This is a genomic window from Nocardiopsis sp. JB363 (genome assembly GCF_900143625.1).
Taxonomy (GTDB): Bacteria; Actinomycetota; Actinomycetes; order Streptosporangiales; family Streptosporangiaceae; genus Nocardiopsis.
This window is the reverse complement of record NZ_FRFF01000168.1, coordinates 1-57,671: the sequence shown is the minus strand read 5'-3', so window position 1 is coordinate 57,671 and position 57,671 is coordinate 1. Positions and strand designations below refer to the sequence as shown.

Sequence of the window (57,671 nt, the reverse complement as noted above, 5' to 3'; positions counted from 1 at the left end):
ACCTCCTCCACAGGGCGCGCGAATGCGAGACGCAGGTACTGAGGTACGGCCTGTTCGACCCCGACCACGCCGCCGACGCCACGCGTGATGTCCTCGAACGGCGTGGACTCGACCTCGACGCGATCCCGGGGTTCAACTGCCTCTCTCACGGGGGCGGGCGGCCCTCGCAGGGGTCCGCGCCGTTCGAGGAGCACACCATCACCCGCCTCGGGGGGAGGCTGCGCCACGTCCTCCAGATGCGCTGCCGCTCGGACGCGGGAATCTTGCGAACCTCGCTCCGATACAACGCGGAAGTGCTGCCCGGGGAAGACGTCGAGGCGTTCCTGCGGGGCATGGCCCGGATCCTGACCGTGTACGAACGCAGCCCGGAGGTCGGTCTGGAAGAACTCATCGACCTGGCCGGCCTCCCCGTCCTTTCCCGAGGCCCCGGCTGGTTCCGCTCCGAGGGCTGCTGGGTGTCCACCGCCCAGACCGAGGAGATGATCCAGCGGATCCCGGAGATCACCAAGGCCTCCGTCCGCGAGGAAGGTGGGCTGGTCCAGGCTCTCGTGTCGACCTCGGAACCGGTGCCAGAGGAGCGTTTTCGGCGCCTCCTCCACGCACAAGTAAGGAATCACCCGGCCTCCGTGGTTCCGGATCGTTTCTCCTTCTGTGAATGATGCCTTGGCGGATCGCCGTACGTCCGGTATCCACAGTCGTTTTCACGGATCGACCTCAGTGAAAAACTCGACGATTGCGAAAAATAGCGATGGCGCTTTCGAAGAATCCCTCAGTTTCCCCAGAAATTCCCTGTGTCGAAGCCGCAGGAAACGATTCGGTCGATATCCTGGATTTCGTCTCCGAGAACATGGTCGAGATTCAAGAGGCGTTGAACGAGGCGGGATCGGTCCTACTGCGCGGTTGCGGTGCGCGGACCCATGAGAGCCTCGACGGCCTTCCGGAGCTGTTCGGTGGGGAACCGCTCGACTACAAGGATGCCGCCACCCCTCGATCGTCGGTGTCGGGTGGTGTCTACACCTCCACCGACTACCCGGCCTCCGAACGGATCGAACTCCACAACGAGGGCTGCTATTCGGATTCCTGGCCCGGTTACCTGTACTTCGCGTGCCAGACCGCGGCCGCCGGTGGTGGGGGGACCACGGTGGCCGACGGGCGCCGGCTGCTCGGGGCACTGGAGAAGAGCGCACCGGAACTGATCGAACGCCTTCGCGAGGGAGTCACCTACGTTCGTACTTTCCATCCCCGTCTGGGGATCGCCTGGCAGGACTCGTTCGGTACCGAGGACCGGGACGAGGTCGTCGCCTCGTGCGAACGGCGTGGCCTCAGGGCTCACTGGATCGGCGAGGACGTCCTACAGACGAAGGCCACCTGGCCGGCGCTGACGCACCACCCCGAGACCGGCGAGGAGTGCTGGTTCAACCAGGTTGTGGCCTTCCATCCGGCGGCGCTCCCGGTCGATCTACGCAAGGTCCTGACGCGGACGTGCGGTCAGGACATGCTGCCGAAAACGGTGACCTACGCCGACGATTCGCCTATCCCCGACGACGTGGTGGAGCACGTCCTCGGTGAGGCCCACAAGATCACCATCCCGGCCCCGTGGCGGGTGGGGGACGTGATGATCGTCGACAACATCCTTTCCAGCCATGGCCGTGAACCCTACACGGGTGAGCGGCGCGTACTCGTGAGCATGTCCCACGAACGCTGTTGGGACGCCGTCGCCTCGGGGGTGGGCCATGGGAACTGAGAGCTACCTCGACCGCGTCCGTGAACAGCGTGGCCTGCACCCTGATCGGCCCGCACTGACCTGGCGTGAGGGGATCGCGACCTACAAGGATGTGCTCGGCGGGGCCGAGACACTGGCCACCGACCTCGTGCGTTCGGGGGTGCGTCGTGAGGATCGGGTCGCGATGCGTGTTCCTCGTGGTCCGCACGTCGCGGTGGCGTTCATGGGGATCCACATGGCGGGGGCGACCGTGGTCCCTGTTCCCATCGACGACCCGCCCGAAAGGGTCGACGCAGTACTGCGCGACGTTGGTGTCGGCGTGGTCGTCCGTACCCCCGACGCGCCGCCGGCATCCGACGGGGTGGCACAGGTCGTCGTCGCCCTCTCGGAACCGGGCGGCCGCAGACCCCGGACCGAGGCACCGACACGGCCTCTCGGGGAGAACGCGGCCGCCTACGTCCTGCATACCTCCGGATCCACCGGGCGGCCGCGCGGGGTCGTGATCGAACACGGGAGCCTGAACCGTTACCTGGACTGGTGTACCAGAACCGTGCTGGACACCGACGTGCCGATCCTGGCCACGTCGTCCATCGGTTTCGACTCCTTCCTCAAGCAGGTGCTCGGGCCGTTGTGCTCGGGCGGAACGGTTCGGCTCCTGGACGACAGGGAGGCGACGGATCCTTCCAGGCTCCTCGCGCTCCTCTCCCGTGCCGATTCGGCCCTCGACCTCAACTGCACTCCGTCGTTGTGGCGGGCCGTCCTCGCCGAGGCCCGCGGGACGAGTGGGAGCTTTCGTCACCTGCGCCGACTGCTCCTTGGCGGTGAGGCCATCGACGCCGACCTCCTCTCGAAGACGTGCGAAGAGGCCCCCACCACCGAGCTGTGGAACCTGTACGGGCCGACCGAAGCCACGGCGAACGTCCTGGCGGGTCCCGTTCTGGACGACGTTCCCGCGCTCGGCTCCCCCGTGGCGGGTGCGCGCATCCGTGTCCTGGACGACGGCCTCAGCCCGGTCCCCGCGGGTGGTACCGGCATGCTCTACATCGGTGGCGACGTCCTCGCCCGCGGGTACCAGGACCTGCCGGGAATCACCGCCGACCGATTCGTTCCCGACCCCGACGGAACGGGAACACGGATGTTCCGCAGCGGCGACCGGGTGCGCGTCACCGAGGACGGACAGATCGTTTTCGTTGGGCGTACGGACCGTATGGTCAAGCGCTCGGGTGTGCGGATCGAGCTCGACGAGGTCGCCGCCGCCTTTCGCCGGCTGCCGTCCGTCACGGAGGCGGCGGTGCTGACCGATACCGACCCCGATGGCGGCGAGCGCCTGGTCTGCTTCGTGGAGTCCCCGGGCGGTGCCGCCGTGGACGTCGCCCGGCTGCGGTCACAGGTACGGCGATGGCTCCCTACCGCGGCCGTGCCCGATCTCGTACGAGTGAGTGAGGAACTGCCGCGCACGAGCGGCGGAAAGCTCGATCTGGCCACCCTTCGCACCTGGAGCGCCGGGTCCGACACCGAGACCGGGCGGGCCCGGGACTCCCAGGACGAACTGACCGCGTCGCTGTGCGTGGTGTGGGCGGAGGTGCTCGAACTCGACCACGTCGCACCGGACGCGGACTTCTTCGAGATCGGTGGCCATTCGTTGGCGATGCTCCGCATCACCGGCAGGGTCGCCGACTCCCTCGGGGTCGAGCACGACGTCGACGTGTTCTTCGACGCTCCGACGGTCGAACAGTATACGGCGCTGGTGCGTGAACTGATGCCCATGGCCACGGAGGAGATGAGTGGAGGAACGCGATGAACGGGCGCAGGGTCGGCTTCGGCGAACGAGGCCTGTGGTTCATGCAGCAGGTGACCGGTACTGGTGTGTGCAACATGAGCAGCGCCTTCAGGATCCGGGACGAACTGGACACCGACCTGTTCTTCCGGTCTATGGCGACGGTCATCGACCGCCACCCCAACCTCCGCGCCCGTTATCGGGTCCACGAGGGCGAGCTCCGTGTCCTCGTCGCACCTACCTCGGGCCTACGCACTCATGTGGTGTCGGCCCATGGGTGGTCCGACTCGCGGATCACCGACGACATGCGCCGCATACAGTCCCTCCCGTTCGACCTGGCGAACGAGCCGCCGTGCCGACTGACGATCTGGTACCGCGAGAACGATCACGGGAGCGACCACGCCGCACTGCTGACCTTCCACCACGCGACAGCGGACGCCGCCGGGATGGTCCTCGCCGGTAAGGAACTGTTCCATCTCTACGACCACGGGTTGGACCAGAGCGGGCTGCCCGAGCCAGGGCCTCCGTACGAGGAGTTCGTGGAGGAGCAGCACGCACTGGCGTCGAGTCCCGCGGCGGACGAGGCCGTGTACTACTGGACGGAGCTCCTGCCCCGGAAACGTCCGGCCCCGCCCTTGCCGACCGGTGGCGTACCCGGTGCGTCGGATCCGAGGGTCGTCCCCTTCGCGCTTCCCGATGGTGTGGCCGGAGGCATCGCCACATTCGCCCGCGCGCACCGCGTCCCCTCCAACGTCGTGCTGCTGGCGCTTTGGTCACTGACCGTCCACCGTGTCGGCGGTGCCGAGCAGCTCGTGGTGGGTCTGCCCCGGTCACTGCGTCGGGGCAGGTTCGCGCACACGGTGGGCACGTTCATCAACACGATCCCTGTCGTTGTGGACGTCCCCGGTGACGAGGACCTGTCCACCATCGTCGCGGGCCTTCGGACCCAGTTGCGGGCCTCGATCAAGCACCAGAGGTTCCCGATGGAGTTGCTGGCGCAGCGGCTTCCCTCCGAATGGACCGATCCGAACCGTGTCCCGGTCGTCGACCTGATGTTCAACTATGTGCCGTTGGACGGCCAGGACTTCGGGGCCGTCTTCGTCGGCGCGCTCTCCGACGACAGCGACATCACCCTGGGCGTGGCTCCGTTCCCCACGCCTGCCAGCACTGGGCCTCCCGCCGAGATCAACCTCAACCACGCGCAACTGGGTGATCACCTCGCGGCGACCATCACCTGCGACGTAGGCGATGTCGCCCTCGCCCAGGAACTCCGGGAGCGCTACATCGCCCTCGCCCACACTCACTTCACACCTACGGAGAAGTCCTGATGTTCGATGTACCCGACACCGAATTCGACGTCGTGGTCAATGACGAGGAGCAGTACTCGATCTGGCCCGTTCCCCTGCCTCTCCCCGGCGGTTGGAAGGCGATCGGGGTGCGCGGCAAGAAGGAGGAATGCCTGAGCCGGATCGAGGACCTGTGGACCGATCAGCGGCCGAGAAGTCTTCGTGAGGCGATGGACGGCGAAACCCTCCGGACACACGAGTGAAACTTCTGGCCCCCTTGCGGCTGCCCCGGTTCAGACGCCTGTACACCGCGCAGATCGTCGCCAACGTGGGGGACGGCCTCGACTACCTGGCGATCATCACACTGGTGGTCTTCCTCTGGGACCGGGGCGCGGGCTCCCTCAGCGCCTTGGCCCTCGCCCTGGCCCTTCCCCTCGTCATCGGCGCACCCTTCTTCGGGGCGGTCGCGGACCGTTTCGAACCACGAGTGGTGATGGTAGGCGCCAACGTATTGCGAGGCCTGGCCTTCGCAGGCATCGCGATGTCCGCGGGGTTCGCGCAGGTCCTGCTGCTGGTGGCCGTCACCGCCCTGGGCACCGGATTGTTCAACACCGCACAGGTGCGGTTCATCCGGTCTCAGGTGTCCGATGACCTCCTCCTGTCAGCGAACGCCCTGCGTTCCACGACCGAGCGGATGTTGACGGGGATGGCCGGGCCCGCACTGGCCGCCGGGTTGATCGGGCTCTATGGTCCCCGCACCACTCTGGTCGTCACCGCCGTCTGCTTCGCCGTCTCCGGGTTGCTGGTCGCCCGAGTCGGCCGGGTCGACGGCAAGGGCGACTCCGCGGCGCGTGCGAAACGGCAGCCCCTCCACCAGCGCGTCGTCGTGGGTTTCGCACACGTGTGGAGCCTGCCCCCACTGCGACTGGTGGTGTTCGGTATGGCGGGCGCCTACCTGATCACCGCGATGTTCGACGTCATGCTCCCACTCTGGTACCGGGAGATCGGTGGCGGTCCGGCGTTCATCGGTATCGCCATGACCTGTCTCGGCGCGGGTGGTGCGGTCGGCGCGGTCCTGACCGCCCAGTTCGGGGATCGGTTCAACCTCATCACCGTGATGGCGGGTGCAGCCATGGTCATCGGCGTCCTCGTGGGTGGGATGGGGGCCGTCGGAGTCTTCGGGGCGTCCGTTCAGACCGCCCTGTGGTTTCCCGCCATCGTCGTCATCGGGGCCGCCGCGGCCACGGCGATCGTCGGATACAGCACGCTCGTCCAACGCTTGACCCCCGAACACATGATGGGGAGGGTGGCCGCGATCACCGGTGCGGCACTGACCGTCCCCACGGTCCTCGGCCCGGCCCTGGCCCCCCTGTTGACCCTCTTCACGGGTATCGACGGTCTCTTCATTCTCTGCGGTTCCGGACTACTGGCGATCGGTGCGTTCATCGCCCTGCGGAGCAGGCGCTACAGCGCGCTGGTGCGACCCGAACCGGCTGCGGACCGAGACGACGGAAACGAAAGCGACGGCGGGCCACGGAGTACGGCCGCCTCGACGAACAGCGCGAAGACCGAACGAGGAACAGACGGATGAGAACCCCCACTCACCTGGACCACCGAAGTGAGCCCTCCACACCTTGGGAGGACTTCGCGCGGGTGGCGCTGCGCGCCCCCGACCGCGTCGCGGTCGTGGACTCCCGGGGCGGTACGACCTACGGCGAACTCCTGACCGCCGCCGAGACACTGGCGGCGTGGCTGCCCCATCGGGCGGGCGGCACCCGCGTCGCCGTGCGCTTACCCCGTTCGAGCCACCTGGTCACGGCGATGCTGGCGGCGTTGCGCGTAGGTGTCTACCTGCCGGTACCGCCGCAGGTCCCCGACGAGCGCGTACGCACCATTTACGCCCAGGCACCACCTGACGTGGTGATCGCGGACGACGACCCCTGCCTACCCGTCGGCGTACCCCTGATCGTTCCGGGGTCCGCCGGAGACGACCGACACCTCGCACACCCCCTCCCGTGCCCCGACGACCTGGCCTACGTCGTGTTCACCTCCGGAACGTCGGGGGAGCCCAAGGGGGTGGAGGTGGAGCAGGGCGCGCTGGCCGGGCACCTGAGGGTCGTCGCCGACCGATTCGCCTACGGTGAGCGGGACCGGGTCCTGCTCTTCGCCTCTCCGTCGGCCGACGTGCACATTGAACAGGCCCTGGCTCCACTGGTCCGTGGCGCGGCGGTGGTGGTACGCGAGCACGAACCCGTGCCCGACCCGCAGGAGTTCCTGGACCTCCTACGCGGTGAGCGTGTGACCGTCGCGAACCTGCCCGCCGGTTACTGGCGTCGGCTGGCGGACGTCGAAGCCCCTCCGTCGCGGATACCCGACCTGCGACTGATGGTCGTCGGCAGTGACGTCATGCCGACCGAGCACGCTCGATCGTGGCTGACCGGAGTCGGCGCCGAGGCGGAGCTCGCCAACGCCTACGGGCCCACCGAGACCGTGATCACCGCGAGTACACACGGGGTCTCGACCGACGAAGCGTCGTCCGGTGATTCCTCGGTCCCCCTGGGGACGGCGCTGGGGGAGCGGACCCTCCACGTCTTGGACGAGTCCATGCGTCCGGTGACCCGACCCGGTGCCATCGGGGAGCTGTGCGTGTCCGGCCTGCTGGCACGCGGTTACGCGAACGCGCCCGGACGTACCGCGGAACGCTTCGTTCCCTCACCGTTCGCACATGGCGGTCGTCTCTACCGCACCGGTGACCGCGTACGACTCACCGAGCGAGGCGAGCCGGTCTTCCTCGGTCGTGGCGACCGCCAGGTCAAGGTGAACGGCTTCCGGGTCGAGCCCGCCGAGATCGAGGCGCTCGTCGTCCAGGTCCCGGGCGTCGCCGACTGCGCGGTGGTGGATCTGGGCGCCGACACACCCCACCGCCTGGCCCTGTTGGTGGCCCCTGCCGCATTCGACCGAGTCCGGCCCAAGGACGTCCGCGACGCGCTCGGAGCACGGCTGGACCAGGCCCTGCTCCCGGGCCGGATCCACGTCGTGGACGCACTTCCCGTGACCGACCGGGGCGTGTTCGACCACGACGGCGCTCGCAGGCTTGTCACACGATCGACGGAGGAAGTCGGTACCGACCCCTCCGACACCGACGACCTCACCGAACTCGAACGGTCATTGCTGGACGTCTGGCGCGAGGCCTTCGAGAACGACGGCATCGGACCCGACCAGGACTTCGTCGGCCAGGGCGGAGACTCGATGACCAGCCTGGCGATCGCCATGCGGCTGCCCGCGCTCGGCCTACGCGCCCGGCCAAGGGACATCTTCGAGGCCAGGACGGTCCGGGGCCTGGCGGCCTGGTTGTGGAACGGTGCCGAAGGCGGTGACGACGCCGGGACGGTCGACTCGGTCGGGTCCGGGGACGTTTCCCCGGGGGTCCACTGGTTGGTGGACCGGGTCGGTCGGATCCCCAAGGTGTGGAACCAGTACGTCCTGATCGATCTCGACCCCCTGACCAGGGTCGATCTGCTGCGACAGGCGTTCTCCGCGGTGGTGCGCCGCCACACGGCACTGACCTCGGACGTCGTCGTCAGGGATGGCCGCGCGCGGTCCGGGGGATCACGGGAAACGGGGCCGGGGCCGTGGTCCACCCTGGTCGAGGACGGTGCCGAGGGCTCCGACGACGTGGAACGGCGGGCGGTGAGGATCACCGACGAAGCCATCGATCCGAGCCGCGGACGCATGATCCACGCGGTCCTGGTCCAGGGCCCCGGCGACGATCTCAGGATCCTGGTCGGCGCGCACCACACCGCCGTCGACATGGTCAGTTGGCGACTCCTGCTCGGGGAGCTGGACAACACCTATGGGCTGCTCGGCGCCGGCTGGGCCCTGTCCGCGAGCGAAGACGCGGCCTCCGTCCACGCCTGGTCGGGAGCCGTGCGCCGGGCGGTCCTCAACGGTGACTTCGATCAGGAGCTGGACCACTGGAGAGGGACCGCTCGCTCCGCCGCCACCGTCGAGGACGTCGACACCGGTGTAGAGGGCGACGCGGTCACCGCCACGACGAGGGTGAGCGGACTCGGAAGCGTCGATACCGGGAGACAGGTGAGCGAGAGCCTGTCCCGGCTCTTGCTGACGGCGGCCGTCACCGAGTGGAAGCAGTGGTCGGCACCGGGACCCTGCCTGGTCGAGTTCGAGGGGACCGGGCGCGAGACCATCGACGACGCCGCGGCCTACGAGACGGTCGGCTGGCTGACCTGCATGTACCCACTGGTGGTCCCGGAGGGTCCGGTCGACGGGGTCCGGGAACAAGTGCGGTCCCTGCTCCAGGACTCCCCGGGAACCGGGGGCGGCTACGGCGCCCTCCGTTCCCACCACCCCGATCCCGACGTCCGCGAGTCGCTGCGGATAGGCGTGCGCCCCCACCTGGGCGTCAACTTCCTCGGACGGGTGGGGCTGCCGGAACACTCCGCACTCATGGCCGATAAAGGTGAAGCCAGGGCCGGGACCTCACGTGCCCCGCAGACGCCTCGACCGTGTGCCTGGATGGTCGAGGGTTGGGTCTCGGGTGACGACGTCGTCGTCACCGTCGAGTTCGACGGTCGACGGATGGACCCCGCCGAGGCCCGGCGGGTGGTCGACGCCATCGCCGTACGCCTGGGCGACCTGCTGCGCGAAGGGGAGGAGGAACGTTTCCCCCTCATGCCGGCCCAGGAGGGGATGCTCTTTCACACGCTCTCCGATCGAACCGGGCAGAGCTACGTGGCCCAGCTCGCCGTGACCCTCGACGGACCGCTGGACGAGAAGGCCTTCGCCGCCGCATGGCACCGGGCCGCGAGAGCCCACCCCGCGCTACGCACGACCTTCTCGTGGCAGAGCGCGCGGGGACCGGAACAGATCATCGTCCCCGAGGCCGGGATCGAGGTCACACTCGGTGAACGGGGACCGGACGGTGACCACGAGGACGACACCATCGAGAAGGTGCTCGCGACCGAGCGGTCCCGTGGCTTCGACCTACGGTCGGCCCCCTTGCTGCGCGTCCTGCTCACACCGGTGGGCGAGCGAAGGCTGTGCGTGGTAACCCATCACCACATCATCCTGGACGGCTGGTCCATGAACCTGCTGTTGGACGACGTCATGAGCGCCTACGCGGGGATGGTCTCGGGTGTGGGAGGTGAACTCCGAACCCGCCCGTCCATCGCGCGAGCGGCTTCCCAACGTCGCTCCGATGGGGAGGGACGCCGGTTCTGGCGTGAGTCCCTGGCGGGAGCCCGCCCCTCCCTGATGGTGACGGAGGCTGCTCGGAACGGCAGCCATGAGGAGACCTCGAACCGGATCGACGGCGACGCGTGGACATCCCTGGCCACACGGGCGCGATCGGTCGGTCTGACACCGGCCGCGCTCGTCCACACCGGGTGGGGGCTGCTGCTCGCCACCGAACTCGGTGTGTCGGACGTCGTCTTCGGAACGGTCCTATCCGGTCGCGACTCGTCGTCGCCGGACGTGGAACGGATGAGCGGAATGCTGATCAACACCTTGCCGATCCGACTCTTGGTGCCGCCGGAGCGCTTACTCGCGGACGTGCGCGAAGACGTGTCGCGGTACCTGAGGGGCCTGCAGGAGCACCAGCACTCCCCGCCGTCGACACTCCGCAAGGCCGCGGGCCTGGCCCCATCGGCCCGGCTCTTCGACACGGTCCTCGACTTCGGTGACCGCAGGACCATGCTTGGTCGGCGGGACGCCGACGTGGCCGGGGTCCGCGTGCGGTACGCGGGTTCGTCCGAACGCACCAACTACGGGGTCACGATCTCGGCCTTCGCCGGGACCACCGGCCTGGACATCAGCCTCAACCACGACGTCGGCGTCCTGCCGAAGGAGAGTGCCCATGACCTCATCGGGCATTACCGCGCCTGCTTGGAAAGGGTGGCCGAGACCGGTGGCCTCACTGTCGCCGACGTCGTGCGAAGCATCCGTGGGAAGGGGCGAACGTGACGACCTTGCTGCATGATCTGGTTCACGGGCCTTCGGAGGCCGTGGCCGTGGACACCGGAACGGCCCGGACGGACTACCGAGGGCTGCACGCATTGGCCAACGCCGTGGCACGGAGGGTGGGAGGCGCGTCCGGGCCGGTCGGTGTTCGGATCGCCGACCCGCACCTCCTCGTCCCCACCATCATCGGTGTCCTCAAGAGTGGTCGTCCTTACCTGCCGCTCGAACCGAGCTGGCCGGATGCCCGGTGCGCCCGGATCGCGGAGGCTGTGTCGATGGACGTTCTGGTCTCCGACCAACCCGTCGGTGCGGCCCTCACCCGTGCATGCGTCTCGGTGCGGGTCCAGGAGCTCGCGGAGGGCGGGAACGCCCCGGAACCGGAACCCGTCGGCGCGCCGAGCCCGCTGGCCTACCTCGTGTTGACCTCGGGTTCCACCGGAACTCCCAAGGCGGTCGCGGTCGATCACGCGGCGGCCGTCGGATCCGCTCGGGCTCGCCGAGCCCTGTACGGCGAGTCGGTGGGCCGTTTTCTGTGGCACTCCCCGGCCGCGTTCGATAGCTCCGTGGCGGGTCTGTTCTGGACGCTCATGGACGGTGGGACCCTGGTCTGCCCCGACGCCGCCACCCGTGTCTCGCCCCGCCGGCTCGCCGAACGCATCCGCGATGGTCGGGTGAGTCATCTGCTGTGCCTGCCACGGGTCTGGCGCGAGGTCCTCCACACGGTCGAACCGGGTGAGCTGGACGATCTGCGCAGCGTGATCGTCGCGGGCGAGGAGGTGCCCGCCGCGCTCCCCGGCGAACACCACGCGACCACGCGGGCGGACCTGTGGAACGAGTACGGCCCTGCCGAGGCATCCGTGTGGGCGACCGCCCACAAGCTGGATGCTCCCGGCCCACCCGATCGGGCGCCCGCCATCGGTACCCCTCGACCCGGGGTCGAGCTCTACCTGCTGCGCGAGGACCTGAGTCACGCGACACCGGGTGAGACGGGAACGATCTGGTTGGCCGGCGAGGCCCTGGCCCGTGGTTACCACGGTGCCCCGGGAGCGACGGCGGACCGTTTCGTGCCCGATCCCCACCGGCCGGGGCGGCGCGCCTACCGAACCGGAGACCTGGCCACGCGTCGTGAGGACGGAGCCCTGGTCTACCGGGGTCGTGAAGACGATCAGGTCAAGATCTCCGGGATCCGGATCGAGCCCGCCGAGGTCGAGCGCGTTCTCCAGCGGGTGCCGGGGGTCCGAGACTGCGCGGTGGTCGCCCGAAGCGTCGACAGCAGAGCGTCCCTGACCGCCTTCGTCATCCTGGTGTCGGGCGCCGGAACCGACGAGGTCGAGGCGGCCCTGCGAGAGCTGTTGCCGGTCCAGTTCGTCCCCTCCCGTCTGGTGGCCGTTGACCATCTGCCGCGCAACTCCAACGGCAAGATCGATCGGCGCGCACTGGCCGCGGGTGAGGAGTCGGAAACCGCGCCCGTGGGTCCACCGGGAGAGGGCGAGGAACCCGAACACCTGGCCGCGGTGCTGACGGCGTGGCGCTCAGCCCTTCGAACCGAGGACGTGAAGCCCCGCAGCGACCTGTTCGAACTCGGTGGTGACTCCATCACCGCCGTGGTGATCTCGACGAACCTGGCCGAACACGGTCTGGCCGCCTCACCCCAGGACGTGTTCCGCGCACGCACGCCGATCGACCTCGCCGGGCGGGTCGAGGCCACCGGCCGGGAGGCAGCGGAGAACGAGCGGCCCGAACCACACGCCTCCATGGAAGACCGCGGTGAGGTCGCGCCCGTCGACCTGCCGCTGACACCGATCCAACGGTGGTTCTTCGCCGAGCACCCGACCGACCACTGGAACCTGTCGGTCGCCCTCCGGATCGAAGGTGACCTCGACCGGGTCCGAGCCCGGCTCACCGAAGTGCTGGAACGGCATCCCCTGCTCTCCGCGGTATTCCCCGTGGTCGAGGACCGGAGTGCGCGACTCCTTCGCCCGGGCGTGGGTGCGATCGCTGTCACGATCGAGGAGTGCGACGGGCCCTTGCCCGACCTGCGGGACGAGGAGGCCGAGCGTTTGCAACGAACCCTGGACCTGGAGAACGGTCCCGTCTGTCACCTCCATTGGTCGCAGGGGACCGACGACAGGGCACACGCCCTCATCGTTACCCACCACGTGGTCGTCGACGCGGTTTCCTGGCGAACGATCATGGGCGAGGTCACGCGGCTCCTGCGGGGTGGGGAACTGGAACCCTTGGACATCACCCCTCTGGTACGGGCGCACCTGTCACAGTCCGATCCGGACGAGGCCGAACGAAGGTTCTGGCGTGATCAGGCCCAAGCCGCCGCCGCGCCGTTGACCGGGTTGAGGCCGGGGACCGAGTCCCAGGCCACGACCACTAGGCGTGTGATCGGTGGAATCGACGCCGTTCGATTCCGGGCACGGGCCGAGCAACGTCCGGACGCGGGCGAGGACGTGATGCTGGCGGCCTTGCTGCTCGCGTGCGGCCGAGTGTTCGACCTGCCACCGCGTCTGGGGGTGGAGGTGGAGACACACGGGCGCGAGCCCGGATTCGCCGACGTCGTCGGGTGGTTCACCCGCTTCCACCCGCTCGCGCTGCGACACGTCGACCCCATGACCGCGCGAGAGGCACTCGCGGAGGTACGGCGCTCCCGGGAGCAGGTGTCCCGGTACGGTTCCGGCTACCTCGGATCCGTCCACTCCGAGGGCGTCCTCGCGCCGGACACGGCCCCGGCCGCACCGTTCTCCCTGAACTACCTGGGGCGCGTGGCCGACTCGCTGCGCGTCGATGGCCGGACGATCGAGGTGGACCCCGACCCCTTCGGCCAGCGGTCGGGGGCGACCCCCCGCAGGAACACCGTCCAGGTCTCGGCGTACCTGTCCGGTGACGAACTCATCGTCGACCTGCGTCATCCACGGAAGGCGTCCACGCGATGCACGATGCTCGCCGACGCGCTGCACGAGGCCATCACCCCATGCTTGGAGGTCGACCATGTTCCCGCCCGGTGAGGTCCTGCCGCTCACCCCCGAACAGAACGCCGTCCTCTTCGATTGCCTCAATGAGGGCGCCGGCGCCTTCGCCCTCCAGCACCGGCTCCGTGTCACACCCTTCGAACCCGATGTATTCCAGAGGGCGTGGGACGCGGTGGTGGCCCGCCACGACGCCCTGCGGACCGCGTTTCGTTGGCGTGGCCGGAGCAGGGCGGTGCAGGTCGTCCAGGACGAACCACCGACCAAGGTGCGCACCACGTACCTGACCAGGATGGACGCCGGGCGGACCGAGGAATGGGCGCTGCGCCTCTTCGACGAGGAGTTCGCCCGGGAACCCGATCTGGAAGGCCCCCGGTTGGTCGTCCCCTCGGCCGTCTACTCGGACCATGCCGCCTACCTGTCACTGACCACTCATCACCTGGTCATGGATGGTCTCTCCAGCCGGCTGCTGTTCTCCGACCTGGTCGCCCACTACGACGCCTTCCTCGGCGGGGCCGAGCCCGCCACGGACCGGGTGGGTACCTTCGCCGACTACGTGCGCTGGCGCAACCGGCGTCCCGCCGTGTCCCGGCCGTCGATCGGGGGCGGTGACCCCGGTGAACAACTGCTCGAAGCGATCGGGGCACGTCCCTCGCACCGGTCACGCACCCGCTTGGTGCACGCCTTCCCCAACGGGCTCCTGGAGCGGATGTCACGTTTCTCCCAACGGCAGGGCATCACCCCGGCCGCCCAGTTCCACGCGGCCTGGGCGCTGATGCTCCAGGAGACGGTCGGCTCGGAGTCCGCCTACTTCGGTAGTACCAGCTACGGACGCCCCCCGGACCTGCCGTTGGCCTCGAAGACCGTCGGCATGTTCAACATGACCAACGGGATGAGGGTCGACGCGCCCATGAGCAAGGGGACCACGGAGTGGCTGCTGGACGTCCAGACCCGGATGAGCGCCACATGGCAGAGCGATGAGGGAACCGGACTGGGTTCCGCCCCGGTGCTGTCGATCGCCCACTTCGCTCCGGTCGCCACGTTCCGTGGGCCGCACCGGAACGCCGAGGTGGAGATTCTCGACGGGGCCGATCGCAGCGCCCACCCCCTCGTATGCACGGTGTTCCTCGCGGACCCGGCCGTCGCGGTCATTCACCTCAACGGCATCGAGACCGACGACGGTGTCCCCGACCGGCTGATCGGTTCGGTCTTCGACCACCTCGCCTCCCTGACCGCCGACAACACCACCCCCATCGTGTCGCGTTCGTCCGCGGTGCAACAGCCCTGACGCTTGAGAGGACACCATGTCCAGGTCCCTGTCCATGGTCGAAGAGGCCATCTGGATCGAGAGCAACTCCGAACGAGGCTCACTGTCGTACAACATCCCCTATGTGGTCGAACTGGAAGGGGACATCGACCACGCGGCCCTGGCCACGGCCTTCGGGGACCTGGTCAGGGCACATCCCGCCCTGCGTACCGGATACCGCAGGCGCCGGGGAGAGGTGGTGGCGGAGCTCTTGGACGAGGTGGCGCCGCGGGTCGAGTTCGTGGACCTGCGGGACACTCTTGAGCACGATGCGGAGCTCCGCCGCATGATCGCCGTGGCCGTCGGCACCACGATGGATCTGTCCGACCCCCCCTTGATGAGGATCCTGCACGTGCGCACCCGCGGTGACTCGGGTGGCGTCCTGTGCGTGGTCCTGCACCACCTCATCGGCGACGGCAGGTCTCGGGAGATCCTCTTCGCCGATCTCGCGGAGTTCATCTCGGACAGAACCATGGGGCGTGAACCCCGACACCGTGAACATGGCGAGTACGACTACGCGCGGTGGAGCCGCGACGGTCGGGCACGAGAACGGCGGGACGACGCGAACCGGGAGTTCTGGTCGCGGCGCCTGGCGGCGGCCGATCCGGGTGCGCTGGGCCGTTTCCTGGGCCAAGGACGAGTGGAGACCCGACGACACATCCGAGAGGCGAGGATCACCGGTGGGGACCTGGCCGGCATCCGCAGGTCGGCGGCCCGCAATCGCTGGACCCTGAACACCGTGCTCACCAGCGCGCTGTCGGTGGCGATCGGGCGCTTGGCCGCGGTGAGGGACGTCTGCCTGGGAGTGGTCACCGGCAATCGCGGACCCGAGGTCGCCGACGTGGTCGGTGCGTTCGCGGCGACCGTCCCGGCCCTGATCCGCGTACGCCCCGAGACGACCTTCGAGGAACACACCCGGGCCGTGTCCCGGGAGACACGTGAGATCGCCGTGCGCCCCGCGATCCCGCTGCACGTGCTCGCGGGGTCCGGTCCGGTCCCGGATACGTGGCGCAGCGCCTTCGACATGCGGCTGGTGCACACCTTCCGGCCGGAGCGGTTGCGTCTGGGCGACGTGCCGGTGCGTCCCATGGAGGGCGAGCCTCCGAGGGGGCGCTCGATGGTCACCGTGAACGTGCAGGAGAGCCGTGGCGAACTCGTGCTCAGCGTCGACCACGACCCGGACACGGTCGACTCCGAGGCCGTGGGAGCGCTGCTCGAACTGATGCTGCGGGTCTTGGAAGAAGGGCTGGAATCGCCGCGGACACCACTGCCCTCGATGGCTCGTACGATCGCCGAGCCCCACTCCGACCCCGACTTCTCCGTGCCCCGCGTCACCGGTGGTGTGGGGGGTCTGGTGTCGGTGTTCGATCGTTCGGTGGCTGTGGGGCCTGGTCGTGTGGCGGTGCGTGATGGTGGGGGCGAGGTCTCCTATGGCCGGTTGGCTGAGCTTTCGCGCGCGGTGGCGGCGGGTCTGGCCGAGCGGGGTGTGTGCGTGGGGGAGCGCGTGGGTGTGTGCGTGGGGCGTGATGCCCGGTTGCCGGCGGTGATCTTGGGTGTGTTGCGTGTGGGGGCGGTGTACGTGCCGTTGGATCCGGAGCATCCTCGGAGTCGGTTGGGGTATTGCGCGCGGGACGCGGGTGTGGGGGTGGTGGTGACCGATGATTCGACCTTCGACTTGTTCGAGCCGTCCGACTCGTCGGATTCCTCCGGTGGGGTTCGTGTGGAGCCGGTCCTGGTGGATGATCTGTTGGCCTGTACGGGTCCGGTTCCGGTGGTGGACGTGGTGGGGGAGAGTCCGGCGTATGTGATGTACACGTCGGGTTCCACAGGCCGTCCCAAGGGTGTGACGGTGTGTCACGGCAACGTCATGTGGTTGGTGGATGCGGCGTTGCCGCTGGTCGAAGCCTCCTCGCGGGATGTGTGGTCCTTCTTCCACTCCTACGCCTTCGACGTTTCGGTGTGGGAGATGTGGGGGGCGTTGGCGAGTGGGGGGACCTTGGTCATGGTTCCTCGGGATGTGGCGCGGGAGCCGGAGCGGTTGGTGGAGTTGTTGGCCGGGTCCGGGGTGAGCGTGCTGAGTCAGACCCCGACCGCGTTCACCCAGGTCTCGGCCCATTTAGGGCGGCTTCCGGATCTTCGGATGGTCGTGTTCGGGGGTGAGCGGCTCAGTCCTTCCGTGGTCTCGGACGTCGATCCGCGGGTGCGGCTGGTCAACATGTACGGCATAACCGAAACGACGGTCCACGTCACCTTTCACGAAGTGGACCAGAAAATGAAGGGGAGTCCCGTAGGGCGAGGAATGCCGGGCGCGGATGTGTACGTTCTGGATTCCTTTTTGCAGCCGGTTCCGGTGGGTGTGGTTGGGGAGATCTTCGTTTCCGGTGGTGGTGTGGTTCAGGGTTATCACGGTCGGTCTGGTTTGACGGCCGGTCGGTTCGTTCCGGATCCCTTTTCTGGTTCGGGTCGGCGGATGTATCGCAGTGGTGACCTGGCGCGTGTTCTCTCGGATGGTTCCTTGGATTATGTGGGTCGTTCCGACGCGCAGGTCAAGGTGAACGGGTACCGGGTGGAGCCCGCCGAGATCGAGTTCGTGGTCTCGGGTTGTCCTGGTGTGGGTGAGTGCGCGGTCGTGGTGGTGTCGGTGGGCGGCGCCGATCGTGTGGTCGCCTACGTGGTTCCGGTTCCGGGGGTGGAATTGGATTCGGTGGTGGTTCGGGAGTTCGTGGGTTCTCGGTTGCCTTCTCATATGGTTCCGGCGTATTTCGTCGAGATGGGTGGGTTGCCGTTGACGGTGAACGGGAAGTTGGACCGTTCGTCCCTGCCGGTTCCAGGGGCGGATCGTGTGGGTATGCGGAATTCGTTCGTGGCTCCGCGTAGTGAAATGGAACGGTTGGTGTGCGGGGTCTGGGAGTCGGTGCTCGGGGTTTCTCCCGTGGGGATCGACGACAACTACTTCGAGCTCGGTGGGGACTCCATCCGTGCGGTTCAGATCATCGGGGCCCTGGAAGAGAAGGGATGGCGGGCCGATCTCGACGATTTCTACAACGCGCCCACGGTGGCCGAACTGACCGAACTCGTACACGCGACGCAAGAACGTGACACGCCCACACCCTTCGAGCTCATCGACGACGACGAGCGCTCTCGGCTGCCGGAGGGCGCCGTGGACGCGTACCCGATGACCGCCACACAGGTCGGGATGCACCTGCAGGCCGAACTGAACGGCGAGGGCCGCGTTTACCACAACGTCAACTCCGTCGAACTGCGCGCGCTGCTGGACGAGGATGCCTTCGTGTCGGCGGTCGCGGCCGCGGTGCGCCGCCACCCCGTCCTGCGAACCGGGTTCCAGGTGGAGGGTTCCCGCCGCTTCCTCCAGGTGGTCCACGCCCGGGCACTGGCGTGCGTGCGCGTACACGACCTCCGCGACCGAACACGTGAGGAGCAGGAAACGTGGATCGCCGGTGTGGTGGAGGAGGAGCTCGCCGAGCCCTTCGACATGGTGACCCCACCCCTCCTGCGGTTCCGATTGCTGCGGCGAAGCGACGACGCCTTCCAACTCGTGGTGGCCGAGAACCACGTCATCCTGGATGGCTGGAGTTTCACCTCCCTGCTCGTCGAGATCTGGGAGGACCATCTCGCCCTCACTGGAGATGCGACCGAACCGGACGAACCGCGTGAGCTGCGGACCTCCTTCGCCGAATTCGTTCGCTTGGAGTCGGAGGCCGTCGAGTCCGAGGCGGCACGTGCTTACTGGACCGAAGAGTTCGCCGACGCCGTTCCCACCAGATACGCCGAGATCTCGGGAACCGAGGAACTCCCGCAGAGGGTCGCCCGCCGTACCGTGCCGATCGACGAGGAGCTCGAACGCTCGCTGCGCAAACTCGCAGCCGACCTCGGTGTACCGATCAAGAGCGTGCTCCTGGCAGCACACGTCCGGGTGCTGTCGGCCCTGGTCGGGCGGGCGGACGTGGTGACGGGCCTGGTCACCAACGGGCGTCCGGAGCGGCCCGACGGAGACGCGGTCAAGGGACTCTTCCTCAACACGGTGCCCGTTCGGGGCCGGGTCGGTAGCGGAACGTGGTCCGATCTCGTCGGGGAACTGTACGAGACCGAGCGTCGCATGCTCCCGCACCGGCGCTTCCCGCTGGGCGCCATCAACAGGGAACTCGGGGTGCGCGATCTGTTCGATTGCGCGTTCCACTTCGTGGAGTTCCACGAGACCAAGCGCCTGCTGTCGGATCGGCTGTTGCAGGGCATGGCGGGCAGTGACCTGTCATCGGAGAACACCCACTTCCGACTGCTGGCCGCGTTCTCCGTGCATCCCCCCGAGAACCGGCTCGGACTGGTCCTGGCCTACGACACCGCGACCTTTGGTGACCACATCGACCTGGTCGCCGAGTCCTACCTAAAGGCGCTGCGCGGGATTGCGGCGAACCCGGGGGAACACTGTGCCCGCTTCCGGATCGGTGACCTGCCCCCGGACACCATGGAGAGGCTTCCCTCGACCACCGGTGGTGTGGGGGGTCTGGTGTCGGTGTTCGATCGTTCGGTGGCTGTGGGGCCTGGTCGTGTGGCGGTGCGTGATGGTGGGGGCGAGGTCTCCTATGGCCGGTTGGCTGAGCTTTCGCGCGCGGTGGCGGCGGGGCTGGCCGAGCGGGGTGTGTGCGTGGGGGAGCGCGTGGGTGTGTGCGTGGGGCGTGATGCCCGGTTGCCGGCGGTGATCTTGGGTGTGTTGCGTGTGGGGGCGGTGTACGTGCCGTTGGATCCGGAGCATCCTCGGAGTCGGTTGGGGTATTGCGCGCGGGACGCGGGTGTGGGGGGGGTGGTGACCGATGATTCGACCTTCGACTTGTTCGAGCCGTCCGACTCGTCGGATTCCTCCGGTGGGGTTCGTGTGGAGCCGGTCCTGGTGGATGATCTGTTGGCCTGTACGGGTCCGGTTCCGGTGGTGGACGTGGTGGGGGAGAGTCCGGCGTATGTGATGTACACGTCGGGTTCCACAGGCCGTCCCAAGGGTGTGACGGTGTGTCACGGCAACGTCATGTGGTTGGTGGATGCGGCGTTGCCGCTGGTCGAAGCCTCCTCGCGGGATGTGTGGTCCTTCTTCCACTCCTACGCCTTCGACGTTTCGGTGTGGGAGATGTGGGGGGCGTTGGCGAGTGGGGGGACCTTGGTCATGGTTCCTCGGGATGTGGCGCGGGAGCCGGAGCGGTTGGTGGAGTTGTTGGCCGGGTCCGGGGTGAGCGTGCTGAGTCAGACCCCGACCGCGTTCACCCAGGTCTCGGCCCATTTAGGGCGGCTTCCGGATCTTCGGATGGTCGTGTTCGGGGGTGAGCGGCTCAGTCCTTCCGTGGTCTCGGACGTCGATCCGCGGGTGCGGCTGGTCAACATGTACGGCATAACCGAAACGACGGTCCACGTCACCTTTCACGAAGTGGACCAGAAAATGAAGGGGAGTCCCGTAGGGCGAGGAATGCCGGGCGCGGATGTGTACGTTCTGGATTCCTTTTTGCAGCCGGTTCCGGTGGGTGTGGTTGGGGAGATCTTCGTTTCCGGTGGTGGTGTGGTTCAGGGTTATCACGGTCGGTCTGGTTTGACGGCCGGTCGGTTCGTTCCGGATCCCTTTTCTGGTTCGGGTCGGCGGATGTATCGCAGTGGTGACCTGGCGCGTGTTCTCTCGGATGGTTCCTTGGATTATGTGGGTCGTTCCGACGCGCAGGTCAAGGTGAACGGGTACCGGGTGGAGCCCGCCGAGATCGAGTTCGTGGTCTCGGGTTGTCCTGGTGTGGGTGAGTGCGCGGTCGTGGTGGTGTCGGTGGGCGGCGCCGATCGTGTGGTCGCCTACGTGGTTCCGGTTCCGGGGGTGGAATTGGATTCGGTGGTGGTTCGGGAGTTCGTGGGTTCTCGGTTGCCTTCTCATATGGTTCCGGCGTATTTCGTCGAGATGGGTGGGTTGCCGTTGACGGTGAACGGGAAGTTGGACCGTTCGTCCCTGCCGGTTCCAGGGGCGGATCGTGTGGGTATGCGGAATTCGTTCGTGGCTCCGCGTAGTGAAATGGAACGGTTGGTGTGCGGGGTCTGGGAGTCGGTGCTCGGGGTTTCTCCCGTGGGGATCGACGACAACTACTTCGAGCTCGGTGGGAACTCGATCACGGCCGTGGAGATCGCCGAAGAACTGTCTGAGGCGGTCGATGGTGATGTGGACTTCGTCGCCGTCTACGGGAGCGCCACGGTGGCCGGACTCGCTGAACGGATCGCGACGGACCTGGAGGACAACGATGTTTGACGGCCATGACCTGACCGACCCTCGTTTCTGGACCCGCGGCGACACGCATCGCATCGTCGCCCGGATGCGGGACGAAGCACCGGTTCATCGACACGAGGGGACGACGGAAGGGGACATTTGGGGGGTCTTCACCCACGAGCACGCGGTGGAGGTCCTTGGGAACGCCGAGGTCTACGGGTCGGAAGGCGGTTCACTCCTCGGCTCGGGCAACCCGCCCGCCGGAGCCGGGCGGATGATGGCCCTGACCGACCCACCACGCCACCGCGGTATCCGCAACGCGGCCGCCGATCGCTTCTCGCCGCGTTCACTGGCCCGGTTCGAACCCGCGATCCGGAAACTGGTCGCCGAGCTGATCGACCTGGCCTTGGGCGAGGAGGAGTTCGACTTCGTGGGCTCGATCGCCTCCGTTGTCCCGATGGTGGTGTTGTGCGACGTCATGGACATCCCCGCGAAGGACCGGTCCTCGATCGAGAGGCTGTGCGACGAGGCGTTCCTGTCCGGAGCGCCGAACCGAAGGCGTGAGGCCCACCAAGACCTGCTCGCCTATCTCCTCGAACTCGTCATCGAACGAAGGATCGACCCCGGTGACGACCTCGTCAGCGCCCTGGCCTCCGGCGAGGGGCGCTACGCGCTGAGCATCCAGGACGCGGTGCTCAACTGCGACAACATCATGGTCGGCGGCGTCCAGACCGTGCGTCACACTGCGTCCGCGATCATGCACCTGCTCCTGCACGCCCCCGGGTTGTGGAACCGACTACGCTCACCCGACCTACGGTTCAACCCGGCCGTGGACGAACTGCTGCGCGTCACCTCGGTCGGCGTGCACGTCTTACGCACCGTCCGCAAGCCGGCTGAACTGGGCGGTAGGCACCTGAGTACCGGTGATCGCGTCGTCGTGTGGATCCCCTCCGCCAACCGCGACCCGGAGGTCTTCCAAGACCCCGACCGCGCCGACCTCACCAGAACGCCCAACCGCCACCTCGCCCTGGGACGAGGCCCGCACTTCTGCGTCGGGGCGGCCCTCGCACGCCTGGAACTCCGGTTGCTCTTGGAAGAGCTGGTGGGGCGAGTGGGCGCCATCGAGTCCACCGGGCCGGCCACCCCGGCCTTGTCGATCATCAACCTGGGACTCAACCGCCTGCCCATGCGCTTCCACACGAACACCGGAGAGGGGGTGGACGCATGAGTCGGGCCGCGCTGCGCCTGAGCACCGTGCCCACCCCCGACGCCACCATCCGACTGGTGTGCTTCGCTTTCGCCGGCGGTGGCGTCATGCCGTTCCGCCGGTGGTCGGGGGTACTCGACGATCGAACCGAGCTGTGGGGCGTGAGCTACCCCGGGCGCGAGGCCGTGTTCGGGTTCTCCGAACCACGTGACTGGGAAGGGCTCGTGAGGTGGAGCGCTGAAGCGGTCCTGTCGCGGATCCCCCCGCCCTACGTCCTCTTCGGACACAGCATGGGTGCTCTGGTGGCCCATGACGTCGCTCGGCTCCTCGCCCACGAGGGCCCGACGGTAAGGCGGGTGATCGTGTCCGGGCACAGGCCGCCCCAGCGCAGGCCCCACCACTCCCTGGCACTCTTGGACGCCGAGGACACCGATCTGCTCGCGTGGATGATCGATATGGGAGGGGCACCTGTTCAAGCCCTGTCCCATCCCGACCTTCGAGCTCTGGCCGTGGAACTGTTCCGTCAGGACCTCAGAACACTGTCGACCTACCGCCACCGTGACGGACCCCTTCTCACCTGTGACCTGCACGTGGTGCGCGGCCAGGACGAACTCATGACCGAGGCCGACCTAGCCGACTGGGCGGAGGCCACCAGTGGCCGGACCACGTTCCAGGTGCTGCCTGGCGGACACTTCTACACCCCCGACGCCTGGGACGGCCTGCCCGGGCTGCTCCAGGGGCGTGTGGAGGGGGCCGAATGTTAGCCGAGGAAGTCGAGTACCCTGAACCATTCCGTCCAGCGGTGGTCGACGACACCGATCGAATCCTCCGAGTCGAGCCCGGCCACGTCGGCCTCTCCGAAGAACACGGTGCCTTCGACGGGCGTGCCCTGTGGAACGAGCACCTCGAACTCACTGGAGCATCCGAAGGCGTGCGCCGGGCAAGCCGAGGAGATCCGCAACTCGCCGTCGTCCAGCCGGACGCCTCCGCGCGGACCGACGAGCGCACGGGTCTCGGTGGAATGGACGACGATGTCCTCGCGGTCCTCCCCGATGACCTCGACGTTGCCCCCGACGACGTGCACGCTCACCGCGTCCACACCGGAGTCGAAACCGTGGCTCTCCTGAAGAGTGCGGCGCAGCAACGCCTCGGTGGCCAGGAATGTCCCCGCGATCAGGAACACGATGGTCAGGACCGACGTGATCCGAGTGCCCCTGCGCGCCGGTGCGACGGCGAAGTCCTCGGTGGCCCGCGATGTGGTGGGCAAGGTGTGTCATCCTCTCGTCGGCCGGCCGAGCGCCTGATCGGGCCCGAACCCGTGCGTTTTGAGAAAGGTCAGGACGGCCGCCACCCTGCGGTGCTGGTCGGTCTCCTCAGGGGGCAGGTCCAGCTTGGTGAAGATGCCGCGGATGTGCTTCTCCACGGCCCGTTCGGAGAGCCGCAGGCGTGTGGTGATGGAGGCGTTGCTGCACCCTTCGGCCATCGCGGCCAGCACGTCGTTCTCCCGGGGGGAGAGCCGGTCCAGGATCTGTTCCTCCCGGCCGCGTTTGAGGATCTGGGACACCACTTCCGGATCCAGTGCGCTGCCGCCCCGCGCGACGCGGCCGATGGTGTCCAGGAACGTGGAGATGTCGGTGACGCGGTCCTTGAGGAGATAGCCGACACCCTTGGTGCTCCGGGCCAGGAGTTCGCCCGCCGACTCCTCCTCGATCCACTGAGAGAGGAGCAGGACTGCGGTTTCGGGGTACCTTTTGCGGATGTCGAGGCTGGCGATGATGCCCTCGTCCGTGTACGTGGGTGGCATGCGTACGTCCAGGATTGCCAAGTCGGGACGGTGGTCGGTGACGGCGTCGACGGCCGCGGCGGCATCGCCCACCGAGGCCACCACGGACAACCCCTCGTCCTCCAACAGTCGTACGATGCCGCTGCGCAACAGGACCGAGTCGTCGGCCAGGACGATGCGCAGTCCGGTGTCTACATCCGCCACGGCAACTCACCCTCCACGATGGTGGGTCCGCCGTGAGGACTGTCCACCCTCAGGTCTCCGTCCATGGCCCGCAGGCGTGTGCGCAGCCCGTCGAGCCCGTGGTGCGCGACGATGCTCGCTCCGCCCACTCCGTCGTCGGTGATCCGCAGGCACAGGCGGTCACCGAACCTCCATACGGCGATGTCGACGACATCGGCGCCGGCGTGCTTGACGATGTTGGACAGGGCCTCGGCCACGACGTAGTAGGCGCTGGCCTCGCACAGTCGCCCTGGCCGTTCGGCCAGGTCGATGTCCAGCCGGATCTGGATGTCCTGTCGGCGGGCGATCGATTCGACCGCCGCCGACAGGCCCCGTTCACGCAGGATCGGAGGGTGGGCCCCCCGGGCGACCTGGCGCAGTTCACCGATCGCCGCCTGCGCTTCCTCTTGGGCCTCCGCGAGCAGTGGGACGGCTTTGTCCGGGTCGCGTTCGAGTTGGCGGTTGGCCCTGCTCACCGCCATGGCCACGGCCAACAGCCGTTGCTGGGCACCGTCGTGCAGGTTCCTGGCGATGCTGTCGCGCTCGGCCTCGACGGCGTCGATGATGTCGACGCGGGCGCTTTCCAGATCGAAGATGCGGCTCTGTTGCCGCACCGTTCGCGTTCCCAGGACCGCCCACAGTGTGGTGCGGGCGCTCCAACGGTCGAGGGGGCCGCCGATCGCGGCCCCGAACGCGCACACGCACGCACCTGCCAGGACGACGCCCGCGATCGTGAGCGCCCCCAGTTCGATTCCGGCGAACGTCGCTCCGTTCGCGGGAAGCAGCGCGTACACCGGAACCAGGATCGCCGCGAAGCCCACGGCCAGGAGGGTGAGCATGATCGTGCCGGACACGAGTTCGACCGCGGCCAGGGTGCCGAGGTGCCGGATCGGTCGATCACAACGCCGGGCCCTGGGAGGCGGCTCCGCACGGTCTCCGATGCGTGGCGTGGGGGACGACGGTTCCTTCGACCGGAAGGCGACGCGTGCGCACTCGGCTGCGGACTGGTGCCGGGCCAGTCGTTCGCCTCGCGACAGGACGGCGGAACCCACACGGGGGATCGGCCGAAGCAGTAGCCCCACCAGCACCACGACCAACGGGAGCAGGTGCCACCAGGCCGTGCTGAGGCCACGCAGGACCTCGAACGCGGCCGCCGCATGTGGCGCTGGGGAGCCGGTGCGGAGGGTGCGTGCCATCGGCCTTCCTGCCTTCCGGTCGAGTGCCCGAGTGCCTCGTTCATCGATGAGCATACGCAGACCGACTCCAGGGGCCAATGAGGAGGAGCCTCCCCGCCATGGGAGGGCAGGCACTCCCACCGAGCTTGTGCACCCCCTACAGACACCAGCCGCTGTCATGGCCAGCATGGTGAGCATCCGAACACCGTGGTTCGCCCACTGAACACACGACCGCACTGGAGGAACCCCCCGATGAGCAGCCCGCATCGAAACGACGAGCACTCGCGTAGTGACCCACCGGGCAGGCGCTCCCTGCTCGGAAGGGTGGTCGTCGCGTGCGCCTCTTGGAGTACACGCCACAGGTGGCTCGCGCTCGTCCTCTGGCTGCTCTTCGTGGTCGGTGCCTACGGTGGCGGTTCGGTGTTCGAACCGCGTGAACAAGAGGACGCCGACCAGCTGAGCGGCGAGGCCGCCGTGGCCGAACGCCTCTTGGACGACTCCGACTTCGACGAACGCCCCGTCGAGAACGTTCTGATGCAGAACAGCGTCGGCCGGCTCGACCCGGAGGTGGCGGAAGACGCCGTCGCGGACCTGCGCGACGCCTACGCCGACATCGACGTGGTTGCGGAGGTGGGCGACCCGATCCCGTCCGACGACATGCGGTCTTGGCTCCTGTTGGTGGAGCTGGAGGTGGATCCCGAGGTGACGCCGACGCGTGAGGCCGTCGTGCCCATGCTGGAGGCCACCGCCGACGTCGAGCAGGAGTACTCGGACACCCTGACCATCGAACAGGTCGGTTCCGCATCCCTCAGCAAGGAGTACACCGAGCGGGCGGACGAGGACTTCGAGCGGGCCGAGATGATCAGCATCCCGGTGACCTTCGCGATCCTCATCATCGCCTTCGGTTCGCTCATCGCCGCGGGTGTGCCCGTGCTCCTGGGCATCAGCGCTGTGGGGATCGCCTTGGGTATGGTGACGGCCGCGTCCCAGCTGCTCCCCGCGCACCCCGCGCAGTCCGCCATCATCCTTTTGATGGGCTTGGCCGTGGGCGTGGACTACTCATTGTTCTACCTGCGCCGAGTGCGAGAGGAGAAGGCCGCCGGCCGGGAGAACGACGCCGCGCTCAAGATCGCGGCGGCTACGTCCGGAAGGACCATCGTGGTCGCCGGAAGCGCCGTCATCATCGCGGTGAGCAGCATGTTCTTCGCGGGCAGCGGCATCTTCTCCTCCTTGGCGCTGGGCACGATCGTCGTCGTCGCGGTGGCGGTCGTCGGTGCCCTGACCGTGCTGCCCGCGGTGCTCTCCCTGCTCGGCAACGGCACCGAGCGGTTGATGATCCCCGGTCGGCGCAAGTTCTCCTCGGAGGGCAGCCTGTTCTGGGGAGCGGTGCTCAAGCCGGTGCTCCGCGCGCCCTTGACCGCCGTCATCGTCGGATGCCTGGCCCTGGGACTGCTCATCCTTCCCATCATGGACATGAAGCTCAAGATCCCCGGTGACGACGACCTGCCGCGCACCTACGACGTAGTGCGTGTCCTGGACAACGTCAACAGGGCGTTCCCGGACCACACCTCGCAGCACATGGTGGTCGTGGAGGCGGAGACGGACCAGGCGGACGCGGTCGAGGGCGCACTGGCCGAGCTGCACACCACCGCCGCCGACACGGAGGGCTTCGAGATCCGTGGAGAGCCCGACGTCGTGCGGTCGGTGGACGGTCTCGTCACAAAGATGCCGGTCACGATCTCCTCTGGCGAGGACAGCGCCGAGGCGCGGGACAGTCTCCGAGTCCTGCGGGACGACCTGGTGCCCGACGCCGCCGACGACGTTTCCGGAAGCACGTGGGCGGTCGGTGGCGCGACCGCCTACAGCATGGACTTCTCCCAGACCCAGGAGGAGCGGCTGCCGTTCGTCATCGGCTTCGTCATCCTGTTCTGCTTCACGCTCATGCTGGTCACGTTCCGTTCCGTGGCCCTGGCGCTGGTCACCGCCGCGCTCAACGGGCTCTCCACGCTCGCCGCCTTCGGAGTGGTCATCCTGGTCTTCCAGAACACGTGGGCCGAGGACCTGCTCGGATTCGCCTCCAACGGATCCGTCGTCTCCTGGGTGCCGGTGGTGCTCTTCGTCGTGTTGTTCGGACTGTCGATGGACTACCACCTGTTCGTCCTCCACCGCATCAAGGAGGGCGTGGACGAAGGCAAACCCTACGTGGAGGCGATCCGCTACGGGGTCGTCCGTTCGGCCGGGGTCGTCACCAGCGCCGCGTCGATCATGATCGCGGTCTTCGCGGTCTTCGCGACCCTATCGACACTGGACATGAAGCAGCTCGGCACGGGGTTGGCGGTGGCCGTGCTGCTGGACGCGACCGTGATCCGCGGGGTCATGCTTCCGGGGGCCTTGGCGGCACTGGGCCGTCACGCCTGGGGTCGCTCGGCGCGCGCCGAGCCCGGGCCCACCGAGAAACCCGCGGACGAGGCGGCCGAACGGGAGCCGGAGAAGGCGGACGGCGAGTATCCGGACCACCAGTTGAGCGAGCGTTGAGGCGGCGGGACGGACTCGGGGGGCACACGCGCGTCGTATCCCTCCCTTCCCACCCCGACTTCGATTCCCCGCTCACCGGTTCAACCACCGAGAGCCGTGGGGACGGGCGAACAGAGACAGGAGCGAAATGTTACCAACGGCAGTGGAAGAGCGATCGACGACCATCACCGCGGCCTTCGACGCGCACGCGCAAGGACAGCCTGGACGGACCGCGGTCGTGGACGGTGGGCGTCACGTGGACTACCGGACCATCGATGCCGCCTCCGACGCCTGTGCGCGCGCACTACAGGACCGTGGTGTGGGCCCGGGCGATATCGTCCCGGTCCTGATCCCCCGCTCCGCGGAACTCGTCGCGACGCTGCTCGCCGTCCTGAAGACTGGGGCCGCGTACGCGGCTCTCGACCCGGAGTGGCCACGCTCGCACGTGGAATCGCTGGTCGAGCAGCTCGACGCGCCCTTGGTGATCACCGAAGAGAAAGGGCCCCTCGGCGTCCCCTCCCACCCACCCGCCGGCTTGGAGGACGTCACCGTCGAGGTCGGTCTCGTCCCGGTGCCGATCACGGGGGACATGCCCGCCGCGGTGTTCTTCACGTCGGGCAGCACCGGACGGCCCAAGGGTGTGGTGTCCCCGCATAAGGCGATCGTCCGACTGATGAGCGACCCCTTGTTCTCGGGCATCGGTCGGGACAGCGCGATGCCCCAGGGGTCACCTCTTCCCTGGGACGGTTTCGCGCTGGAGCTGTGGACGATCCTGATGGGTGGGGGGACCTCGGTGCTCGTCACCGAGCCCTACCTCACGCCCGAACTGCTGCGCCGCTTCGTCGAGGATCACGGAGTCGACCGGTTGTTCGTCACCACGGCCCTGTTCAACATGTTCGTGGAAGAGGACCTGGAGGCCTTCGGGGGGCTGGGCCTGGTCATGACCGGCGGGGAGAGGCTGTCCCGAAAACACGTGCGCCGCTTCGTGGAGCGGTACCCGGACACGTGGATCGTCAACTGTTACGGGCCGGTGGAGAGCACCGTCTACGCCACATCCCACGACATCGTCGTGGCCGACTGCGATCGGCCCGAGGGAATCCCTATCGGACGCCCCATCGCGCACACCGAGGTCCACGTCCTCGACGGCGAGGTTCCCTGTGGGCCCGGCCGGTCGGGCGAGATCTGTGTCGGTGGGGACGGTCTGGCCGTCCGCTACCTCGGTGATCCCGAACAGACCGCTGCCAAGTTCCCCTCGGTCCTGATCGACGGTCGACGGACACGCCTCTACCGGACCGGTGATCGCGGCCACGTCGACCTCGATGGGCGACTGTACTTCGAGGGAAGGGTGGGACGCCAGGTCAAGGTGCGCGGACACCGCATCGAACCGGCGGAGGTCGAGGTCCTCGCCGACGGTGCCCCCGGGGTGTCCCGAGCCATCGCCGTTCCTCGCCACGACGATTCCGGGGCGTGCGTGGAGATCGCGTTGTTCTTCGTCCCGGAGGGGAAGGACACCGACGCCCGGTCGGTACGGTCCTGGCTGGCCCGGGAGGCGCCCCGACACCTGGTGCCCGGACTGATCGTGGCGGTGGACGTCTACCCGTTGACCAGCACGGGGAAGATCGATCAGAAAGCGCTGCTGGCCGCCCACACCGTGGACGGCACCCCGGTGGACGCGTCGACCGGAGAGGCCGACGGGACGGTCGACGACCGGGTCATGGACGCGGTTTCGAGGGCCTTCACAGAGGTCCTGGGAACGCGGGGGGTCCCCGCCGACCTGTCGTTCTTCGAACAGGGTGGTACCTCCCTGGACGCCGGTCGTGTGTGCGCCCGGCTGGGACAGCGCCTCGGGATGACGGTTCCGGTGTCTCGGATCATGGCCCATCCGACCGTGGCGGGACTCGCGGGCTGGGTGCGTACGGCCCAACGCGAGACGGAGGGTACGGACCCCGAAGCGACGGAAGGAGGGTCGTCCTCCGCCGGAGGGGTGGAGTTGCGAGGTGTCCAAGGGGCCTTCGTGATTTCCCACCTCTTCGACCCCCACGACCTCTCGTCGCTGTGCGTGGCCCTCTGGCGGATCCCCTCCGACGTGGACGCCGCGGCCCTGGAACAGGCGGTCGCCGACGTCACCGAGCGACACGAGGCACTGCGCTCGGACTACGTCCTCCACCATGGCCGGCCGTACGCGTTCGTGCGCGACGTCGCTCGCCCGGTACGGGTGGAAAGGGTCGGGGTCGAGGGCGGTGAGCACGCCGTCACGGCCGTGCTCAGCGCCCCGTTGAACATCGGTGAGGGTGAGGTCTGGCGGTGTGCGGTCGCTTCCAACCAGCAAGAGAGCCTACTCGGGATCGCCGTCCACCACGTCGCCTTTGACGGATGGGCCCAGAGCGTGCTCGCGAAGGATCTCGCGATGGCCTACAGCGCACGCCGTCAGGGCCGATCACCGGTCTTTGGAACCCGGGCACCGAGCCTCGCCGAGTGTGCGGGGGAACTCGCCGTGTCCCACCGGGTGCGCACGCCGCAGGCGGAGCGCCAACGATGGGTCGACGACGTTTCTGACCTGCCCGACCTGGCGGTTCCCCACGTGGAGGGTCGCCCCGATCGGTTGGAGCGCCCCCGCTTGGGGTTCACGCTGAGCGGAGCCGAAGTGCGCGCACTGGACCGGGTGGCGTCGAACGCGGGCACGACGCGGTTCGTCGTCTTGCTCACCGCGTACGCCATGGCGCTGCACACAACGACGGGTCAAGGGTCGTTCGGTATCGGTGTCCCGTTCGCCCGGCGCGACACCGAACTGGTCAGCAGGGCCGTCACTTGCCTCATCGAGACGGTCTGTGTGCCGGTGCGCGACCTGGACGGTGTGGACCGGGGAGGGGCGTTGCGCGAGATGCGGAGGGTCGTGTCCCGTGCGTTCGCGGCCCAGGACATGGCGTACACGGATCTGGTGAAGGTCGCCCGACCCGACCGGGGGGAACGCAACGCGCTCTTCCAGACGCTCTTCGCGCTCCAGGACTTCCCCCACCCGGATCTGGTACTGGCACGACGCCAAGGTGAGTTCACGCGGGTACGCACGCCCCGGGCGATGTTCGAGCTGGTCACGGAGGCATGGCCGGTGCCGGGAGGCGGGCTCGACATCGAACTGGACCACCAGCCCGAGCTCGTTCCCACCGAGTTCGTCGAGACGCTGCGCACGACCTATCTCGACGTGACGACCACCCTGGTCAAGGACGCGGGCGCGCACTGACCAGGGTCGGCGCCGCGCCCTGGGGCGATGCCCGTCCCGCTCCCAGGGCGCGGTGGTCCCCGCCAGGGACCTCGGTGGCGTTGGACAGGTCGAGCCGGGACCGCCGACGACGCTCACGCCACCGGCGCAGGTGGGCCCCCACGGGTTCGGGTGCGCTCATCGCTCCACGGTAGGGCGGGAAGGGGCCCGGCGCACGGGTCGTCGGTCCGGGCGGCGGCCGGCGGGTCGGTGGAGGCGGCCGGGAAGCCGGCGCCCGACCGCCCGGGGCCTCAGCAGGTTCCGATCTCCCGCCAGGGGCCCCAATCGGCGGTCTCCGATGGCGAGATGTTTCCGGGCCACCACACCGCCTCGTACTCGCGCCCCTCGTGGACGACGGTCGAACCCTCGGAGTAGCCGGTGCCCTCCGACCAGGCGGCGGAGGTGCACGTCTGGGGCTCGGGCGCGGCGGGTTCGGTCGACTCCTCGCTCTGCTCCGGTGCGCCCCCGCCCTGGGCGTCGACGCCCGGCTCACTCCGCCCGTCATCGCGGTCCGAGGTGTCGCTTTGCGGCTGTTCGTCGGGGGCCGCGTCCTCTTCGGTCTCGGGGCCGGGCGAGACCGTCAGGACCACGGTGGACGCGGGTTCGACGATCGCGCCGACGGTCGGGGACTGGGAGACGACCTCTCCCTCGGGACGGTCCGATTGCTCGGTCACCACCACCTCCGCGGCCAGGCCGAGGGCGTCGAGGGCCGCGCGGGCCTCCTCCTCGCTGTGCTCGACCAGGTCGGGCAGGGTGACGCCCTCGCTGACGGTGAGGGTCACCGGTGCGTCGTAGGCCACCGTCTCCTCCGCCTCGGGGTCGGTCTCCAACACCGTCCCCGAGGGCACGGAGTCCGAGGCTTCCTGGACGATCGTCACGTCCGTGAACCCGAGGTCGGCCAACGACCGGCGCGCGTCCGCTTCGGCCTCGTCCACGACGTCGGGCATGGACAGGCTCTCGGGTCCGATGGCCACCACGATGGTGACCGGGTCGTCCTCGGTGAGCGAGGCACCCGATTCGGGGGTGGTGGCGGAGACGAGACCGGCGTCCACGTCGTCGTCGTGGACCTGGTCGTAGGAGACGTCGGGGGAGACCGCGAGAGAGTCGATGTGTTCGGTGGCGTCCTCGGGGCTGATACCGACCAGGTCGGGCATCGTGACCACGACCGCTTCGGCTTGGGCCCCGTCCTCCGAGGAGGTGAGGGACCAGGTCAGCAGTCCGGCCACGAGGACGAGCAGGAGGACGCCGGCGGCCGCGAGGAGGAGGGCGCGGCGGCCCTTCGTCTTCGTCGGCAGGGTCCGCGCGGGGTCGTCGGTGCGGTCGCCGGCGTCCTCGGAGGGTTCCGTGGGGTCGTCGAGGGCGGGCCCTTGCCGGGCGCCGGAGGCGGCGTGCCGGCCGGAGGTGGCCGGCAGGCGTTCCCGGACTCGATGAACCAGGGCCCGGTAGCGGCCGGCGTCACGTGGGCGGTGATCGGGGTCGACCGCGGTCGCCTTGTCCACCAGGAGGGCGAACTCGTCACCGGCCTCGGAGATCGCCCCGTCGGCTTCCCCGGTTCCCATTCCCGCGATCATGACGCGCAGGAGTTCGCCTACGGCACGGACGTCCTCGCTGGGGTCGGTCACCGTCGAGTCGGGTGTGCTCACCAACGGCAGGAGGCGCACCGAACCGTCGTCGGCCAGGAACACGGTGTCGAGGCCGACGGCCCCGTGCGCCAACCCCTGCTCGTGGAATTCCTCCAAGACCGACAGCAGGGTGTCGATCACGTCCAGGGCCTCGCGTCTGGAGACACGTTCGCCGAACCTGCCGCCGACGATGCCCTGGAGGGGTTCGCCGGCGGGTACGTCGCAGACCACCCACGCTCGGCCGGTGTCGATTCCATGGTCCCGGGTCTTCTGCAGGACGGGATGGTCGATTCCTCGCAGCCGCTCCCACTGCGCGAAGGGCGCGTCCGCGTGCTCGGTGGCGGTCTCGTCGAGCAGGACGAGGACCGGGGTGTTCGCCACGAGGTCCCGGGCCTCGAACAGCAGCGTTCGATCATCCACGCGGGTGCCGTCACCGCACCGGTAGCGTCCGGCCAGGGGCGCCGGGGGAACCGGGGGAGGTTGCGCCGAGGAATCGTGGGTGGAGGTCTCCATGATGGGAATTCTATGGAGTCTGGAAGGCCGGAGTTCCCACCTTTCGGGTGAAATGCGGTGTTTTGGGGAGCGAACCCACGTGGCGGCTGGTGGAGACCGTGTCGCGGGCGAAAACCTTTCGACAGGACCGGGCGCCCTTGCGAGGGTTGCCGGTATGGGAGATTTCAGCAGGACCGAGCTGCGTCGGATGCAGGATCTGTCCCAGCGGGTGGCGGTGGCCCGGCCGGAACTGGTGAACGGTGACGCGACCGTTGGTGAACTGGCCTGGGTCTGGGGCATGGGCTACGACACCTACGGGTCGTCTTGGCGGCGCCGACTGTGGTTCGACGACGACCGGGTGGCCGCCTGGGGGTGGGCGCGTCTGCCGTATCGGATCCCGCGCGGCGACGGGACGTTCCGCGAGACGAAGGCGGCCGAGCTGGTCTGGCAGACGGACTCGGACCGGCCGGAGCTGATCGACGAGGTCCTGGACTGGTACGACGAGGTGGCCGGGGGCGTCGAGCGAACGTTGACGGTGCAGGTGGCCGACGCGCGGGCACGTGAGCGGGTCCAAGCGCACGGGTTCGCCTTCGACGACAAGGACGGGGGCGACGACGGGCACTGGCTCCAGAGCAACGAACGGGACCTGGTCGAGGTGCCGGATCCGGTGTTGCCCGAGGGATTCCGGTTCGTGACGGCCGACGACCTGTCGGCGGCCGGGGTGGTCGAGGCGCACCGGGACGCCTGGCCGAACTCCCAGTTCTCCGAGGCGGGGTTGGAACGCGTTCGGGGCACCTGGCCGTACCGGGGAGACCTGCACGTGCTGGTCGAGGCGCCGGACGGGACACTCGCCGCGTCCGCGATCATCTGGCTGGACGAAGTCACGCGCACCGCCGAGTTCGAGCCGGTCGGCACCCACGTGGACTTCCGCCGGAGGGGGCTGGGGTCGGCGTTGCAGTTGCACGGCATGCACCGGGCGAAGGCGGCCGGGGCGGAGCGCATGATGGTGGCCTGCCTGGGAGCGCCGGCGCACCCGTCCGCGCGTGGGCTGTACTACGGCGTGGGGTTCCGGGAATTCACCCGCGACCTGCCCTACGTCAAGACCGTGGGGTGACGCTCGGGCGCCGGTCCGACCTCGTGACCGTCCCCGGGCCCCGTTCGCTTGTGGTCGATCAGCCCAGAACGGCGAACATCATGATGTTCGCCGCCACATAGATCACCGTTGCCACCACCAGCCCCAGGAGCATCACCCAGACCGCGGGCTTCTTCCTGACCAGGCGCACGATCGACCAGACGGTGACCGTCGACCAGATCACCCACGGTGAGACGATCATCAGCGGGATGGCCAGGTTGACGGCCGCGCCGCAGTCGCTTCCGCAGCTCGCGGTCGCCATGGTCGAGAAAAGGCCCCAGAGGCTCGCCGCCAGGCACACCAGTGGCGCGAGGCAGATGAGGACGATGGTGACCACCATGTCCGCGGGCGTCCCTTGCCGGTGCCGCGGCGCGGGTCCCGACGGAGGGCCGTGGTGAGGGGTGTTCGGAGGGAACCCCATGGGGGACGCGTAGGACATGGGCGTCATCTTCACACATCGAGGAGCCCATGACCAGTGCGTTCGGCTCCACGGGCATGGGGACCCCACGGGCGCGGCCCGGTGGTTCCCGGCCGCGCCGGGGCCGTACCACGCACGGGGTGGGTCCTGGGGAGCTCGCCGGTGACATCCCGTCGTTTCCGGTGGGAGGCGCCAGGGTAGAGGCGCAAATAACCACATAGTTCGCAAAAGGTGCAAATAAGACTCTCGGTTCGATCGCCGGCGCCTGGCGCTGCCGGAAGGGGCTGACACGCACCTACCCCACCGCTCGAAAGGGGGCGGAGGAAATGCAGCAGGATGGTCACGGGGCCGGAGGTTCCGCGCGTCGTCGTACCCGCCGCGGGGGCCGGATGAGGAACGAGGGGCCGGGGCTGGGACCCGAACAGAGGCCCGAAGCGGAGACCATGCCCGCCGAGCGACTCCGGGAAGCGAAGAGGGTGCCCTCGCCGCGCGAGGAACAGCCCGCCCGCGCCTCCACCACGGACGACCCCGACGTCTACCTCGACATTCCGGTCGTGAAGGTCGACGAGATCGAGCTCGACGTCGAGGACCTCGCGGCATCCGTTTCGCTGGAGGCCGACGTGCTGGACCTGCTCAGGCTGAAGGTGGGCGTGGACGTCGAACTCGGCCACGTCGGCCTCACCATCAAGGGGGTCGAGGCGCAGGCCCTGCTCAAGGTGCAGCTCGACAACGTGCGGGAGATCATCGCCCGGGTCCTCAAGACCATCGATTCCAACCCGCAGATCATCGAACACATCACCCGAGGGGTGGGGAGGTCGCTCGACGAGGTGTCGGGAGGTGCCGGCGAGGCCGTCTCGGAGGCCGGGCGAGGCGCCGGCGATGCCGTGGCGGGGGTCGGCCGGGGCGCCGGTGAGGCCGTAGCGGGAGCCGGGAGAGGCGCCGGAAGGGCCTTGGCTGAGACGGCGGACGCCGTCGGCGACACGGTGGGGGCCCTCGACGAGGAGGACGACGGATGAGACGACGGATGAGACGGCGCCGGGAGGACGACGTGGAGATCAGCGCGTCGTTCTCGGCGGACGAACTGGTCTTCCACGAGGATCCGGTGGTGCGGACACGGGTTCGAGGGTGGCCCGAACACGAGAGCCTTTCGGTCCGTGAACGCGACGGGCTGCCTTGGCGGGTCCGTTCCGGGCAGGTGTACCGGAACGTCCACGTCGACTACCGGGTCGCCGGTGCGATGAGGGCCCCGGAGTTCGAGACCGACCTCGATCGTGGGGGAGACGAGCGCGGGAGCGAGCCACCGCCGAACGGATGAACCGATCGGCTCGCTCCGGGTCCCCGAGGCCGGCCGGGAGAGCGTCGCCCCTCCCGGCCGGTGCCTTCCTGATCACACGGTGGACGTGGTCTTCGGTTCCTCCGCCGGGCCGAAGCGCCGGCGTGGGTCAGTGCGTGATGGCGCCGGTGGACGCGGAGCGGACGAGTTTCGCGTACTTGCCGAGGACGCCCTCCGAGAACTTGTTGGGCAGAGGCCGCCAGTGTGCTCGGCGCGCCTGGAGTTCCTCCTCCTCGACATGGAGGTCGATGGTGCGCTCGGCGATGTCGACGGTGATGCGGTCCCCCTCGCGGATGAGCGCGATGGGTCCGCCCTCGACCGCCTCCGGGGCGATGTGGCCGACGCACAGGCCCGTGGTGCCGCCGGAGAAACGTCCGTCGGTCAGCAGCAGGACGTCGCGGCCCAGGCCCGCGCCCTTGATCGCGGCGGTGATGGCCAGCATCTCCCGCATCCCGGGGCCGCCCTTGGGGCCCTCATAACGGATCACCACGACGTCCCCCTCGCGGATCTCACCGGCGCTCAACGCCCTCAACGCCGCCTGCTCGCGTTCGAACACCCGCGCGGGTCCGGAGAAGACCGTGGTGTCGAAACCGGCGGTCTTCACGACCGCTCCCTCCGGTGCGAGTGATCCGTGGAGAACGGTGATGCCGCCGGTGGGGTGGAGAGGGTCGTCGAGGCGGCGAAGGACGGCCCCGTCGATCGGATCCGGCGCGAGCTCCCGGAGGTTCTCCGCGACGGTCCTGCCCGTGACGGTGAGCGCGTCGCCGTGCAGCAGGCCCGCGTCCAAGAGCGACTTCATCAGAACAGGGATGCCGCCGACACGGTCGACGTCGTGCATGACGAACCTGCCGAACGGCTTGAGGTCGCCGATGTGGGGGACACGGTCGCTGATCCGGTTGAAGTCGTCGAGTTCGAGTTCGACCTTCGCCTCGTGGGCGATGGCGAGCAGGTGCAGGACGGCGTTGGTGGATCCGCCCAGCGCCATGACCACGGTGATGGCGTTCTCGAACGCCTGTTTCGTCATGATGTCGCGCGCGGTGATCCCGTGCTGGAGCATGGCGACCACCGCTTCGCCGGACCGGTGCGCGTGGTGGTCGCGGCGACGGTCCGCGGACGGGGCGGAGGCGGAACCGGGCAGGCTCATCCCCATCGCCTCGGCGACCGCCGCCATGGTGTTGGCCGTGAACATGCCGCCGCAGGCACCTTCACCGGGGCAGACGGCGCGTTCGATCCGGTCGAGGTCATCGCTGCCCATCCGCCCGGCCTTGTAGGCCCCGACGCCCTCGAAGGCGTCGATGAGTGTCACATCCTTCTCGGTGCCGTCCGACAGCTTCACCGATCCGGGCGCGATGGTGCCCGCGTACATGAACACCGAGGCGAGGTCCAGGCGTGCGGCCGCCATGAGCATGCCGGGCAGCGACTTGTCGCAGCCCGCGAGCAGGACCGATCCGTCCAGGCGCTCCGCCTGCATGACCGTCTCGACCGAGTCGGCGATCACCTCACGTGAGACGAGGGAGAAGTGCATGCCCTCGTGGCCCATGGAGATGCCATCGGAGACAGAGATGGTGCCGAACTCCAAGGGGTAGCCGCCACCGGCGTGCACGCCCCCCTTCGTCGCGCGTGCGAGACGGTCCAGGGAGAGGTTGCAGGGGGTGATCTCGTTCCACGAACCGGCGACGCCGATGAGCGGTTTGTCCCAGTCGCCGTCGCCCATGCCGAGTGCCCGGAGCATGCCACGGCTGGGGGCGGCCTCCACGCCGTCGGTGACGGTGCGGCTGCGCGGTTTCGGATCGATGCCCATATCGGTGCCTCGCATGGAGTCGTCAGCGGACCGGTTCACGGTCTTCCTCTCCGCGGCCCGCGGCCGGAGGTGGGGTCACGGCCGGCGCGGACTTCGGCCACCGCATACCCCCGGCCTCCCCCGAGAACCCGGCTCGTTCCGTGCCTTTCCGGTTCGAGAGCCCGCTAACCCTGCCCGAGAGGGGGGTGCGTGGTTCGAGGGGGTCGGTGAGGTGTCCGTGCCCCTGGAACAGGGATCTCATCGCTCCCGTACCGCCGGGGCGCGGGCGGTGAGGAGCGTGACGGTGCCGCTGGGGGACCCGGCGGACCGCACGTCCTCGAAACCGCACGCGGACAGTTTGCGTCCCAGCTCCTCGGGTTCCCACGCGGTTGTGCCGGCCCGGCTCATCCGCCAGCGGGCGACCGCGGTGTGCACTTCCCTCCTCCCGGTGTCGGTCTCGGCTTCCGGTTCGGAGGCCAACGCCGTCGCGGCCATCAGCAGACCGCCGGGGCGAAGGGCGGCCCGTAGTCGGGGCAGTGCCGCCTCGGCGGTCTCAGGGTCCAACACCGACAACGGGAACCAGACCAGGTCGTAGGTATCGGACTCCGCTATGTCGGCGACGTCCTGAAGGCGTGTCTCGACCCGGTCGCGCAGCCCGAGTTCGGTCAGGTACTCCTCGGACAGACGTAGCGCTCGCGGGTCCACGTCCAGCCCCACCGCGCGAGCGCCCGGAGACCGTTCCATGACCACCGCCGAGATCGCTCCGACACCCGTTCCCACGTCCAGGAATCGCGGGGATCCGTGCTCCAGCAACTCGGCGAAACCAGGTATCCGATCGGTCAGCGCGTCAAGGAAGAGACGCATGTGTCGCCCCGACGAGCGGCCGTCGGCGAGGGAGGCGGCGTCATCGGATCGGTCGGGTGTGGTTCTGCCCTCGGCGGCGTCCGCGGCCTGGCGTAGCAGTTCCGCGATCCGGCGCGGGAAGGCGTCCGGGGTCGGCTGTCCCGTGAGCACGGCGTCGTAGTCGGCGCGAAGTCGCCAGCCCTCGCCGCCGCGCTCGGCCAACCCGGAAACGGCCAAAAGCTCCCCGTGCTCCTTCGAGAGCGGCGTGTCCCCCACCGCCGCGGCAAGCGCGGCCAACGTCCATACTCGGTCGAACATGTCGTCGACTCGGCCCATGAGATCTGATCGCGCGTTCACCATGGCGAGAGTGTGCCGGCTGAAGAAATTTCCCGCATCTTTGCAGGTGAGGATGGCAGTTGCCTTTAAACGTAGTGAAACCTATTGATAGAGGCGACAATTTTTAGCAGTATGCCCAGTGGTATAAGCGGACGAAACGAGATGGGAATACCGAAGGGCGGAGTTCCTCCGTCGCTTCGGCCCATGGGAAAGGATCCGAAAATGGCTTGCGCATCTCTCATGATGTCCTCCCCGATCGACCCCACCGAGGACGTCACCCCCGCCGTCGAGGAACTCGATGAGGAAAGCGCGGAGTGACCGTGGCCGGACCCGCATGGGTTCGCTCGGAAGGGGAGCGGGGCGCTACGTGCCCGCTCCCCGAACCGGGCGTCTCATGGGCGGGGACGCTTGAGCGCGAACTGACACTGGAGGAAGCCGAGGGTCGGATCAGGGCGGACGTCGCCGCCCTGGGTTGGGGATCGCGGTACAGGGTCCTGGACGACGCCGACCCGACCGCGGTCCAGTGCGCCTTGTGGGACGAGGCGGGCGATGAGGTCCCCTACGGCCTGGGCGCCGGGAAGGGGCTGGGCCTGCCCGCCCGTGTGGGCGCTCGGTTCGAAGCGGTGGAGCACGCGTTCACCGGCCCCAAGGCCCTCGAATCGCTACCGGTGCGCGTCATCGACGCCTCGACGCTGCGTCAGGGCCCGTTCGCCTCCGACCGGGCGGTCCGCGACATCGCCGAGCAGGACGGCGCCCGGGTGGCGTGCGTGCGCCATCGGTCGATCGACGGCGGCCCGGACCTCGACGTCCCGGTGTACCTCTGGGCTCCTTGGTACACGTCGCCGACTCCGGGGGGCGCCGCGGTGCGCCGCGGCCTGGGCGACACGTCCGACTACCGTTCGGCCTCGGCCTACAGCGTCAGCTCCGGCTGTGCCATCGGAGCCACAGAGGACGAGGCGCTCCTGCACGCCCTCAACGAGTGGGTGGAGCGCGACGCGTTCTCCCTCTTCCTCCTGAGGTCGATCTACGACCGCGGCCCCATGCCCTCGCAGGTGTCCCGAGCCGACCTGCCCGGTACTCTGCGCGCCCACTGGGACAGGGCCGAGGAACTGGTCGGCGGGACGGTGACGCTCTTGGACCTGACCAGCGACCTCTCGGTACCCGTCGTGTTGGCCTACTCGCACGCCCCGTCCGGCTCGGGGCCGAGCGCGAAGCATCGCTACGGCCTCGGTGCGTCCCTGTGGGGCACGCTCGCCGCCGAGCGTGCGCTCACGGAGTTCGTCCAAGACGAGTTGCTCTCCCGAGTGGTGGCGGAACAGTCGGCGTCCGACGAGCGGTCCGGGCCGTTCGCGCAACTCATGGCCGACCACGACATCGAAGCGGACGTGTACGCCCGGCTTCGCGCGCACCCGCGCCTGTTGTCCTGCGCACTGTTGGACTTCGCCGGGCGGATCGGCGAGTCGCCGCAGGGGCCTTTGCCCGTGGAGACCCTTGCCAGGGGAGCTTCCGTGTCCGATCAGCGCGCCACCGTGGTGGAGCGGATCGCGGCCGCCGGACACCGCGTCGTGGCCCATCCTCTTCAGGTGCTGGAACACGGGACGACCGTCGTGCAGGTGCAGTGCCCGGGCCTGGAGCGGTTCCACCTCATCACCGAGGGGCACGTCGCCCTGCCGGGTGTTCGGGGCCGCCGGGAGCGGGCCCGAGCGTCGGTGCGCCCATGAACCTCAGCTGACTCTCGCGCGCCTGGTTCGCACGGGGCCGAGCGGATGCCGCCGAGGCCCGGTGCCGAAGCCGAGTGGTCGGGGTGCTTGTACCCGCCGGCACCCCGACAACGCAAAAGCCCCTGACCTTTGCGCTTGCGCGCCAGCCAGGGGCTTGAGCCTCTGGGGTGAGTGACGGGACTTGAACCCGCGACTTCTTGGACCACAACCAAGTGCTCTACCGACTGAGCTACACCCACCATGTCCGCCGGGCCTCTCGGCCCCGCTTACGTAGGTAATCCTAGCGGACTCCCGGGAGTGCTTCGATCACTTTTCCGGGGAGGTTCGGGAGAGAGCCGCGTCACGCGCCTTCGTTCCGGTGCCGCCCTCGACGGTCTCGGCCGCGATGGCGCGGGCGGTCGCGGAGTCCGGGCCGGGTTCGGCGACGAACGCGGCGGCGCGGAAGTAGCGCAGCTCTCTGATGCTCTCGGTGATGTCGGCCAACGCCCGGTGGCCGCCGTTCTTCTCCGGGCTCGCGTAGTACACGCGCGGGTACCAGCGGCGCAGCAGCTCCTTGATGGAGGACACGTCGACCATCCGGTAGTGCAGGAACTCGTCGATCCGCTTCATGTCGCGGGCCAGGAAGGTGCGGTCGGTGGCGATGGAGTTGCCGCACAGGGGCGCCTTGCCCGGTTCGCTCACGTACCGGCGGATGTGTTCCAGGACGCGCTCCTCGGCCTCCTGGAGGGTCACACCCTTGTCGAGCTCTTCGAGCAACCCCGAGGTGGTGTGCATATCCCGGACGAAGTCGCCCATCCGGTCCAGAGCCGACTGCGGTGGTTTGATGACGATGTCGACACCCTCGTCGAGGATGTTGAGTTCGCTGTCGGTGATCAGACAGGCCACCTCGATCAACGCGTCGTTCTCGAAGTCGAGGCCCGTCATCTCGCAGTCGATCCACACCAAGCTGTCGTTCATACCGGTCAGCTTAGGGGTTTGGGGCCGTGAACCGGACGACGGGCGGGGTACCGGGTCCTGGAACCCGACACCCCGCGCACGTATCACTCGGCAGCCGTTCGCCCCGGTCAGTCCCAGATGAACGGGTCGGACTGTCCCGGAGGGTTGCCGAGGTCGAAGATGGCGTACATCCAGTCCCACACGCCCCAGAACTGCAGGTAGCCCAGCACCACGACGAGCACGATGATCAGCGCCAGGAAGAAGCACCCACAGCCGCAGCCGCTCCTCTTCTTCTTGGGCTGAGGGGGCCGACCATACGGGTTGCCCTGCGGGCCGTACGGGTTCGGCGGCTGGTTGTGGCCCCACTGTGGGGCGCCCGGGGGAGGCCCGTGGCCGGGCCGACCCGGGCCACCGGGGGCGCCGCCCATGGGGGGCTGACCGGGAGGCGGACCGTAACCCTGCGGGGGGCGGCCGTGCGGCGGCGGACCCATCGGGGGTTGTCCCGGCGGTGGGCCGAACCGCTGAGGCGGCTGAGCGTACTGCTGGTGGGGCGGCTGCCCCGGGGGCGGACCCTGGGGCGGGTACCCCGGCGGCGGAAAGCCCGGAGGCCGGTTCGGGCCCGACGGGGGCTGGTTGGGGGCCTGCTGAGCGCCCGAGGGTGCCTGATGGGGAGGGGGCGGAGGCTGCTGACCGGGGAAGACGCCGGGCGGCGGGCCCGCGGGGGAGTGCCCTTGTTGGGGGCCCGACGGTGGCTGATGGGGACCGGAGGGCGGCTGTTGGGCGCCCGACCGGGCCTGGCCGGGGTTCTGCGGCGTCCACTCCGCGGGCGAGGCACCGGCGGCGGAAGCGGCCGGGGCGCCGGGAGCGCCGGGGGCCGCGGGATCACCGGGGATGCCGGGGGCACCGGGCGCCGGTGCCCCGGGGGGAGCGTTCTTGGCGGCCTCCTCGGCGCGCTTGCGCTCTTCCTCCGCCCGCCTCTGGGCCTCCACAGCCTGTTGCTGAGCCTCGGCCTCCTTGCGGACCCGCTCCTCCTCGCGCTTCTGAGCGGTCTCCTCCTCGGACTGGCGGCGCTGCTCCTTGCGCTCCTCGGAGAGGTCGGCCCAGCCTTCCTTGAGGTTGCCGAGGAACTTGTTGAACTTGCCGCCCTTGCCGTCCTCGGAGTCCCCGGAAGCCGGGGAGCCCTGTTCGACGCCGGCGGAGAACATCGGGTCGTTCGGGTCGAAGATGGCCGTGCCGCCGGGGGCCGGTGCTCCGGCTCCGGGGTCGAACACCGCGGTGCGCGGTGCCTCACCGGCCGCGTTCGGGTCGAACACGGCGGTGCGCGGTGCGTCGTTGCCACGGCCGTCGCCGAGGTCGGCGGTGGGGGTCTCGTCGCCGGTCAGGTCCGCGGTGGGAAGCCCGTCTTCGCTGCGGCCGGGAAGATCGGAGGGGTTCACTCGGATGGTCGCGCCGGCGTCGCCGCCCGGAACCCCGCCCGGGGGATCGGCCGGTGCGTTGCCGCCGGTGGCACCGCCGAGGTCCGCGGTGGCCTCGTCGTCCTCGTCCCTCCCCCATGACGATCCGATCCGCACGGTGCTCGGCTCGTCACCGACGGGCGCGGGGGTGGCGCCGGAGTCCTGCCGTGAGGGGTCGATCCGGACGGTGCCCTCGTCGTCGGACCCGGTCGGGGGGCCGGGTGGGGGAGAGGACTGTCGGGCCCATGACGGGTCGATCCGCATGGTGCTCGGCTCGTCGTCGATCGGAGCGGGAGACGGTGCCGACGAACCCAGCCGGACCGTGCCTTCCTCGTCGTCATCTCCGGGGGGCGCGCCCCCGTCTTGTCCGCCCTGGTAGGTGGTGGCGGCTTCCTCGTCGGAGCCGTCGGCGCCGCCCTGGAGCTCGCTCAGTGAACGGGTATGCCGCGTCCACCCGTCACCGTTCCACCATCTGAGCGTCTGTGCGTCGCCCTGCGGGTCCGCGTACCAACCCGGCTCGATAGATCCACCCATGGGCGACAGACTAAGGGGTTTCGGAGCTGTACTTAACCAGTGGTATCGGATTCTCCGAGAAGGTGGGATGCCGGGAGGCCGATGCCTCTCGGAGAGTGTCTAGTTGATGACCGAGGGTTGTGGATCTTGGTGTGCGCGCGGCACCGCGGAACCTTCGGAGAACAGGGAGACCCCCTGTTCACCGGTGCCCCCACCGGCACCGGAGAGCACACGCCCCGGAGAGATGCGGCCGGGGGCGGTGGCGACCGAACCCGGCACTTGGTCGTGGCCGAAGTGACCGCCCCTGGACCAGGCCCGCACCGACTCCTCGGCTCCGACGCCCCGTGTTCCGGGAGGCCCGGCCGGCCAGGTGCGAGGCACCGCCCAAGAACCCAACCACTCCAGGAGCGAGGGCAGGCCCGTCATGGGGCCGTCGGTGAACGGCCGCGCCTCCGTGCCCACCACGGCCACCACGAGGCACACGCGACCCTCGTCGCCGTGGTCCAGGTACTGGTGGTAGGTCGCGGTGCTGCCCAGCGCCACACCCGCGCGGCGGGTGGCGGCGAGCAGCTGGACGACTTCTCCGCTCAACGGGTTCCACACCAGGTGCGTGGTCCGGCCTTCGTGGAGCAGCCGCCGTGCCTCCTCGGCGGCCGACCACACGCCTGGATCGCTGCCGGTCACCGTCCACACCGCTCGCGGGGCCCCGGCCCCGTTCGCCGTGCGGGCGGGCCCGCCAACGATCCTCTCGACACCGGGCATCCACGCCTTCGCCATGGCACTCCTCATCCGGTCGCACTGATCGTCGGGCCTGAGGATCCGGGTCGAGAGGGCCTGGGGCGGCCCGGATCCAGGTCTCTCCCGTGGTACGCCACCGGGAGTGAGAAGTCCATAGCCCTTCGGCGTCCGGCTAGGTTCATGTCACCTTCTGTTCCGAGTACCGAGCCCCGGGGGCCACATGCGTCTCCACAGAGCCTCGGAAGCGGTATGGAGCACCATGTGACCCGGTAACAGCCGGGCCGGAACGGTTGCGGTCGGACCGGAACAGCCGGACAGCGCTACCGATCGACGGGTGCGGTGGCCGATGACGTGGGGACACGAGAAGGGGCCGGGCCGTGGTCCGCACCACGGCCCGGCCCCGGACCCCCACACGTCCTAAGACGTCGGGATCACTCCTCGTCTTCCTCTTCGTTCTCCTCGTCCTCGGCGATCCGCAGCGAGAAAGCCTGCAGGAAGATCTCGCCGATCTCCGTCGGGTCCTCGGTCATGTACGCGGCGCCGCCGGTGGCCGCGGCGATCTGTTGCAGCGGCTCCAGGTGCTGAACGTCCGGACCGAAGGCGATCGTGATGATCGGGATCGGCCGGGAGGGGCTGGACAGCTCGTTGATCTGTTCCAGCAGCGCCTCCAACTCCATACCGCCGGGGTCGTCGTTGTCCCCGTCGGTGAGCATCAGGATGACGTTGGTGCGGTCCGGCTGGTAGTTGGTGGACATCTCCTGGTAGGCGGCCAGGTACGTCTCGTACAGTGCCGTGTCGCCCTGCGGGCGCGGCTGCATGTTCTCCAGGGACGAGCCGATCACGTCACGGTGCGTGTTGCCGCTCTCGTCGGTGGCCTGAAGTTCCCGGACGGGGGCGAGCTCCTGGTAGTGGAGGTCGTCGTTGACGTTGGTGGAGAATTCCCACAGCCCCAGCTCGGAGCTTTCGGAGAACATCTGCAGACCCTCGCCGGACGCCGCGCCGGCCACCTGCATGCGGGTCAGACCGGTCCCCGGGACCTCGGCCAGCATGGAACCGGAGACGTCCACGATGGTGAGCACCCGCGAGTCCATCTTCATCTGGGTCCAGGTACGGGTCAGGTCGGTGATGGAAGTCTCCGAGGGGGCGGACAGTTCGGCCGGTTCCTCCTCGACGAACCCGGCGTCCTCGGCCAGCACCGAGGAATCGGCCTGGCCCTCGGGGCCGCGGAACCCCTCTTCGAGCAGACGCTGCTGGACCTCATCGGAGCGGACCGCGGTGCGGAACACCTCGGCGGCGCGGGTGATGTCCGCGTCCTCGCTGCGCACGATGTACGGGAAGTCGAGGAAGTAGGTGCCGTCGTCCAGGTAACCGGGCTGCGCCGGGTTGTCACCGTGGGCGGCGTTGTAGCGCCACACCGCCTGTTCCGACATCACCATGACGGGCGGGGAGGTCTCCTCGCCGCCGCTCAGCGCGAGGAACGCGGCGTCCTCGTCGGCCGAGGCGCCCTTGTGCAGGGACTGCAGGGCCGCGGTCATGTGCGCGTTGAAGGTGTCGGCGTCGGGGCTGGACTCCTCCAGCGCCGCCTGCAACAGGTAGAGGGTGCCGAGGCCGCTGGAGCTGCGCACCGGGTCGACCACGCGGACGGTGCGACCGCTCTCCTCACCGGGTGCGGCGGTGGGGACCACGTCCGTCCAGGTGGTGGGCTCGTCGTCGGCCTCGGAGAACTCGGCGAGTTCGGCCAGGACGAGCGGGGTGCGGGCCACGGAGGTGCCGGTCTCGGTGATGACGGCGTCCCCGGCCTGGCTCTGCACCAGGCGGGTCCACATCGAGGAGTCGGGGATCCACACGTCGGAGTCGGTGTCGCCCATGGTGGCGCCGGAGCCGGTGATGCCGTAGGCGACGTTGGCCGAGTCGACCTGGCGCACCTCGGCGCGCACGCAACTGCCGTCGACGTTGTGGTCCTCGGCGTTGAAGTCACTGGCCACGTCGGTCAACACGGGGCCCAACTCGGGGCTGACCGCGATGTCCAGTTCGATGTCGGAACGGCCGCAACCGTCGCTGTTCCCGAACATGTACACGCCCGCCACGGCGAGAACGACCACGATCACCATCGCGGCGGCCAGAGCGATGAACGCCCCACCACGGCCGCGACGGCGTCTGCTCCGGCCGGAGGGTTCTTCTGCGTATCTTCCGCGGTGACGTCCCACAGCTTTCCTCACGGGGTGGTGTACGGACGGATCTCGTACAGGGGGATGAACAGGTACGGGGAGGGGTGGTACGGGGTGATCCGTACGTACCGGTTCGACTCGGGAGCGAGGCGAACGGATGAGTGTTATTGGTGGGAACCGTACTCAAAGCCCCAGACCGAGTGAATGGGGGCCGGCCCGCGGGCACGAGGGGCGGGACGGGGGTCGGTGGTGTGGAACCGGGGCGGAGCGGCGGTCACCTTGGGGAACCCGGTCGAGTGGGTCCCCGAGGGCGTCCGGGAACCGGTCCGACCGAAATGCGATTCCGATACCCAATCGAGATTGTTGGTGGGCGCGTGACGGTTCGGGGCGCCGAGGCCGTCCGGTTCGACACCGGACGACCCCGAACCCGCCGACCACCGAACCCGCCGACCACCGGACCCACGGATCAGCTGTCGCAGTTGGGCACGCACAGGCGGCGCGAGATCGAGCTGAGGAAGAAGTCGCCGATCTCCGCCGGGTCCTCGGTGACGAACGACGAGCCACTCGTGGCCCGCGCGACCTGCGCCAGTTCCTGCTCCTCGGCCTGGTCGCCGAAGCCGATGATGAACATCGTGACCGGGCGCTCCGGGTCGAAGCGGTCCTGAAGGGCGGCCACCAGTTCGTCGTGGGAGATCTCGCTGGAGTCCTCGTCCTGACCGGCGGTCAGCAGGATGACACTGTTGATCTTGTCCTCGTGGTAGTCGGCCTGCACCTCGTCGTAGGCGGCCAGGATGTTGTCGTACAGGCGCGAGTCGCCGCCCTGCGTCTCCAGGTCCTCGGCGATCTCGGTCATCTCCTGGCGGCGCGTCACGTCCCCGTCGTCGGCCTGTCCCAGCGGGTGCATCTCCGCGGCCTCTTCGCGACCGTTCTCCCCGTACCGCTCCGACATCAGCCAAAGGCCCATGTCGGTCTCGTCCGGGAACAACGACAGGCCCAGGAGCGCGGCCTGTTTGGCGATCTCGATCCGCGCCGGGCCGCCGTTGAGGTCCTCGGCCATGTTCGCGGAGGCGTCGGCCAGCACCAGTGTGCGGCTGGGCATCGACAACCGGTTCCAGTCCGTGACCGAGGCCAGCAGGGCGTCGCCGGTCAGGTCCTCGTGGGTGGGCGGGGCCGCCGCCTCGATGCCGGGTTGGGCGGCGAGCACCGGGGACGCCTCACCGTCGGGGTCGCGGAAGCCCAGCTCGCGCAGACGCCCACGGTAGGCGTCGCCGCTCGCCACCTGGTAGAGGTCGGCGGCGGCCGATTGCAGCGCGGACTCCTCGGTGACGGTCACGTAGGGGTAGTCCAGGCCGACGGTGCCGTCCTCGACGTAGTGCGCCTGTAGTTCGGGCGCGGAGTCCGCGCGGCGCAGGTTGTAGGAGACGACCGCCTGCTCGGGCACCGCGATGACCGGGTCGATCCGGTCCTGTGAGGCTTCCGATCCGGTGAACACGGTGGTCAGGTCCAGTTCACCGAAGGCCGAGTCCATCTGCACCTCGCGTACGAAGTCGGTCATGGCGGTGTCGGCCTCGTCGCCGGTGCCCAGGTGGTCGCGGATCGCGTGCATCACCGTCATGCCGTCGGCGCCCCGGTTGGGGTCGACCATCACCACGGGCCGCTCGGGGTCGCGTTCCCCGGGAAGCAGCATGGTCCAGTCGGCCTCGTCCTGGTCCGGCATGCCCTCGGTGTCCGGTGGGGCGGCCAGCACCACGGGGGAACTGGCCAGCGAGGGCGGGTCGGTCTCGATGCCGTGCGCCCCGCCCGCGGAGACCCGGGCCAGCTCCACCCAGGTCGAGGACTCGGGGATCCACACGTGCGGGGTGATGCTCGATTCGCCCAGCTGGTTGCCGGACAGGGCGTCCATGATCCGGTGCGGGGCGATCTCGTCGACCTGCGCGTACACGCACACGTCGCCGTAACGGGGACCGCCGGAGTTGAACTCCGTGGCGGCCTCGCGCAGCACGGGTGCGATGCTCTGGGAGGTGGACACCCGCAGGTAACGGGTGTCCCCGCAACCGAGGACGTTCATGCCGACCGGCACGGCGATGGCCGCGACGGCGATGACCGCGACGACGATCGCGGTGATCCCCATCGGCGACCGCACCGCTTTACGTGTGGTGGTGGCGGCCGGGGAGGGAAGTCGATGGCGTCCAGTGGACACGGGCACTCCGGGGGTGTGGCTGGTCGTCCGGCACCCGGTCGCCCGGGGCCGGGGGTGCGGCGGTGGCCGGGTGCGGTTCCCGGCACCCGCGGAAGGTACGTGGAGTGAACCGTTCTCGCGCGGGCTGCGTCCTACAGGTGTGAAGGCGAGCGAAAGCCGCGAAACGAACGATTCCTCCCCCGGACCTTACTGGCAGGTAATGCGAGAGTGGAAGGGTGGGGGTGGCGCCGCTCACATCGATACCGAGACAAGACGCTCCTTGACCGCTTCGTTACGGCGACCTTCGAGATGTACTCCCGACTCCCCGCTACCATGGGCCCCCGGTATGCGCTTGACCGATACTTGACGTCCGATCCGCGGACGCCCCGCCACGACGGGGCCCGGCCCGCGTGGACGCCCCCGCGACCAATCGACCCCCGAGGGTTTTGGCATGTCCCATTCGCACAGTGACCGACGGAACCGAGGCAATCTCGGCTCCAAGCTGCTCGCCGGCGCCTGCTGCACCGGCGCGGTGACCTACGCCGTGTTCGTGGGTCCATCGATGCTGCCGCCCCAGGACGTGGAGGCCGCCAACGCGACCACTCCCGAGGTGCTGAGCAGCGTCATCGAGCAGGACACCGAGGAGCCCGTGCTCTCCGGCCCGGTCGGTACGCTGCGCATCCAGGTCACCGACCGCCACCACGCCTGGGTGCAGACCCTGGAGTGCAGGGGGGACCTGGAGCAGGACCCGGCGGCCTGCTCCGCGATGGCCGAAGTGGCCGCCGAAATGGCCGAGGACCCCACCATCGCCGAGCCCACCACCGAGGAAGAGGACGTCGAGTCCTCGGCCTCCGAGGACCCCGAAGAGCTCAAGGGCCATCCGCTGTTCGCCGAGATCAGCGACGGAACCGTGTGCACCGACAAGGTCTACGGCCCCCAGCAGGCCGGCATCGAGGGCACCTGGGAGGGACGCGAGATCGACACCTCCCTGACACGCCGCGGCTCCTGCGAGGAGGCCCGCTGGCAGCGCCTGATCCCCCTCACCGAACGCTTCGAGTCCGAGCAGTAGCCGAGTACGGGGCCCGATGGGCCCGGTCCGCACGCCCACCCGGAGCGTCCACCGCCCGGCGCACGGGATAATCGGTGACCATGGATGTCATCAGGGTCAGTGACCCCACCGACCCGCGCCTGGCCGACTACACCCGTCTGCGCGACGTCAACCTGCGCCGTCACCTGGAGGCCGAACACGGCCTGTTCATGGCCGAGGGCGACAAGGTGATCCGCCGCGCCGCCACCGCCGGGTACACACCGCGCAGCTTCCTGCTGACCGAACGACGCGCCGAGGCCCTCGACGACGTCGTGGCCGCCACCGAGGCGCCGCTGTACGTCGTCAGCGAGGAGACCGCCGAACGCCTCGTCGGATTCGACCTGCACCGCGGCGCCCTGGCCGCCTACCACCGCGAGCCACTGCCGGACCTGACCGAGGTGCTCGCCGAGGCGCGCGCCATCGTGGTGCTGGAGGACCTGGTCGACCACACCAACGTCGGCGCGATCTTCCGCAGCGCCGCCGGGCTGGGGGTGGACGCCGTGGTCCTCGCGCCTCGCTGCGCCGACCCGCTGTACCGACGTTCGGTGAAGGTGTCCATGGGCGCGGTCTTCACCCTGCCCTACACCCGGATGGACGATTGGTACGGCGGACTGGACACCCTGCGCGAGTCCGGGTTCGACCTCATGGCGCTCACCCCGGGGGAGGGCTCCGTGCCGATGGGCGAGGCCATGGACCGCCTCGCGCCCGACGCCAAGGTGGGGTTGCTGTTGGGGACCGAGGGCGATGGGCTGTCCTCACGCTGGCTCGAACGCGCCACCTCGCGCGTGCACATCCCGATGGCCGAACGCGACGTCGACTCCCTCAACGTCACCGCGGCCGCCGCCATCGCCTGTTACGAGCTCGGACGCACCCGGTGAGCCCCTGAGCGTCTAGTGTGGCGCGTGACACGGACGGTCACGGCAGGGAGGACGCACGACATGGGCGGCCGAGCACTGGTGCAGTGGGAGCAGAACCGGGAGAACGCGCCCGACGGGCTCCACGTCGACCTCTACGCGGGAGGACCGGCGCCCAGGGAACTGGAGGAGGTCACCTTCTACCAGGTGCCCTACGTGCCCTCCACCCAGGGAGTGGACGAGCGGCTGGAGATCATCGGTCGGATGCCGGAGCTGCGCGTCCTCCAACTGGTCTCCGCCGGCTACGACCAGGTACTGGGACTGATCCCCGACCACGTCACCCTGTGCAACGGTCGCGGGCTGCACGACGCCAGTACCGCCGAACACACGCTCGCGCTCATCCTCGCCGCCCAGCGCGAGTTGCCCCGGTGGGCCATCGACCAGCGCGAACACCGGTGGGCGCCCACGCCACAGCGGTCGCTGGCCGACTCCCGGGTGATGATCATCGGGTACGGCAGCATCGGAAAGGCCATCGAACGGCGGCTGCTCCCGTTCGAGGTCGAGGTGGTGCGGGTGGCGAGCCGCCCACGCCCCGAACAGGACGTCCACGGCGTCGACGAACTGCCCGACCTCCTGCCGGAGGTCGACGTCGTCGTGCTGGTCACCCCGCTCACCGACGCCACCCGTGGCCTGTTCGGCACCCGTGAGTTCGCCCTGCTGCGCGACGACGCGCTCGTGGTCAACGTGGGTCGCGGTGCCGTACTCGACACCGACGCCCTGCTCGCCCAGAACGGTCGGGTGCGCGCCGCCCTGGACGTCACCGACCCCGAACCGCCGCCGGTCGATCACCCGCTCTGGGAGGCCCCCGGGGTGTACTTCACCCCGCACGTGGCGGGTGGTTCGACCGCGTTCGGCCCGCGGGCGCGCACGTTCATGGACGCGCAACTGGCCCGCTGGGCCGCGGGGGAGCCCCTGGCCAACGTCGTCCGCCCCGGACGCTAGGGGGACGGTACGGGTCCGACGGCCGCCCCGAAGAGATGAGCGAACGGGTGTGGATGTGTCCGTTTGTCGTGGTCGCGGGGAAGAATGGGGGCATGCGGATCGCGGTGGTCGCCGATGGGGAGGGCGGTGGCCGGTTGAGGGAGCTCGACGGCGCCTCACCGGTCGGGCCCGTTCGAAGCGTGGCCGACCTCGTCGCCGAGGTCCGCGAGATCGAGACGGGCTCCCCGGAACCCCCGCGCTGGGTCTGGGCCCGCACCGAGGACGTCTACCCCGAGCTGGTCCGGGCCGGGGTGCGGGTGCGGCGCTGCCACGACGTCGAACACACCGAGGCGCTCCTGCTGGGCCACGCGGCCCGCCACCACGAACCCCACTCGCTGGGTGCCGCCTGGGCTCGGCTGCACGACCTCCCCGTGCCCGACGACCCGGTCCGACCGCTGGGGGAGGGTACCGCCGCCCAGCCCGCACTGTTCGAGGCCGACCGGTCCACCCTGCCACCCGGCACCGACCGGCTCGACGCGCTCCTGGAGGTCCACCGAGACCAGGGCGAACGTATCGGCGAGCTGCTCGCCCCCGACCGCTTCTCCCTGTTGGTGGCGGTGGAGTCGGCGGGGGCCCTGGCCGCGGTGGAGATGAGCCACGACGGGCTGCCCTGGCGTCCCGAGGAACACGACCGGATCCTCACCAAGGTCCTCGGCCCCCGACCGACAGGAGGAGAACGTCCCCGGGTCCTGGCCGACCTGGCCGAACGGATCGGCGAGGTGGTCGGACACGACGTCAACCCCGACTCGCCCGCCCAGGTCATGCGGGCCATGGCGTGGGTCGGCCACCCGGTCGAGTCCACCCGCTCCTGGGTGCTGGAACAGGTCGACCACCCCGTCATCCCCCTGCTGCTGCGCTACAAGGAGCTCGCCCGGCTGCACTCGGCCAACGGGTGGACCTGGGCGGAGACCTGGGTCCGGGAGCTCAAGACGGAGGAAGGCCCGCGACTGGGGCGTTTTCAGCCCGACTACGTGGTGGGCGGGGTCGTGTCCGGACGGTGGGCCACCCGGGGTGGCGGCGGCCTACAGATCCCCAAGGCGGTCCGCGGCGCGGTGCGCTCCGACCCCGGTTGGGTCCTGGTACGCGCCGACGCCGGCCAACTCGAACCACGTGTCCTCGCCGCCCTCTCCCACGACGAGGCCCTCGCGGCGGCCGCTGCCGAGGAGGACCTGTACGCGAGCCTGGCCGACCACGTGGGCGGAGACCGCGAGCGCGCCAAGATCGGCCTGCTCGCCGCCATGTACGGGCAGACCTCCGGTGACGCCGCGCCCCTGCTCGCCACGATGCGCCGCCTCTATCCCCGGGCCCTGGACCACGTCGACGCCGCGGCGCGCACCGGTGAGGGCGGCGGCATCGTCCGTTCCTGGTTGGGCCGGACCTCCCCGTCGCCGCGCGGTTGGGCGGCCACGATCGCCGCCCCGGACGCCGACCGTCGGCGACGCGCCCACGGTCGGTTCACCCGCAACTTCGTCGTGCAGGCCACCGCCGCCGAGTGGGCGCTGGTCCTGCTGGCCGCCCTGCGTCAGGAGTTACGGGAGAACCTCCCGACGCTGCCCGAGGGTGGCGGCATCGTCTTCTTCGTGCACGACGAGGTGGTCCTGCACGTTCCCGAGGACCTGGACGAAGCGGCCGTGCGGGCCGTCCGCCGGGCCGAGACCCGCACCCGGGAGATCCTCTTCGGCGACTCCCCGGTCCGGTTCCCTCTCGACCTGTCCGTGACGGACCGCTATGACAGACCCTGACCAGGGGCGAAACGGACACTCGTTCAGGGAACGGTCATTCGCCGGAAAGGTAGACGTCCGATATCGGACGGCGTGGACTTCTTGCAAACAAACCCGGGTGCGCCCATTCTTGGACCCGGACACGTAAAACAAAGGCCGTGCGCCGCAGCGGACACTCCCGCCCGCCGCGGTCACAGAAAGGGTGATGAACCCCCGTGCGGAACCGGCTCAGAACATGTGCGGGAACCACGGCCGCATTCGCGGTCGTCTTCACGGCCTTCGGTGCGACCCCCGCGATGGCCGACCCCGTGGTCGAGGAACGACCCTCCCTCTCCGACCAGTTCGTCCAGGACGCCGCGCCCCCCGGCGACGCGGAGCCCAGTGGATCCCGACCCCGGGCCGAGAGCGAACGGGACGGCTCTCGGGACGGAGACACGACGGCGGCGGCGTCCCCCGACGTCGCGAACGTCGACGAACTCCGCGGTGACACCTACGTCGCCCCCTTCCGGGAGGCGCGTTCGGTCGAATACTTCGCCGTCGCACCGGAGACCCTGCCCCCCGAGGTCGTCGACGAGATCCGCGGTATCGACGGGGTCGACCACGTCCTGACCGTCGACGCCGCGCGCGTGGAGATCGACGGCGAGGCCACGTCCGTGCTGGGCGTGCAGCCCTCCACCTTCCGTAACCACGCCCCCGAACCCTCCGCCGAGTCCGACGAGATCTGGCAGGGCGTCGCCGAGGGACACATCGCCCTGTCCAACGACGTGGGCAAGGAACGCGAACTGGAGGTCGGTGGCGAGGTCACCGTCGCCGGTGGCAACGGCGAGGTCCCCATGGAGGTGTGGACGCACGCCACCTCCGGCATCGCCGGGATGGACGCCCTCATCTCCCGCGAACAGGCCCGAGAGCTCGGGATGCCCGAGGGCAACGCCCTGGTGATCTCGGCGGCCGACGCCGACCTGTTCGAATTGCACGAAGCCCTGGAGGAGGCGCTCGGCGACGCCGCCCAGCTCCAGCTGATCGCCGACGCCCCCGAACCCCTCGACCAAGGCGACGCCGTACCGCCCACCGTCGTCGAACAGGTCATCGCCAACGCCGAGACCCAGTTGGGCGTTCCCTACGTCTGGGGCGGCACCACACCGAACGTCGGCTTCGACTGCTCCGGCCTGCTCCAGTGGGCCTTCGACGAGGCGGGGGTGACGATCCCCCGGGTCACCCACGACCAGTGGAACGCGGGCGACAAGGTGGAGTGGGACGACCTTGAGCGTGGTGACCTGCTGTTCTGGCGCTCGGACCCGACCGCCCCCGACTACATCTCGCACGTGGCCATCTTCCTGGGCGACGGTCAGATGCTGGAGGCCCCGCGCACCGGACTCGACGTACGCGTCACCTCGGTGCGCACCGACAACTACGCGGGCGCGGTGCGCGTCCACGCCTGAGACGTCGACCCCCGGTGGTGGGGTGAGTGAACGCCGACCCGGTCGGGCCCCGAGCCCGGCCGGGTCGTTCGTGTCCTCAACCCGAGTGTGGGCCGAGGCCGTCGGCCACAGGTCCGTGCGCGCCGGCGCGTTCCCTTCGACACCGACCCCGGACACGACGATGGGCCGTGGTGTCACCGCGCCGGTGGCACCACGGCCCATCGCTCTCCTGTCCGAAAAACCGCCGGGAGGGGAAGGCAGGTTTCGGCCTGGAGGGGAGAAACAGGGCAGCCGCTGAGGGAGGGGGAGACAGCGGACTTCTACCCTGTTCGGGTGGTATGGAGTTGTGGCGGCGTACTCGACCGATCATCCGGGAGCGCCCCCGCACAAGGTCTAGATAAGCAGTGACCGGTCGATTTGGCAAGAGGTCGGATCAAGGCATGCGGGGTGGCGCAACGGCGCCCGAATTCCCATCCCGTCCAACCGTGTACGGATTCCGTACGCTTTCGTCTTCCTTCGATGTCGCGGCCCGGGCCCGGACGGATCGGTGCCGCCCGGACCACCATCGATCGGGCGATCAACGCCCGGCGGCGTACCCCTGGCCACCTCGGGCGTCGGCGGCGGCGCGCAGCTCGCCGCTCTCCGGGTCGCGGGCCACGGCGGCCAGCCTGCCCAGCGACCACGCCTCGACGACCCGCACCGTGTGACCGCGCCGGCGCAGCTCCTCGATGGTCTCCACGCCCACACCGGGCTCCACGACCAGGTCGCCGGGCAGGGTCTCCCTCGGGTGGAAGGAGCTCGGGAAGGCGTTGGTGTGGAACATCGGGGTGTCCATGGCTTCCTGCAGGTCCGTGGCCCCGTTGAGGATCCGCAGCAGCGCCGTGGTCGTCCACTGGTCCTGCTGGTCGCCGCCCGGCGTGCCGATGGCCAACACCGCCTGTCCATCCTCGCGGGTCACCAGGGTGGGCGACAGTGTGGTGCGGGGGCGCCGCCGCGGGGCGAGCGCGTTGGGCGAGGCCGGGTCGAGCCAGAACATCTGCGCCCGGGTGCCCAACGGGAAGCCGAGGTCGGGGATGACGGGGGAGCTGCTCAGCCAACCGCCGCTGGGGGTCGCCGAGACCATGTTCCCGTGGGCGTCCACCACGTCGAGGTGGCAGGTGTCGCCGCGCTGGTCGGAGGGGGCGATGCCGGCGGCGTTGCGCACGGTCGGCTCTCCGGTGGTGCGGTCGCCCGGGGTGTCGTCGGCCAGGTACAGCGGTGCGACGAAGGGGTCGCGGCCACCGTGGGCGCCGGGACGCAGGTCCAAGGCGACGCGGGCGTCGTCGACGAGCCGGGCGCGTTCGGCGGCGTAGGAGGGGCTCAGGAGCTCCTTGAGCGGCACGTCGGTGTGGTCGGGGTCGCCGTACCAGGCCTCCCGGTCGGCGAAGGCGAGCTTGGCGCTCTCGGTGACCCGATGGATGAAGTCGGCGTCGACACCGGCGTTCGCGCCGAAGACCCCGTCCCGGCGCAGGTCGGTGTCCACGCCGAGGGCCTCGGCCAGACGGAGCTGTTGCAGCATGGCGGGGCCCTGCCCCCACGGCCCGGTCTTGTGCACCGTGTGCGCGCCGTGGGTGACGGCGGTGGTGTCCTCGTAGTGGGCGCTCCAGTCGGCCATGTCGGCGGCGGTCAGGAGCCCCTGCTCGGGCTCTCCGCGGCCGTTGGGGACCGGCGAGGCCAGGAAGGCGCCCACGGCCTCGGCGACGAACCCCTGGGCCCAGGAGCGGCGGGCCGCCTCGATCTGCGCCTCGCGGTCACCGCCTCCCCGCTCGGCCTCCCGGATGATCCGCGTGTAGGCGGCGGCCAGGGCCGGGTTGCGCAGCCGCGAACCGGCGGCGGGGGCGGTGCCGTGCGGCAGGTACACACCGGCCGAACCCGCCCAATGCCGAGCGAAGACCGGCTTGAGGTTCTCGATCACGGCGGCGACGCGGGCCAGGACCGGGTAGCCGCGTTCGGCCAGGCCGACGGCGTGTTCGAGGACCTCGCGGACCGACATGGTGCCGTGGTCGCGCAGCAGCAGCATCCAGGCGTCGAAGGCTCCGGGGACGGTGGCGGCCAGGACGCCGCTGCCGGGGATCCGGTCCATGCCGGCGAACGCGTCGATGCTCGCGGTGGCGGGGGACACCCCTTGGCCGCACAGCACGCGCGGTGCGTTCCCGGCCGCCTGGAAGATCACGGGGACCTCGCCGCCCGGGCCGTTCAGGTGGGGTTCCACGACCTGGAGGGTGAAGCCGGTGGCCACGGCCGCGTCGAAGGCGTTGCCGCCGCGTTCGAGGACGGACATACCGGTGGCGCTGGCCAGCCAGTGGGTGGAGGCGACCATGCCGAAGTCGCCGCGCAGCTGAGGTCGTGTGGTGAATCCGGGCATGCGTTCGTCCTCCTGCGGATGGGGGAAGGCGGGGGCG

The 57,671-nt window shown here is 69.3% G+C and carries 37 protein-coding genes and 1 tRNA gene (1 of these 38 running past the window's edge); 23 read left to right on the top strand and 15 right to left on the bottom strand.

Features of this window, described 5'->3' with window-relative positions; all coding sequences use genetic code 11:
* The 12 genes from BQ8420_RS25950 to BQ8420_RS25895 form a co-directional block, all read left to right on the top strand.
* On the top strand, positions 1-659 hold the end of the coding sequence (locus BQ8420_RS25950) for a condensation domain-containing protein (RefSeq protein WP_087102142.1). Its footprint begins 1,027 nt before the window's first position; only the last 659 of its 1,686 coding nucleotides appear in the window; the start codon falls outside the window, past its left edge; the stop codon is at positions 657-659.
* An 89-nt stretch (positions 660-748) separates the two neighbouring features.
* On the top strand, positions 749-1,744 hold the full coding sequence (locus BQ8420_RS25945; protein WP_087102140.1) for a TauD/TfdA family dioxygenase: 996 nt from the start codon (positions 749-751) through the stop codon (positions 1,742-1,744).
* Complete coding sequence (locus BQ8420_RS25940; protein WP_087102138.1) at positions 1,734-3,524, top strand: non-ribosomal peptide synthetase; 1,791 nt, start codon at positions 1,734-1,736, stop codon at positions 3,522-3,524. The genes BQ8420_RS25945 and BQ8420_RS25940 overlap by 11 nt, the downstream gene beginning before the upstream one ends.
* Entirely contained in the window at positions 3,521-4,828 is a 1,308-nt protein-coding gene (locus tag BQ8420_RS25935) for a condensation domain-containing protein (RefSeq protein ID WP_087102136.1), read from the top strand. Before BQ8420_RS25940 ends, BQ8420_RS25935 begins: the two co-directional genes overlap by 4 nt.
* Complete coding sequence (locus BQ8420_RS25930) at positions 4,828-5,049, top strand: MbtH family NRPS accessory protein (RefSeq protein ID WP_087102134.1); 222 nt, start codon at positions 4,828-4,830, stop codon at positions 5,047-5,049. Before BQ8420_RS25935 ends, BQ8420_RS25930 begins: the two co-directional genes overlap by 1 nt.
* Entirely contained in the window at positions 5,046-6,377 is a 1,332-nt protein-coding gene (locus tag BQ8420_RS25925) for an MFS transporter (RefSeq protein WP_087102131.1), read from the top strand. Before BQ8420_RS25930 ends, BQ8420_RS25925 begins: the two co-directional genes overlap by 4 nt.
* Positions 6,374-10,768, top strand: a complete 4,395-nt coding sequence (locus BQ8420_RS25920; protein WP_087102129.1) for a non-ribosomal peptide synthetase — start codon at positions 6,374-6,376, stop codon at positions 10,766-10,768. The genes BQ8420_RS25925 and BQ8420_RS25920 overlap by 4 nt, the downstream gene beginning before the upstream one ends.
* Positions 10,765-13,779, top strand: coding sequence for an amino acid adenylation domain-containing protein (locus tag BQ8420_RS25915; RefSeq protein ID WP_087102128.1), 3,015 nt, complete (start codon positions 10,765-10,767; stop codon positions 13,777-13,779). The genes BQ8420_RS25920 and BQ8420_RS25915 overlap by 4 nt, the downstream gene beginning before the upstream one ends.
* The gene (locus tag BQ8420_RS25910) at positions 13,763-15,028 is read left to right on the top strand and encodes a condensation domain-containing protein (RefSeq protein ID WP_160049443.1); all 1,266 of its coding nucleotides are present in this window, start codon (positions 13,763-13,765) and stop codon (positions 15,026-15,028) included. The genes BQ8420_RS25915 and BQ8420_RS25910 overlap by 17 nt, the downstream gene beginning before the upstream one ends.
* Positions 15,029-15,044: 16 nt before the next feature.
* The gene (locus BQ8420_RS25905; protein WP_087102124.1) at positions 15,045-21,329 is read left to right on the top strand and encodes a non-ribosomal peptide synthetase; all 6,285 of its coding nucleotides are present in this window, start codon (positions 15,045-15,047) and stop codon (positions 21,327-21,329) included.
* On the top strand, positions 21,322-22,515 hold the full coding sequence (locus tag BQ8420_RS25900) for a cytochrome P450 (RefSeq protein WP_160049440.1): 1,194 nt from the start codon (positions 21,322-21,324) through the stop codon (positions 22,513-22,515). Before BQ8420_RS25905 ends, BQ8420_RS25900 begins: the two co-directional genes overlap by 8 nt.
* Positions 22,512-23,258: a thioesterase II family protein gene (locus BQ8420_RS25895; protein WP_087102120.1), complete on the top strand. Its 747-nt coding sequence runs from the start codon at positions 22,512-22,514 to the stop codon at positions 23,256-23,258. Before BQ8420_RS25900 ends, BQ8420_RS25895 begins: the two co-directional genes overlap by 4 nt.
* Here the strand turns inward: BQ8420_RS25895 and BQ8420_RS25890 are convergent.
* Genes BQ8420_RS25890 through BQ8420_RS25880 form a run of 3 tightly spaced genes read right to left on the bottom strand, consistent with a single transcriptional unit; the run spans position 23,255 to position 25,695 of the window.
* Positions 23,255-23,761: a hypothetical protein gene (locus BQ8420_RS25890; protein WP_087102118.1), complete on the bottom strand. Its 507-nt coding sequence runs from the start codon at positions 23,759-23,761 to the stop codon at positions 23,255-23,257. The genes BQ8420_RS25895 and BQ8420_RS25890 overlap by 4 nt on opposite strands.
* A gap of 6 nt (positions 23,762-23,767) precedes the next feature.
* Positions 23,768-24,460 (bottom strand): response regulator transcription factor, encoded by a 693-nt coding sequence (locus tag BQ8420_RS25885; protein ID WP_087102166.1) that lies wholly within the window; start codon positions 24,458-24,460, stop codon positions 23,768-23,770.
* A gap of 8 nt (positions 24,461-24,468) precedes the next feature.
* Positions 24,469-25,695 carry a sensor histidine kinase gene (locus BQ8420_RS25880; RefSeq protein ID WP_160049438.1) on the bottom strand — a complete coding sequence of 409 codons (1,227 nt, stop codon included), beginning with the start codon at positions 25,693-25,695 and terminating at the stop codon, positions 24,469-24,471.
* A gap of 231 nt (positions 25,696-25,926) precedes the next feature.
* Between BQ8420_RS25880 and BQ8420_RS25875 the strand changes: the two genes are divergently transcribed.
* Positions 25,927-28,209, top strand: coding sequence for an MMPL family transporter (locus BQ8420_RS25875; RefSeq protein WP_087102116.1), 2,283 nt, complete (start codon positions 25,927-25,929; stop codon positions 28,207-28,209).
* A gap of 127 nt (positions 28,210-28,336) precedes the next feature.
* Positions 28,337-31,426 (top strand): AMP-binding protein, encoded by a 3,090-nt coding sequence (locus BQ8420_RS25870; RefSeq protein ID WP_087102114.1) that lies wholly within the window; start codon positions 28,337-28,339, stop codon positions 31,424-31,426.
* Here the strand turns inward: BQ8420_RS25870 and BQ8420_RS31665 are convergent.
* Positions 31,404-31,586 carry a hypothetical protein gene (locus BQ8420_RS31665; protein ID WP_143847573.1) on the bottom strand — a complete coding sequence of 61 codons (183 nt, stop codon included), beginning with the start codon at positions 31,584-31,586 and terminating at the stop codon, positions 31,404-31,406. The two genes, BQ8420_RS25870 and BQ8420_RS31665, sit on opposite strands and share 23 nt — an antisense overlap.
* 109 nt (positions 31,587-31,695) lie before the next feature.
* The gene (locus BQ8420_RS25865; RefSeq protein ID WP_087102112.1) at positions 31,696-33,579 is read right to left on the bottom strand and encodes a PASTA domain-containing protein; all 1,884 of its coding nucleotides are present in this window, start codon (positions 33,577-33,579) and stop codon (positions 31,696-31,698) included.
* Between the two features lie 154 nt (positions 33,580-33,733).
* Between BQ8420_RS25865 and BQ8420_RS25860 the strand changes: the two genes are divergently transcribed.
* The gene (locus tag BQ8420_RS25860) at positions 33,734-34,672 is read left to right on the top strand and encodes a GNAT family N-acetyltransferase (protein WP_087102110.1); all 939 of its coding nucleotides are present in this window, start codon (positions 33,734-33,736) and stop codon (positions 34,670-34,672) included.
* A 58-nt stretch (positions 34,673-34,730) separates the two neighbouring features.
* On the opposite strand, the gene BQ8420_RS25855 is transcribed toward BQ8420_RS25860, so the two are convergent.
* Entirely contained in the window at positions 34,731-35,138 is a 408-nt protein-coding gene (locus BQ8420_RS25855; protein ID WP_369825548.1) for a DUF6264 family protein, read from the bottom strand.
* Positions 35,139-35,434: 296 nt separating this feature from the next.
* On the opposite strand from BQ8420_RS25855, the gene BQ8420_RS25850 reads away from it, so the two are divergent.
* Together BQ8420_RS25850 and BQ8420_RS25845 are read left to right on the top strand one after the other, a co-directional pair.
* Positions 35,435-36,124 carry a hypothetical protein gene (locus BQ8420_RS25850; RefSeq protein WP_087102106.1) on the top strand — a complete coding sequence of 230 codons (690 nt, stop codon included), beginning with the start codon at positions 35,435-35,437 and terminating at the stop codon, positions 36,122-36,124.
* The gene (locus BQ8420_RS25845) at positions 36,121-36,423 is read left to right on the top strand and encodes a hypothetical protein (protein ID WP_235006504.1); all 303 of its coding nucleotides are present in this window, start codon (positions 36,121-36,123) and stop codon (positions 36,421-36,423) included. Before BQ8420_RS25850 ends, BQ8420_RS25845 begins: the two co-directional genes overlap by 4 nt.
* 127 nt (positions 36,424-36,550) lie before the next feature.
* On the opposite strand, the gene ilvD is transcribed toward BQ8420_RS25845, so the two are convergent.
* Positions 36,551-38,281, bottom strand: a complete 1,731-nt coding sequence (gene ilvD / locus BQ8420_RS25840; protein WP_235006503.1) for a dihydroxy-acid dehydratase — start codon at positions 38,279-38,281, stop codon at positions 36,551-36,553.
* Between the two features lie 198 nt (positions 38,282-38,479).
* Positions 38,480-39,424 (bottom strand): cyclopropane-fatty-acyl-phospholipid synthase family protein, encoded by a 945-nt coding sequence (locus tag BQ8420_RS25835; protein WP_235006502.1) that lies wholly within the window; start codon positions 39,422-39,424, stop codon positions 38,480-38,482.
* A gap of 296 nt (positions 39,425-39,720) precedes the next feature.
* Here BQ8420_RS25835 and BQ8420_RS25830 point away from each other — a divergent pair, with 296 nt between their 5' ends.
* Positions 39,721-41,121 carry a YcaO-like family protein gene (locus BQ8420_RS25830; protein WP_235006501.1) on the top strand — a complete coding sequence of 467 codons (1,401 nt, stop codon included), beginning with the start codon at positions 39,721-39,723 and terminating at the stop codon, positions 41,119-41,121.
* A 163-nt stretch (positions 41,122-41,284) separates the two neighbouring features.
* Here the strand turns inward: BQ8420_RS25830 and BQ8420_RS25825 are convergent.
* The 6 genes from BQ8420_RS25825 to BQ8420_RS25795 form a co-directional block, all read right to left on the bottom strand.
* Positions 41,285-41,360: transfer RNA gene (locus tag BQ8420_RS25825), tRNA-His, on the bottom strand.
* A gap of 67 nt (positions 41,361-41,427) precedes the next feature.
* Positions 41,428-42,078, bottom strand: a complete 651-nt coding sequence (gene orn / locus BQ8420_RS25820) for an oligoribonuclease (protein ID WP_087102100.1) — start codon at positions 42,076-42,078, stop codon at positions 41,428-41,430.
* A 107-nt stretch (positions 42,079-42,185) separates the two neighbouring features.
* Positions 42,186-44,045 (bottom strand): hypothetical protein, encoded by a 1,860-nt coding sequence (locus BQ8420_RS32925; protein ID WP_160049436.1) that lies wholly within the window; start codon positions 44,043-44,045, stop codon positions 42,186-42,188.
* Between the two features lie 99 nt (positions 44,046-44,144).
* Positions 44,145-44,801, bottom strand: a complete 657-nt coding sequence (locus tag BQ8420_RS25805) for a hypothetical protein (RefSeq protein ID WP_087102095.1) — start codon at positions 44,799-44,801, stop codon at positions 44,145-44,147.
* A gap of 392 nt (positions 44,802-45,193) precedes the next feature.
* Positions 45,194-46,969 carry a substrate-binding domain-containing protein gene (locus BQ8420_RS25800; RefSeq protein WP_087102093.1) on the bottom strand — a complete coding sequence of 592 codons (1,776 nt, stop codon included), beginning with the start codon at positions 46,967-46,969 and terminating at the stop codon, positions 45,194-45,196.
* Positions 46,970-47,396: 427 nt separating this feature from the next.
* Positions 47,397-49,130, bottom strand: a complete 1,734-nt coding sequence (locus BQ8420_RS25795) for a substrate-binding domain-containing protein (RefSeq protein WP_087102091.1) — start codon at positions 49,128-49,130, stop codon at positions 47,397-47,399.
* 430 nt (positions 49,131-49,560) lie between these two features.
* On the opposite strand from BQ8420_RS25795, the gene BQ8420_RS25790 reads away from it, so the two are divergent.
* The 5 genes from BQ8420_RS25790 to BQ8420_RS25770 all read left to right on the top strand — a co-directional run bounded on the left by BQ8420_RS25790 (position 49,561) and on the right by BQ8420_RS25770 (position 55,251).
* A complete protein-coding gene (locus tag BQ8420_RS25790) occupies positions 49,561-50,178 on the top strand; it encodes a hypothetical protein (RefSeq protein WP_087102089.1) in 618 nt (205 codons plus the stop codon).
* 80 nt (positions 50,179-50,258) lie between these two features.
* On the top strand, positions 50,259-51,074 hold the full coding sequence (locus BQ8420_RS25785) for an RNA methyltransferase (RefSeq protein ID WP_087102159.1): 816 nt from the start codon (positions 50,259-50,261) through the stop codon (positions 51,072-51,074).
* A 60-nt stretch (positions 51,075-51,134) separates the two neighbouring features.
* Positions 51,135-52,052: a 2-hydroxyacid dehydrogenase gene (locus BQ8420_RS25780; protein WP_087102087.1), complete on the top strand. Its 918-nt coding sequence runs from the start codon at positions 51,135-51,137 to the stop codon at positions 52,050-52,052.
* A 92-nt stretch (positions 52,053-52,144) separates the two neighbouring features.
* Complete coding sequence (locus BQ8420_RS25775) at positions 52,145-53,833, top strand: bifunctional 3'-5' exonuclease/DNA polymerase (protein WP_087102085.1); 1,689 nt, start codon at positions 52,145-52,147, stop codon at positions 53,831-53,833.
* 194 nt (positions 53,834-54,027) lie between these two features.
* Positions 54,028-55,251: a C40 family peptidase gene (locus BQ8420_RS25770; RefSeq protein WP_087102083.1), complete on the top strand. Its 1,224-nt coding sequence runs from the start codon at positions 54,028-54,030 to the stop codon at positions 55,249-55,251.
* Positions 55,252-55,807: 556 nt separating this feature from the next.
* On the opposite strand, the gene BQ8420_RS25765 is transcribed toward BQ8420_RS25770, so the two are convergent.
* A complete protein-coding gene (locus tag BQ8420_RS25765) occupies positions 55,808-57,634 on the bottom strand; it encodes a gamma-glutamyltransferase family protein (protein WP_087102157.1) in 1,827 nt (608 codons plus the stop codon).
* Between the last annotated feature and the right edge of the window lie 37 nt (positions 57,635-57,671).

Excerpts from the sequence above, each read along its gene's own strand:
- BQ8420_RS25930 (WP_087102134.1), top strand. The coding sequence starts at position 4,828 with ATGTTCGATGTACCCGACACCGAATTCGACGTCGTGGTCAATGACGAG.
- BQ8420_RS25870 (WP_087102114.1), top strand. The coding sequence starts at position 28,337 with ATGTTACCAACGGCAGTGGAAGAGCGATCGACGACCATCACCGCGGCC.
- BQ8420_RS25780 (WP_087102087.1), top strand. The coding sequence starts at position 51,135 with ATGGGCGGCCGAGCACTGGTGCAGTGGGAGCAGAACCGGGAGAACGCG.
- BQ8420_RS25855 (WP_369825548.1), bottom strand. The coding sequence starts at position 35,138 with ATGACGCCCATGTCCTACGCGTCCCCCATGGGGTTCCCTCCGAACACC.
- BQ8420_RS25865 (WP_087102112.1), bottom strand. The coding sequence starts at position 33,579 with ATGGAGACCTCCACCCACGATTCCTCGGCGCAACCTCCCCCGGTTCCC.
- BQ8420_RS25895 (WP_087102120.1), top strand. The coding sequence starts at position 22,512 with ATGAGTCGGGCCGCGCTGCGCCTGAGCACCGTGCCCACCCCCGACGCC.
- BQ8420_RS25850 (WP_087102106.1), top strand. The coding sequence starts at position 35,435 with ATGCAGCAGGATGGTCACGGGGCCGGAGGTTCCGCGCGTCGTCGTACC.
- BQ8420_RS25765 (WP_087102157.1), bottom strand. The coding sequence starts at position 57,634 with ATGCCCGGATTCACCACACGACCTCAGCTGCGCGGCGACTTCGGCATG.
- BQ8420_RS25775 (WP_087102085.1), top strand. The coding sequence starts at position 52,145 with ATGCGGATCGCGGTGGTCGCCGATGGGGAGGGCGGTGGCCGGTTGAGG.
- BQ8420_RS25940 (WP_087102138.1), top strand. The coding sequence starts at position 1,734 with ATGGGAACTGAGAGCTACCTCGACCGCGTCCGTGAACAGCGTGGCCTG.
- BQ8420_RS25790 (WP_087102089.1), top strand. The coding sequence starts at position 49,561 with ATGTCCCATTCGCACAGTGACCGACGGAACCGAGGCAATCTCGGCTCC.
- BQ8420_RS32925 (WP_160049436.1), bottom strand. The coding sequence starts at position 44,045 with ATGGGTGGATCTATCGAGCCGGGTTGGTACGCGGACCCGCAGGGCGAC.
- BQ8420_RS25835 (WP_235006502.1), bottom strand. The coding sequence starts at position 39,424 with ATGGTGAACGCGCGATCAGATCTCATGGGCCGAGTCGACGACATGTTC.
- BQ8420_RS25785 (WP_087102159.1), top strand. The coding sequence starts at position 50,259 with ATGGATGTCATCAGGGTCAGTGACCCCACCGACCCGCGCCTGGCCGAC.
- BQ8420_RS25860 (WP_087102110.1), top strand. The coding sequence starts at position 33,734 with ATGGGAGATTTCAGCAGGACCGAGCTGCGTCGGATGCAGGATCTGTCC.
- BQ8420_RS25845 (WP_235006504.1), top strand. The coding sequence starts at position 36,121 with ATGAGACGACGGATGAGACGGCGCCGGGAGGACGACGTGGAGATCAGC.
- BQ8420_RS25880 (WP_160049438.1), bottom strand. The coding sequence starts at position 25,695 with ATGGCACGCACCCTCCGCACCGGCTCCCCAGCGCCACATGCGGCGGCC.
- BQ8420_RS25900 (WP_160049440.1), top strand. The coding sequence starts at position 21,322 with ATGTTTGACGGCCATGACCTGACCGACCCTCGTTTCTGGACCCGCGGC.
- BQ8420_RS25910 (WP_160049443.1), top strand. The coding sequence starts at position 13,763 with ATGTTCCCGCCCGGTGAGGTCCTGCCGCTCACCCCCGAACAGAACGCC.
- orn (WP_087102100.1), bottom strand. The coding sequence starts at position 42,078 with ATGAACGACAGCTTGGTGTGGATCGACTGCGAGATGACGGGCCTCGAC.
- BQ8420_RS31665 (WP_143847573.1), bottom strand. The coding sequence starts at position 31,586 with ATGAGCGCACCCGAACCCGTGGGGGCCCACCTGCGCCGGTGGCGTGAG.
- BQ8420_RS25920 (WP_087102129.1), top strand. The coding sequence starts at position 6,374 with ATGAGAACCCCCACTCACCTGGACCACCGAAGTGAGCCCTCCACACCT.
- BQ8420_RS25905 (WP_087102124.1), top strand. The coding sequence starts at position 15,045 with ATGTCCAGGTCCCTGTCCATGGTCGAAGAGGCCATCTGGATCGAGAGC.
- BQ8420_RS25805 (WP_087102095.1), bottom strand. The coding sequence starts at position 44,801 with ATGGCGAAGGCGTGGATGCCCGGTGTCGAGAGGATCGTTGGCGGGCCC.
- BQ8420_RS25875 (WP_087102116.1), top strand. The coding sequence starts at position 25,927 with ATGAGCAGCCCGCATCGAAACGACGAGCACTCGCGTAGTGACCCACCG.
- BQ8420_RS25935 (WP_087102136.1), top strand. The coding sequence starts at position 3,521 with ATGAACGGGCGCAGGGTCGGCTTCGGCGAACGAGGCCTGTGGTTCATG.
- BQ8420_RS25945 (WP_087102140.1), top strand. The coding sequence starts at position 749 with ATGGCGCTTTCGAAGAATCCCTCAGTTTCCCCAGAAATTCCCTGTGTC.